General features: G+C 49.1%; 68 protein-coding genes, 1 rRNA gene and 2 other annotated features. All 69 genes read right to left on the reverse strand.

Translation table 11 applies throughout. From position 1 onward, the window contains the following. Nucleotides 1–437: 437 nt before the first annotated feature. Nucleotides 438–1,088 carry a KinB-signaling pathway activation protein gene (locus KNP06_RS13675; RefSeq protein WP_138858568.1) on the reverse strand — a complete coding sequence of 217 codons (651 nt, stop codon included), beginning with the start codon at nucleotides 1,086–1,088 and terminating at the stop codon, nucleotides 438–440. Between the two features lie 10 nt (nucleotides 1,089–1,098). Further along, entirely contained in the window at nucleotides 1,099–2,130 is a 1,032-nt protein-coding gene (locus KNP06_RS13680) for an Mrp/NBP35 family ATP-binding protein (protein WP_021066632.1), read from the reverse strand. A gap of 142 nt (nucleotides 2,131–2,272) precedes the next feature. After that, a complete protein-coding gene (gene rpsI, locus KNP06_RS13685; protein ID WP_021066631.1) occupies nucleotides 2,273–2,665 on the reverse strand; it encodes a 30S ribosomal protein S9 in 393 nt (130 codons plus the stop codon). Nucleotides 2,666–2,690: 25 nt separating this feature from the next. Next, nucleotides 2,691–3,128 (reverse strand): 50S ribosomal protein L13, encoded by a 438-nt coding sequence (rplM, locus tag KNP06_RS13690; protein ID WP_034781675.1) that lies wholly within the window; start codon nucleotides 3,126–3,128, stop codon nucleotides 2,691–2,693. Nucleotides 3,129–3,282: 154 nt separating this feature from the next. Beyond that, nucleotides 3,283–4,023 (reverse strand): tRNA pseudouridine(38-40) synthase TruA, encoded by a 741-nt coding sequence (gene truA, locus KNP06_RS13695; RefSeq protein ID WP_034781678.1) that lies wholly within the window; start codon nucleotides 4,021–4,023, stop codon nucleotides 3,283–3,285. Continuing rightward, entirely contained in the window at nucleotides 4,020–4,811 is a 792-nt protein-coding gene (locus KNP06_RS13700) for an energy-coupling factor transporter transmembrane component T family protein (RefSeq protein ID WP_034781681.1), read from the reverse strand. Before KNP06_RS13700 ends, truA begins: the two co-directional genes overlap by 4 nt. Next, nucleotides 4,808–5,686 carry an energy-coupling factor transporter ATPase gene (locus KNP06_RS13705; protein ID WP_214712651.1) on the reverse strand — a complete coding sequence of 293 codons (879 nt, stop codon included), beginning with the start codon at nucleotides 5,684–5,686 and terminating at the stop codon, nucleotides 4,808–4,810. Before KNP06_RS13705 ends, KNP06_RS13700 begins: the two co-directional genes overlap by 4 nt. Next, on the reverse strand, nucleotides 5,662–6,498 hold the full coding sequence (locus KNP06_RS13710; RefSeq protein WP_021066626.1) for an energy-coupling factor transporter ATPase: 837 nt from the start codon (nucleotides 6,496–6,498) through the stop codon (nucleotides 5,662–5,664). Before KNP06_RS13710 ends, KNP06_RS13705 begins: the two co-directional genes overlap by 25 nt. Nucleotides 6,499–6,567: 69 nt before the next feature. Next, a complete protein-coding gene (gene rplQ, locus KNP06_RS13715; protein WP_012727650.1) occupies nucleotides 6,568–6,921 on the reverse strand; it encodes a 50S ribosomal protein L17 in 354 nt (117 codons plus the stop codon). A gap of 24 nt (nucleotides 6,922–6,945) precedes the next feature. Further along, nucleotides 6,946–7,890 (reverse strand): DNA-directed RNA polymerase subunit alpha, encoded by a 945-nt coding sequence (locus tag KNP06_RS13720; RefSeq protein WP_021066625.1) that lies wholly within the window; start codon nucleotides 7,888–7,890, stop codon nucleotides 6,946–6,948. A gap of 92 nt (nucleotides 7,891–7,982) precedes the next feature. Beyond that, nucleotides 7,983–8,378, reverse strand: a complete 396-nt coding sequence (gene rpsK, locus KNP06_RS13725) for a 30S ribosomal protein S11 (RefSeq protein WP_114166700.1) — start codon at nucleotides 8,376–8,378, stop codon at nucleotides 7,983–7,985. Between the two features lie 16 nt (nucleotides 8,379–8,394). Next, on the reverse strand, nucleotides 8,395–8,760 hold the full coding sequence (rpsM, locus tag KNP06_RS13730) for a 30S ribosomal protein S13 (protein WP_024372197.1): 366 nt from the start codon (nucleotides 8,758–8,760) through the stop codon (nucleotides 8,395–8,397). Nucleotides 8,761–8,779: 19 nt separating this feature from the next. Continuing rightward, nucleotides 8,780–8,893 (reverse strand): 50S ribosomal protein L36, encoded by a 114-nt coding sequence (gene rpmJ / locus KNP06_RS13735; protein ID WP_003156543.1) that lies wholly within the window; start codon nucleotides 8,891–8,893, stop codon nucleotides 8,780–8,782. A gap of 30 nt (nucleotides 8,894–8,923) precedes the next feature. Then, the gene (gene infA / locus KNP06_RS13740; RefSeq protein WP_021066622.1) at nucleotides 8,924–9,142 is read right to left on the reverse strand and encodes a translation initiation factor IF-1; all 219 of its coding nucleotides are present in this window, start codon (nucleotides 9,140–9,142) and stop codon (nucleotides 8,924–8,926) included. A 105-nt stretch (nucleotides 9,143–9,247) separates the two neighbouring features. After that, nucleotides 9,248–10,006 (reverse strand): type I methionyl aminopeptidase, encoded by a 759-nt coding sequence (gene map / locus KNP06_RS13745; RefSeq protein ID WP_034781687.1) that lies wholly within the window; start codon nucleotides 10,004–10,006, stop codon nucleotides 9,248–9,250. Continuing rightward, on the reverse strand, nucleotides 10,003–10,653 hold the full coding sequence (locus KNP06_RS13750) for an adenylate kinase (protein WP_029594431.1): 651 nt from the start codon (nucleotides 10,651–10,653) through the stop codon (nucleotides 10,003–10,005). The genes map and KNP06_RS13750 overlap by 4 nt, the downstream gene beginning before the upstream one ends. Nucleotides 10,654–10,731: 78 nt before the next feature. Beyond that, nucleotides 10,732–12,021, reverse strand: a complete 1,290-nt coding sequence (gene secY, locus KNP06_RS13755; RefSeq protein ID WP_214789414.1) for a preprotein translocase subunit SecY — start codon at nucleotides 12,019–12,021, stop codon at nucleotides 10,732–10,734. Then, a complete protein-coding gene (gene rplO / locus KNP06_RS13760) occupies nucleotides 12,021–12,461 on the reverse strand; it encodes a 50S ribosomal protein L15 (RefSeq protein WP_021066618.1) in 441 nt (146 codons plus the stop codon). The genes secY and rplO overlap by 1 nt, the downstream gene beginning before the upstream one ends. A gap of 31 nt (nucleotides 12,462–12,492) precedes the next feature. Next, nucleotides 12,493–12,678, reverse strand: coding sequence for a 50S ribosomal protein L30 (gene rpmD / locus KNP06_RS13765; RefSeq protein ID WP_214709841.1), 186 nt, complete (start codon nucleotides 12,676–12,678; stop codon nucleotides 12,493–12,495). Between the two features lie 15 nt (nucleotides 12,679–12,693). Continuing rightward, nucleotides 12,694–13,194 (reverse strand): 30S ribosomal protein S5, encoded by a 501-nt coding sequence (rpsE, locus tag KNP06_RS13770; protein ID WP_034817136.1) that lies wholly within the window; start codon nucleotides 13,192–13,194, stop codon nucleotides 12,694–12,696. Between the two features lie 20 nt (nucleotides 13,195–13,214). Beyond that, on the reverse strand, nucleotides 13,215–13,577 hold the full coding sequence (rplR, locus tag KNP06_RS13775; RefSeq protein ID WP_138858564.1) for a 50S ribosomal protein L18: 363 nt from the start codon (nucleotides 13,575–13,577) through the stop codon (nucleotides 13,215–13,217). Nucleotides 13,578–13,611: 34 nt separating this feature from the next. Continuing rightward, a complete protein-coding gene (gene rplF, locus KNP06_RS13780; RefSeq protein WP_034781691.1) occupies nucleotides 13,612–14,151 on the reverse strand; it encodes a 50S ribosomal protein L6 in 540 nt (179 codons plus the stop codon). A gap of 33 nt (nucleotides 14,152–14,184) precedes the next feature. After that, entirely contained in the window at nucleotides 14,185–14,583 is a 399-nt protein-coding gene (gene rpsH, locus KNP06_RS13785; RefSeq protein ID WP_021066614.1) for a 30S ribosomal protein S8, read from the reverse strand. Nucleotides 14,584–14,614: 31 nt separating this feature from the next. After that, nucleotides 14,615–14,884 (reverse strand): 30S ribosomal protein S14, encoded by a 270-nt coding sequence (gene rpsN / locus KNP06_RS13790; RefSeq protein ID WP_034781694.1) that lies wholly within the window; start codon nucleotides 14,882–14,884, stop codon nucleotides 14,615–14,617. A gap of 20 nt (nucleotides 14,885–14,904) precedes the next feature. Continuing rightward, nucleotides 14,905–15,444 carry a 50S ribosomal protein L5 gene (rplE, locus tag KNP06_RS13795; protein WP_016508927.1) on the reverse strand — a complete coding sequence of 180 codons (540 nt, stop codon included), beginning with the start codon at nucleotides 15,442–15,444 and terminating at the stop codon, nucleotides 14,905–14,907. 32 nt (nucleotides 15,445–15,476) lie between these two features. Next, a complete protein-coding gene (gene rplX / locus KNP06_RS13800; RefSeq protein ID WP_021066612.1) occupies nucleotides 15,477–15,785 on the reverse strand; it encodes a 50S ribosomal protein L24 in 309 nt (102 codons plus the stop codon). 37 nt (nucleotides 15,786–15,822) lie between these two features. After that, nucleotides 15,823–16,191, reverse strand: coding sequence for a 50S ribosomal protein L14 (rplN, locus tag KNP06_RS13805; RefSeq protein WP_012727667.1), 369 nt, complete (start codon nucleotides 16,189–16,191; stop codon nucleotides 15,823–15,825). Nucleotides 16,192–16,234: 43 nt separating this feature from the next. Continuing rightward, on the reverse strand, nucleotides 16,235–16,495 hold the full coding sequence (rpsQ, locus tag KNP06_RS13810) for a 30S ribosomal protein S17 (RefSeq protein WP_021066611.1): 261 nt from the start codon (nucleotides 16,493–16,495) through the stop codon (nucleotides 16,235–16,237). Between the two features lie 33 nt (nucleotides 16,496–16,528). Continuing rightward, nucleotides 16,529–16,732 (reverse strand): 50S ribosomal protein L29, encoded by a 204-nt coding sequence (rpmC, locus tag KNP06_RS13815; RefSeq protein WP_012727669.1) that lies wholly within the window; start codon nucleotides 16,730–16,732, stop codon nucleotides 16,529–16,531. Continuing rightward, nucleotides 16,719–17,156, reverse strand: a complete 438-nt coding sequence (gene rplP / locus KNP06_RS13820; RefSeq protein ID WP_016508922.1) for a 50S ribosomal protein L16 — start codon at nucleotides 17,154–17,156, stop codon at nucleotides 16,719–16,721. Before rplP ends, rpmC begins: the two co-directional genes overlap by 14 nt. Nucleotides 17,157–17,188: 32 nt before the next feature. Beyond that, complete coding sequence (rpsC, locus tag KNP06_RS13825) at nucleotides 17,189–17,848, reverse strand: 30S ribosomal protein S3 (RefSeq protein ID WP_128124031.1); 660 nt, start codon at nucleotides 17,846–17,848, stop codon at nucleotides 17,189–17,191. 13 nt (nucleotides 17,849–17,861) lie between these two features. Beyond that, nucleotides 17,862–18,194 carry a 50S ribosomal protein L22 gene (rplV, locus tag KNP06_RS13830; protein WP_034781699.1) on the reverse strand — a complete coding sequence of 111 codons (333 nt, stop codon included), beginning with the start codon at nucleotides 18,192–18,194 and terminating at the stop codon, nucleotides 17,862–17,864. 20 nt (nucleotides 18,195–18,214) lie between these two features. Continuing rightward, on the reverse strand, nucleotides 18,215–18,490 hold the full coding sequence (rpsS, locus tag KNP06_RS13835; protein ID WP_012727673.1) for a 30S ribosomal protein S19: 276 nt from the start codon (nucleotides 18,488–18,490) through the stop codon (nucleotides 18,215–18,217). 66 nt (nucleotides 18,491–18,556) lie between these two features. After that, nucleotides 18,557–19,387 (reverse strand): 50S ribosomal protein L2, encoded by an 831-nt coding sequence (gene rplB, locus KNP06_RS13840; protein ID WP_034781701.1) that lies wholly within the window; start codon nucleotides 19,385–19,387, stop codon nucleotides 18,557–18,559. A 34-nt stretch (nucleotides 19,388–19,421) separates the two neighbouring features. Next, nucleotides 19,422–19,703: a 50S ribosomal protein L23 gene (gene rplW, locus KNP06_RS13845; protein ID WP_034781704.1), complete on the reverse strand. Its 282-nt coding sequence runs from the start codon at nucleotides 19,701–19,703 to the stop codon at nucleotides 19,422–19,424. Next, entirely contained in the window at nucleotides 19,703–20,326 is a 624-nt protein-coding gene (gene rplD, locus KNP06_RS13850; RefSeq protein ID WP_034781706.1) for a 50S ribosomal protein L4, read from the reverse strand. The genes rplW and rplD overlap by 1 nt, the downstream gene beginning before the upstream one ends. A 28-nt stretch (nucleotides 20,327–20,354) precedes the next feature. Beyond that, a complete protein-coding gene (rplC, locus tag KNP06_RS13855; protein WP_034781707.1) occupies nucleotides 20,355–20,981 on the reverse strand; it encodes a 50S ribosomal protein L3 in 627 nt (208 codons plus the stop codon). A 61-nt stretch (nucleotides 20,982–21,042) separates the two neighbouring features. Further along, nucleotides 21,043–21,351: a 30S ribosomal protein S10 gene (rpsJ, locus tag KNP06_RS13860; RefSeq protein WP_012727678.1), complete on the reverse strand. Its 309-nt coding sequence runs from the start codon at nucleotides 21,349–21,351 to the stop codon at nucleotides 21,043–21,045. Between the two features lie 378 nt (nucleotides 21,352–21,729). After that, entirely contained in the window at nucleotides 21,730–22,239 is a 510-nt protein-coding gene (locus tag KNP06_RS13865; protein ID WP_214789417.1) for a nucleotidyltransferase family protein, read from the reverse strand. Between the two features lie 110 nt (nucleotides 22,240–22,349). Further along, on the reverse strand, nucleotides 22,350–23,537 hold the full coding sequence (gene tuf, locus KNP06_RS13870) for an elongation factor Tu (protein ID WP_131437953.1): 1,188 nt from the start codon (nucleotides 23,535–23,537) through the stop codon (nucleotides 22,350–22,352). 115 nt (nucleotides 23,538–23,652) lie between these two features. Next, a complete protein-coding gene (gene fusA / locus KNP06_RS13875) occupies nucleotides 23,653–25,731 on the reverse strand; it encodes an elongation factor G (RefSeq protein WP_214755078.1) in 2,079 nt (692 codons plus the stop codon). A 116-nt stretch (nucleotides 25,732–25,847) separates the two neighbouring features. Next, complete coding sequence (gene rpsG, locus KNP06_RS13880; RefSeq protein ID WP_021066600.1) at nucleotides 25,848–26,315, reverse strand: 30S ribosomal protein S7; 468 nt, start codon at nucleotides 26,313–26,315, stop codon at nucleotides 25,848–25,850. A gap of 48 nt (nucleotides 26,316–26,363) precedes the next feature. Further along, the gene (rpsL, locus tag KNP06_RS13885) at nucleotides 26,364–26,786 is read right to left on the reverse strand and encodes a 30S ribosomal protein S12 (RefSeq protein WP_012727683.1); all 423 of its coding nucleotides are present in this window, start codon (nucleotides 26,784–26,786) and stop codon (nucleotides 26,364–26,366) included. A 288-nt stretch (nucleotides 26,787–27,074) separates the two neighbouring features. After that, the gene (gene rpoC, locus KNP06_RS13890) at nucleotides 27,075–30,674 is read right to left on the reverse strand and encodes a DNA-directed RNA polymerase subunit beta' (protein ID WP_214789420.1); all 3,600 of its coding nucleotides are present in this window, start codon (nucleotides 30,672–30,674) and stop codon (nucleotides 27,075–27,077) included. Nucleotides 30,675–30,696: 22 nt separating this feature from the next. Continuing rightward, entirely contained in the window at nucleotides 30,697–34,245 is a 3,549-nt protein-coding gene (gene rpoB, locus KNP06_RS13895; protein WP_214789434.1) for a DNA-directed RNA polymerase subunit beta, read from the reverse strand. A 193-nt stretch (nucleotides 34,246–34,438) separates the two neighbouring features. Beyond that, complete coding sequence (locus KNP06_RS13900) at nucleotides 34,439–35,035, reverse strand: class I SAM-dependent methyltransferase (protein ID WP_034781715.1); 597 nt, start codon at nucleotides 35,033–35,035, stop codon at nucleotides 34,439–34,441. Nucleotides 35,036–35,120: 85 nt separating this feature from the next. Further along, on the reverse strand, nucleotides 35,121–35,486 hold the full coding sequence (rplL, locus tag KNP06_RS13905; protein ID WP_024372175.1) for a 50S ribosomal protein L7/L12: 366 nt from the start codon (nucleotides 35,484–35,486) through the stop codon (nucleotides 35,121–35,123). A 59-nt stretch (nucleotides 35,487–35,545) separates the two neighbouring features. Then, on the reverse strand, nucleotides 35,546–36,052 hold the full coding sequence (gene rplJ, locus KNP06_RS13910) for a 50S ribosomal protein L10 (protein ID WP_214789423.1): 507 nt from the start codon (nucleotides 36,050–36,052) through the stop codon (nucleotides 35,546–35,548). A 45-nt stretch (nucleotides 36,053–36,097) separates the two neighbouring features. Then, nucleotides 36,098–36,251 (reverse strand) — a sequence feature (ribosomal protein L10 leader region). A 59-nt stretch (nucleotides 36,252–36,310) separates the two neighbouring features. Then, entirely contained in the window at nucleotides 36,311–36,997 is a 687-nt protein-coding gene (gene rplA / locus KNP06_RS13915; protein ID WP_034781720.1) for a 50S ribosomal protein L1, read from the reverse strand. 98 nt (nucleotides 36,998–37,095) lie between these two features. Further along, nucleotides 37,096–37,521, reverse strand: coding sequence for a 50S ribosomal protein L11 (rplK, locus tag KNP06_RS13920; RefSeq protein ID WP_021066593.1), 426 nt, complete (start codon nucleotides 37,519–37,521; stop codon nucleotides 37,096–37,098). Nucleotides 37,522–37,669: 148 nt separating this feature from the next. Further along, nucleotides 37,670–38,221, reverse strand: coding sequence for a transcription termination/antitermination protein NusG (gene nusG / locus KNP06_RS13925; RefSeq protein WP_034781725.1), 552 nt, complete (start codon nucleotides 38,219–38,221; stop codon nucleotides 37,670–37,672). Nucleotides 38,222–38,238: 17 nt separating this feature from the next. After that, entirely contained in the window at nucleotides 38,239–38,409 is a 171-nt protein-coding gene (gene secE / locus KNP06_RS13930) for a preprotein translocase subunit SecE (protein WP_012727692.1), read from the reverse strand. Nucleotides 38,410–38,443: 34 nt separating this feature from the next. Then, complete coding sequence (gene rpmG / locus KNP06_RS13935; RefSeq protein WP_214789426.1) at nucleotides 38,444–38,590, reverse strand: 50S ribosomal protein L33; 147 nt, start codon at nucleotides 38,588–38,590, stop codon at nucleotides 38,444–38,446. A 127-nt stretch (nucleotides 38,591–38,717) separates the two neighbouring features. Next, nucleotides 38,718–39,359, reverse strand: a complete 642-nt coding sequence (sigH, locus tag KNP06_RS13940) for an RNA polymerase sporulation sigma factor SigH (protein WP_034781729.1) — start codon at nucleotides 39,357–39,359, stop codon at nucleotides 38,718–38,720. Nucleotides 39,360–39,580: 221 nt separating this feature from the next. Beyond that, a complete protein-coding gene (locus KNP06_RS13945) occupies nucleotides 39,581–40,108 on the reverse strand; it encodes a YacP-like NYN domain-containing protein (protein ID WP_034781731.1) in 528 nt (175 codons plus the stop codon). After that, on the reverse strand, nucleotides 40,105–40,857 hold the full coding sequence (rlmB, locus tag KNP06_RS13950) for a 23S rRNA (guanosine(2251)-2'-O)-methyltransferase RlmB (protein WP_034781752.1): 753 nt from the start codon (nucleotides 40,855–40,857) through the stop codon (nucleotides 40,105–40,107). The genes KNP06_RS13945 and rlmB overlap by 4 nt, the downstream gene beginning before the upstream one ends. A 106-nt stretch (nucleotides 40,858–40,963) precedes the next feature. Then, nucleotides 40,964–41,371 (reverse strand): Mini-ribonuclease 3, encoded by a 408-nt coding sequence (locus KNP06_RS13955; RefSeq protein ID WP_138858558.1) that lies wholly within the window; start codon nucleotides 41,369–41,371, stop codon nucleotides 40,964–40,966. Further along, a complete protein-coding gene (gene cysS, locus KNP06_RS13960; RefSeq protein ID WP_214789429.1) occupies nucleotides 41,368–42,765 on the reverse strand; it encodes a cysteine--tRNA ligase in 1,398 nt (465 codons plus the stop codon). Before cysS ends, KNP06_RS13955 begins: the two co-directional genes overlap by 4 nt. Next, nucleotides 42,734–43,423: a serine O-acetyltransferase gene (gene cysE, locus KNP06_RS13965; RefSeq protein ID WP_138858556.1), complete on the reverse strand. Its 690-nt coding sequence runs from the start codon at nucleotides 43,421–43,423 to the stop codon at nucleotides 42,734–42,736. The genes cysS and cysE overlap by 32 nt, the downstream gene beginning before the upstream one ends. 49 nt (nucleotides 43,424–43,472) lie before the next feature. Further along, nucleotides 43,473–43,676, reverse strand: a binding site (T-box leader). Then, nucleotides 43,673–45,130, reverse strand: coding sequence for a glutamate--tRNA ligase (gltX, locus tag KNP06_RS13970; RefSeq protein WP_214712664.1), 1,458 nt, complete (start codon nucleotides 45,128–45,130; stop codon nucleotides 43,673–43,675). It overlaps the preceding feature by 4 nt. Before the next feature lie 45 nt (nucleotides 45,131–45,175). After that, the gene (gene ispF, locus KNP06_RS13975; protein WP_021066582.1) at nucleotides 45,176–45,649 is read right to left on the reverse strand and encodes a 2-C-methyl-D-erythritol 2,4-cyclodiphosphate synthase; all 474 of its coding nucleotides are present in this window, start codon (nucleotides 45,647–45,649) and stop codon (nucleotides 45,176–45,178) included. Continuing rightward, a complete protein-coding gene (ispD, locus tag KNP06_RS13980) occupies nucleotides 45,646–46,323 on the reverse strand; it encodes a 2-C-methyl-D-erythritol 4-phosphate cytidylyltransferase (protein ID WP_138858554.1) in 678 nt (225 codons plus the stop codon). Before ispD ends, ispF begins: the two co-directional genes overlap by 4 nt. Nucleotides 46,324–46,382: 59 nt before the next feature. Further along, nucleotides 46,383–47,447 (reverse strand): PIN/TRAM domain-containing protein, encoded by a 1,065-nt coding sequence (locus KNP06_RS13985; protein WP_034781740.1) that lies wholly within the window; start codon nucleotides 47,445–47,447, stop codon nucleotides 46,383–46,385. 115 nt (nucleotides 47,448–47,562) lie between these two features. Further along, nucleotides 47,563–48,939 carry a DNA repair protein RadA gene (gene radA, locus KNP06_RS13990; protein WP_034781742.1) on the reverse strand — a complete coding sequence of 459 codons (1,377 nt, stop codon included), beginning with the start codon at nucleotides 48,937–48,939 and terminating at the stop codon, nucleotides 47,563–47,565. Between the two features lie 54 nt (nucleotides 48,940–48,993). Next, nucleotides 48,994–51,429 carry an ATP-dependent Clp protease ATP-binding subunit gene (gene clpC / locus KNP06_RS13995; RefSeq protein WP_214712658.1) on the reverse strand — a complete coding sequence of 812 codons (2,436 nt, stop codon included), beginning with the start codon at nucleotides 51,427–51,429 and terminating at the stop codon, nucleotides 48,994–48,996. A 24-nt stretch (nucleotides 51,430–51,453) separates the two neighbouring features. Beyond that, a complete protein-coding gene (locus KNP06_RS14000) occupies nucleotides 51,454–52,497 on the reverse strand; it encodes a protein arginine kinase (protein WP_214789432.1) in 1,044 nt (347 codons plus the stop codon). Next, nucleotides 52,497–52,931 (reverse strand): UvrB/UvrC motif-containing protein, encoded by a 435-nt coding sequence (locus tag KNP06_RS14005; RefSeq protein ID WP_034781746.1) that lies wholly within the window; start codon nucleotides 52,929–52,931, stop codon nucleotides 52,497–52,499. The genes KNP06_RS14000 and KNP06_RS14005 overlap by 1 nt, the downstream gene beginning before the upstream one ends. A 19-nt stretch (nucleotides 52,932–52,950) precedes the next feature. Beyond that, nucleotides 52,951–53,418 carry a CtsR family transcriptional regulator gene (locus KNP06_RS14010; RefSeq protein ID WP_114166644.1) on the reverse strand — a complete coding sequence of 156 codons (468 nt, stop codon included), beginning with the start codon at nucleotides 53,416–53,418 and terminating at the stop codon, nucleotides 52,951–52,953. Between the two features lie 149 nt (nucleotides 53,419–53,567). Continuing rightward, nucleotides 53,568–53,647, reverse strand: a 5S ribosomal RNA gene (gene rrf, locus KNP06_RS15530); the annotation flags it as partial.

Genomic DNA, 53,647 nt, shown 5'->3' on the forward strand with positions numbered 1-53,647 from the left:
GCCAGCGTTCGTCCTGAGCCAGGATCAAACTCTCCAAAGAATTTGATATAGCTCTTTAAAAATGACGAAGCTTGCGCTTCATTCAAAAAATGTAAAACATTTTTGCCTCATCGTTCAGTTTTCAAAGACCAAGTGTCTGTCGTGTTAGCGACTTTTTAATAATAGCGATTTGACTTTTGAAAGTCAACCGTTTTTTATTATTTTTTTCATCCGCTTTCTGTTGTTCAGATTTGAACAGCAGCGACGTTTATTAATATATCAGCGCCCCGCATTTTCGTCAACTGTTTTTCTAAAAAAACTTTATTTTCTTCGGGAATCTTTTTTCCAACGTTGAAAACCGACTTTCCTCACATAAAAACAACGTAGAGTCCTCCCACCTAGGGCGACGCTACGTTGTTGAAGAGTGTAACTATCGAGTGCTTCCGTTCCTATTGATGTTAGGACGATTTAGAAGACACCCGCTTCTTAGATTTAGCTTTAGCCTGATTCTTCGTCGATGGTTTGGCATCCTCTGCTTGAGCAGGCGCTTGGAATCGATGTAGCATCAATACTTGATACGCGTTAGCAAATACGAGCGTCGCTAACGCTGGCCACAAGAGCGCAATCTCATCCGTCGCCTGGAGGGCTGGAATCCATTCGATCAATGTTATAACGATCATCAAGAAGAGCGTCGGGATGAACGCACTCGCGTTCGTCTGTTTCGCCTTACTCGTTGCGATAATCCATGAAACGATCACTAACACGACCATCTCCCCGATATACCGCCACATATGATCGTTACCAAAAGCGAGCATACGAAGGTAAACCGCATCAAATAGTGCGAAGGCGATTAACAGCACTTGTACACGATTCCATAGTTTTGGACCACGGAACAAATCCAAACCGACCCGGTGGACAATCAAGTAGGCAAAGAAGCCCATCATGCTAATCCCGGTCCATGTGCTCGAGTAACTGAGTGCCGTCACAATCGCTTCCCACGATTGACTCACTAAATAGCCAGGATTGGCCAGCAAGTTCATGACGAACCCAAACAACGTCCCGAAGACGAGCGTCGTCCAAAATAACCTTAAAAATCCTTGTACCTTCATCTCTAAACCATTACCCTTCTATCTGTTGAATGACCGCTTGCGCTAGTCCGTCGTATGTCTTCTCAAACGGATGCCCATCTCGGTAAACCGATGGTGCAAAGTCTTCTTCATTCTCATACGGCTGACCGAGCGGAATTTGCGCGAGCAATTTGCTCTTCAACGCTTCAGACAATTTTTCGCCGCCGCCATAGCCGAAGACGTACTCTTTCTCCCCTGTCACTTTACTTTCAAAATACGCCATGTTTTCGATGATACCAAGCACTTTGTGGTTTGTCTTGATGGCCATTGCCCCAGCACGCGCAGCGACAAAAGCAGCTGTTGCGTGTGGCGTCGTGACGATCAACTCTTGACATGCCGGGAGCATCGAATGAATATCGAGGGCGACATCACCCGTCCCTGGCGGCAAATCGAGGAGCAAGTAGTCTAGGTCGCCCCACTCAACATCGTTGAAGAAGTTATTAAGCATCTTCCCGAGCATTGGTCCACGCCAGATGACTGGAGCGTTATCTTCTACAAAGAAGCCCATCGAAATCACTTTCACGCCGAAACGCTCGACAGGAATGATTTTCTCGCCACGGACGACCGGCCGCTCTTCAATCCCGAGCATGTCAGGTACACTGAAGCCGTAAATATCCGCATCAATCAATCCGACCTTCTTCCCTGCCCGCGCTAGCGCGACTGCCAAGTTGACCGAGACTGTCGATTTCCCGACGCCACCTTTGCCCGAAGCAATCGCAATAAATGTCGTGCCAGCATTTTCACGGAGAATAGCTGGCTTCGTCGCTTCTTTCAAACTTTCGTCATTGAGCGCCTCGAAGCGAAGACCGACCGTCTTGAATCCTTTTCCTTTGAGCAACGTGACAATCTCTTGTTGAAGTTGGAGTTGCTCGCCGCTCCCGGTTTGACCGAGTGCCACTTTTACACTGACATAATCTTCTTTAATGCGAATATCCTTCACGCCAGCTGTATCTCCAAGCGTACGGTTGATTGTTGGATCGATCAACCCCGCCAATTCTTCACGAACTTGTTCTACTGTAAGCATGTGGTTTCCCCCTAATTTCTGTCTCGCTAACAGTATATCAAAAAAAGCGTTTTCTTGAGGGAATGGAAATCAACAATTTCATGAGTAACAAAAAAACTCTCTACCCCGATGGGCAGAGAGTTTGAACCAAATTGTTCGAAGATTAACGCTTCGAGAATTGTGGTGCGCGACGTGCAGCTTTAAGACCGTATTTTTTACGTTCTTTCATGCGAGCGTCACGAGTCAAGAAGCCTTTTTCTTTGAGGCTTGGACGGAATTCTGGGTCCGCTTGAAGAAGCGCACGTGATACGCCGTGGCGAATTGCTCCAGCTTGTCCAGTGAATCCACCACCGTTAACGTTAACGATTACATCGTATTTACCTTCTGTTTCAGTCAATACGAGTGGTGATTTTGCCATCATGATCAAAGTCTCATGTCCGAAGTATTCTGAAATATCACGGCCATTTACAACAACTTTGCCGTCACCTGCAACGAGGTGAACGCGAGCCACCGAGTGTTTGCGGCGGCCTGTTCCGTAGTAACGTACATCTGCCATCGTTTAGTTCCTCCCTGTGTCCCGATTAACCGCGAAGTTCGTAAACTTCTGGTTTTTGTGCTGCGTGGTTGTGCTCAGCTCCAGCGTAAACGTGGAGTTTAGTGAATGATTGACGACCAAGTGATCCTTTTGGAAGCATCCCTTTGATTGCGAGTTCAAGCATACGCTCTGGGCGTTTTGCGAGAAGCTCTTTTGCAGTTTGTGATTTCAAACCGCCTGGATGACCTGAATGACGGTAGTAAATCTTGTCGTTCATTTTGTTACCAGTCAAGTGGATTTTCTCAGCGTTGATGATGATGACGTGGTCTCCGCAATCAACGTTTGGTGTGAAAGTCGGCTTGTGCTTACCGCGAAGAAGTGATGCTACTTCACTAGTCAAACGACCAAGTGTTTTGCCTTCTGCGTCGATAAGGAGCCATTTGCGTTCTACTTCAGATGCTTTTGCCATGAATGTCGTGCGCATGTGGAATACCTCCTAAAATGTCTGTTTGCTTAATTTTTTTAGTGCTTGTTTGATGCTTTATCATAATCCTAGTTTACGGGGCTAAGATTGTGGTTCATCTCTCAATGTGAAAATGAAATGCCAATGAATATAATACGATTTTATAGAGGGAATGTCAATCTACTTTTTCATAATTCACATTCCACAAGTATAGACCGTGCGGTGGGGCTGTAATCCCAGCGCTACGCCGGTCTTTTGAGGCGAGCATCCGGCTCACGTCTGCCGGCTCATATTTCCCACGCCCGACCTCTAACAACGTCCCTACCATAATACGGACTTGGTTATAAAGAAAGCCCGAGCCGACGAAACGAATATACATCTCATCGCCCGCTTCGACGAGCTCCGCTTCATAGATTGTGCGGACACGATCCTCTACCTCAGCCTTCGTCACTGAAAAGGAGGTGAAGTCGTGAGTCCCGACGAGCATGCGTAGCGCCTGTCGGATCCGCTCATGGTCGAGCGTGTACGTGACCGTTACAGCATGGTGGCGCCGGAACGGGTCCGCGTCGCTTCGGAAGAAATAGCGATACTCTTTCCGTTTTGCCCCGTAACGCGCGTGAAACGACGTATCGACCTCTTCGGCGGATCGGACAAGAATATCATCGGGCAACATCGCATTCAGCGCTTTGACGAACCGGTCGGCTGGCATAGCGAGGTGCGTATCGAAGTGTAGCACTTGCCCCCGAGCATGCACACGGGCGTCCGTACGACCCGAGGCCACTACTTTGACGGTCTGACTATGCATCCGCGCCAGCACACCCTCTACTTCGGCTTGAACCGTATTTCCGTTCGGTTGGACCTGATAACCGGCATAGTTCGTTCCATCATACGCAATCGTCAATTTAATTCGCTTCATCCTATCCCTCGCAATCCAATCAAGATGAGTGTGATGACCACGAAGATGATGAGTAACACCGTGTCACGACGGTGCCACGTCATCTCACGCAAGCGCGTCCGTCCTTCACCCCCACGGTACCCGCGGGCCTCCATTGCCGTAGCGAGGTCCTCAGCACGTTTAAACGCCGACACAAACAATGGGATCATGAGCGGGACGACTGCCTTCAAGCGATCCTTGAGCGGACCGCTCTTCAAATCGACGCCTCGCGCCTGCTGAGCCTTCATGATGCGATCGGTCTCGTCGGCCAAGGTCGGAAGGAACCGGAGCGAAATCGACAGCATGAGGGCGATCTCATGGGCAGGCACTCGGAATCGTTCGAGGGGGCGGAGCCCTGCTTCAATCGAATCGGTCAGTTCCATCGGTGTGGTCGTCAGCGTGACGAGTGTCGTCAACATGACGAGATAGAAGAAACGGAGCGAGACGATCAAGCCCATCCGGACGCCTTCCGAATAAATCGCGAACGGACCGAATGCAATCAACTCCGTCCCATCCCGGTTAAAGAACAGTTGCAACAACAGTGTAAAAATGATGAGGAATAAAATCATCTTCAATCCATTCCATAAATACCGCCATGACAATTGAGACAGTCTCACGGCGAACAAGGTAAAGCCGAGCAAGAACACGTTCGTCCATAAGTTATCAGCCAAAAAGACGATTGGAATGAAGCCGAGGATGAACAACGTCTTGGCTCGCGCATCAAGTGTATGGAGCCATGAATGTCCGGGAATGTACTGTCCGATGATCATGTCGCTCTCCCCTTTCTCAATTCGAGCGCGATCCAGTCCGCCAATTCGCCTTCGGTCCGTAAGTCCGGTGTCGTGACACCGAACGCAGGGGCAAGCTCACTCGCGAAGCGAAGCACATGCGGGATTTCAAGCTGGAGCCCTTTGACAAGCGCCTCATCTTTGAACAAGTCAAATGGATTCCCATCAAAGGCGACCTCGCCCCGTTCCATGACGACGACTCGTTCTGCGTACGCTAACACGTCGTCCATATCGTGCGAAACGAGAATGAGCGTCAAATCGAGTTCTTGTTTTAGCCGTTTGAATAACGCCAGCATCTCACGACGGCCGAGCGGGTCGAGTCCGGCCGTCGGCTCATCTACGACGAGAACATCAGGCCGACTAGCGAGCACGCCGGCGATGGCGACGCGACGCATCTGTCCGCCCGAGAGATCGAACGGGGAACGGCCCCATAACGTTTCATCCAGGCCGACGAGGCGCAACGCAGCATGAGCCCGCTCTTTCGCTTCGTCTTCAGACGCCCCGAAGTTTCGTGGACCAAACATGACGTCGCGTTCGACCGTCTCTTCAAATAGTTGATGCTCCGGATATTGAAAGACGAGCCCAACGCGGCGCCGAAGCGGTAGCAGGCTTTGCTTTTTGTCGCGACGCTTCGTAATCGCACGGACTTCGATGTCATCGACGACGACACGCCCTTTTGTCGGTCGCAGCAGTCCGTTCATATGTTGAACGAGCGTTGACTTGCCTGACCCAGTATGGCCAAGAAACGCAACAAGCGCCCCCGACGGAATCATTACATTCACATCGCGCAGCGCGGTTCGTTCAAACGGAGTATTCAATTGATATTGGTAAGTCACTTCTTCAATGCTAATCGGCATAGATGGTTCACCAACTCCGAATGTTGTAGCATCAGACGATCGAGTGGTATGCCCCGTTCCTTCAGTTCGAGTTGCATCCGGACAATAAACGGTACGTCGAGCTGGATAGCTCGTAACGCCTCCGGATTTTGAAACACGTCTTCGGGTGTGCCGGTCATCGCAATCTTGCCTTTTGACAATGCAATGATACGGTCGGCAAACAACACTTCGTCGAGCTCGTGGGTAATGGCGACAACGGTCATCCCTTCTGAGACGAGCTGTTGTACCGTTTCAATCACCTCTTTGCGCCCAATCGGGTCGAGCATTGAGGTAGCTTCATCGAGCACGAGGACATGCGGGCGCATTGCGAGTGCCGAAGCAATCGCAACGCGCTGCTTTTGTCCACCGGATAACTGATGCGGTTCACGGTCCGCTAGTTCCGATAATCCAACGCGCGCTAGACTGTCATCAATTCGACGAACCATTTCTTGACGTGGAAGTCCCATGTTTTCGAGAGAAAATGCCACATCATCGCGCACGGTCGCCCCGACAAACTGGTTGTCAGGATTTTGGAAGACGACACCGATCCGTTTCCGAACGTCCCACACGTCTGTGGCGTCCGTTGGATCGAGTGTCTCAACCCGGACTTCTCCTTCTTGAGGAAGCAAAAGCCCATTCCACAACTTCGTCAAAGTCGACTTGCCAGAACCGTTATGGCCAACGATAGCGAGCCATTCCCCTTTGTATACGTCGAGTGACAGCCCATTTAAGGCTGGCTCGGTTTGTCCCGGGTAACGAAACACGATATCGCGTACCATAATTTGAGATTCCATCTGCCGACTCCTTTCCGATGTGGAAACAGGGCAATACGTCACCGCATGCCCTGTTGACTGCCTAATGAATTAGACGAGTTCGATGATTACGACTTCTGCACCGTCACCGCGGCGTGGGCCGACTTTCATGATGCGTGTGTATCCACCTTGACGTTCAGCGTAGCGTGGTGCCACGTCTTCGAACAATTTTTGGATTGCGTCTTTTTCTCCAGCGTTCTCTTTACGAACGAATGAAGCTACTTGACGACGGGCATGAAGATCGCCACGTTTCCCAAGAGTGATCAATTTTTCAACGACTGGGCGAAGTTCCTTCGCTTTTTGTTCAGTTGTTTGAATGCGCTCGTTGATAATAAGGTCAGTTGCAAGATCACGTAAAAGTGCCTTACGTTGTGAGCTTGTACGGCCGAGTTTCGAATAAGCCATTACATTTCCCTCCTTCGGTTGAACTTAGTCTTCTTTACGCAAGCCCAAACCGAGCTCGTCCAACTTGAGTTGAACTTCTTCGAGTGATTTACGTCCGAGGTTACGAACTTTCATCATCTCTTCCTCTGATTTGTTTGCGAGTTCTTGAACAGTGTTGATACCTGCGCGCTTCAAGCAGTTGTACGAACGAACTGAGAGATCGAGTTCTTCGATCGTCATTTCGAGTACTTTTTCTTTTTGGTCTTCTTCTTTCTCGACCATAATTTCTGCATTGAGAGCCTCGTCAGTCAAGCCAACAAAGATGTTCAAGTGTTCTGTCAAAATTTTCGCCCCGAGCGATACCGCTTCTTCCGGACGGATTGAACCATCTGTCCACACGTCTAATAGAAGCTTATCGAAGCTAGCATCTTGACCGACACGTGTTTTATCTACTTCGTAGTTCACGCGTTGAATCGGTGTGTAGATCGAATCGATTGGAATAACGCCAATCGGCATATCATCACGTTTGTTATCTTCTGCCTGGACGTAACCACGACCACGGCGAGCAGTCAAACGCATGCGAAGCGTCGCGTTATCAGCGAGAGTCGCGATGTGGAGCTCAGGATTCAAGATTTCAACGTCGCTATCATGGGTAATGTCTGCCGCAGTGACAGCACCGGCACTTGAAACGTTAATCTCAAGCGTTTTCTCTTCGTCCGAGTACACTTTGAGAGCCAACTTCTTGAGGTTTAATACGATTTGCGTGACGTCTTCGACGACTCCGTCAATCGTAGAGAACTCATGAAGAACGCCATCGATTTGAACCGCTGTTACCGCTGCACCAGGGAGCGATGACAAAAGAATTCGACGTAGTGAGTTGCCGAGAGTAGTGCCATATCCACGTTCAAGCGGTTCCACCACGAATTTACCAAACGTAGCATCCTCGCTGATTTCGACCGTTTCGATCTTTGGTTTTTCAATCTCGATCATCTGAACCCCTCCTTGAGTGTATCCTGCCATGCAGCGCGAGCTGCATTGTATATGCTGTTTGTGCTAGGTAAGCCCTTCACACGCACAAGCGATTATACGCGGCGACGTTTCGGAGGGCGGCAACCGTTGTGCGGAACTGGTGTTACGTCACGGATTGCAGTTACTTCAAGACCAGTAGCTTGGAGGGCACGGATAGCCGCTTCACGTCCAGCACCAGGACCTTTAACGTTAACTTCTACTGTACGCATACCGTTGTCCATTGCAACTTTCGCTGCAGTTTCAGCAGCCAATTGTGCTGCGAACGGAGTCGATTTACGTGATCCTTTAAATCCAAGGTTACCAGAAGTAGCCCATGAGATCGCGTTACCTTGCGTGTCAGTGATTGTAATGATTGTGTTGTTGAATGTAGAGCGGATGTGTACCACACCGGCTTCAACATGTTTTTTGACTTTACGTTTTGAACGTACATTTTGCTTACGTTTCGCCATTGTTCAATTCCCTCCTTTACTTCTTCTTGTTCGCTACTGTACGGCGTGGGCCTTTACGAGTACGCGAGTTGTTCTTCGTGTTTTGTCCGCGAACAGGGAGACTACGACGGTGACGAACACCGCGATATGCGCCGATCTCGATCAAACGTTTAATGTTGAGTGAAACTTCACGGCGAAGGTCACCTTCAACTTTAATTCCGTCAATTGCTTCACGGATACGGTTGATTTCGTCTTCTGTAAGATCACGTGTGCGTGAATCTTCAGATACGTTTGCAGCCTTCAAAATTTCTTGTGCTCTTGTTTTACCAATACCAAAGATGTATGTGAGCGAAATAACGATACGTTTTTCGCGTGGAATATCTACACCAGCAATACGTGCCATGTGTGCACCTCCTCTTAGATTAACCTTGTTTTTGTTTGTGTTTCGGGTTTTCGCAAATTACCATTACTTTACCCTTACGACGAATAACTTTACATTTTTCGCAGATCGGTTTTACCGACGGTCTTACTTTCATGATTATACCCTCCTCCTGGAAAAATCGGAGTTACTTGTAACGGTACGTAATCCGCCCGCGAGTCAAGTCGTACGGAGACAACTCGACAGTTACGCGGTCACCTGGAAGGATTCGAATGTAGTGCATCCGAATTTTCCCTGAGACGTGCGCGAGCACCGTGTGGCCGTTTTCTAACTCCACTTTAAACATTGCGTTTGGAAGTGGTTCGACAACAGTGCCTTCCACTTCAATGACATCTTGTTTCGCCATCATTTATTCCCCTTTCTATATGAAGATATTTAGGAGCACAGACGATCTATCGCATTGTACTGTGAGAGAAGGATCCGTAACGGATCAGCACGAAGCAATAGAGCCTCATTCACCGGAATCGAGTTTCGTTAAAATCTCGTATCCATCGTCTGTGATGGCGATGGTGTGCTCAAAGTGGGCGCACATGCTACCGTCCACTGTCACAACTGTCCAGTTGTCAGCCAGTGTCCGAACATAGCGTTGACCAGCGTTGACCATTGGTTCAATGGCTAACGTCATTCCAGTCTTCAGGCGCGGCCCTTTCCCCGGTGGACCATAGTGCGGAATTTGCGGTTCTTCATGCAAATTTTGTCCGACACCATGACCGACGTATTCGCGGACGACAGAGAAATCATGAGATTCCACATACGCTTGAATCGCATGCGAAATGTCTGTCAAACGCTGTCCAGCCTTAGCGTGCTCCAATCCTTTATACAGACTTTCTTCAGTCACGTCAAGTAACTGCTGTGTCTCTTCCGAGATTGTTCCCACTGGATACGTCCAAGCGGAATCTCCATGGTATCCGTTATAGTAGGCACCGATGTCGATCGAGATGATATCCCCATCGTTCAATACCCGTTTTCCGGGAATCCCATGAACAAGCTCTTCGTTCACTGAAGCACAAACGCTACCGGTAAACCCGTTATAGCCTTTGAACGACGGTGTCGCACCTTGGCTGCGAATGTATTCTTCCGCGATCCGGTCGAGCTCAAGCGTCGTAATACCTGGTTTGATGTGCTCTTTGAGCACCTGGTGTGTTCGAGCAACAATTTGCCCAGCCTCACGCATAATCGCTATTTCACGAGGCGTCTTCGTGATGATCATTCAGTACCACCGAGTAACGCTTTGACATCGGCGTATACGACATCGATTGGACGATCTCCATCCAATGTACGAAGATACCCTTTTTCAGCGTAAAAGTCAATGAGTGGTTTCGATTGCTCGATGTTGACGTCAAGGCGACGGCGGACCGTTTCCTCTTTATCGTCTTCACGTTGCATGAGAGCCGACCCATCCACATCACAGATGCCTTCCACTTTAGGTGGGTTGAAGATCACGTGATATGTCGCACCACACGTCGGGCAGATCCAACGACCTGTCAAACGCGGGACGAGAATTTCCGCATCCACATCGATATTCACGACATGGTCAATCTGTTTTCCCAAATCTTTAAGCAAACTTTCGAGTGCCTCTGCTTGAGCAACAGTACGCGGGAATCCATCGAGCAGGAAGCCGTTTTTCGTATCATCTTGACTCAAGCGTTCGCGTACGATTCCGATTGTTACCTCATCCGGTACGAGTTCGCCTTTATCCATGAACGATTTTGCTTCTTTGCCGAGTGGCGTTCCGCCTTTGATTGCCGCACGAAACATGTCGCCTGTCGAAATGTGTGGGATTTGGTACTCTTCAACGATTTTAGCCGCTTGAGTCCCTTTCCCTGCACCCGGTAAGCCCATGAGTACTAGATTCATCTCAGTTAGCCTCCAGTTTTGATTTTCACAACACGTCGTAAACACGACAGGAAGGAAGGGTGTACCCTTCCTTCCGCTTTAACGGATAAAGCCTTTGTAGTGTCGTTTTACGAGTTGACTCTCGATTTGTTTCATCGTTTCGAGGGCTACCCCGATGACGATCAACAAGCTCGTTCCTCCGATTTGCACCGAAGTTGGGAGACCGGCAAGCTTAATGAAGATTGTCGGCATGATCGCTACGAGCGATAAGAAAATCGCTCCGAAGAATGTCAAACGATAGAGCAACTTCGTGATGTACTGTTCTGTTTGCGCCCCAGGACGAATCCCAGGAATATAGCCACCTTGCTTCTGCAGGTTTTCTGCCATCTGTTCAGGATTGACCTGAATGAATGTATAGAAGTAAGCGAACGCGATGATGAGCGCTACGTAGATCGACATTCCGATTGGAGACGTCGTATCGAAGTAAGTCTGCAACTTCTGCGTCGTTTCCGGAGAAGCAATGAAGCTTGCAACAGTTGGTGGTGTCACCATGAAGGAAATCGCGAAGATAACCGGGATGACACCGGCAGCGTTTAGTTTGATTGGCAAGTGCGTCGACTGACCGCCCACAGGGGTACGGTTCACCGTGCGTTTTGCGTATTGAATCGGAATTTTGCGAGCAGCCTGTTGAACATAAATGATCCCCATGGTCACCGCAAGGATAACGAGCAATAGCACAACCAAGTAAACGATGTTAATGAATAACGCATCTCCAGCATTTTGGAGCTTCGTTTCATAAATCTGCGTGAAGATTCTTGGGAACCCAGCGACGATACCGGCGAAGATAATGATGGAAATACCATTCCCAACACCTTTCTCCGTCGTCATCTCACCGAGGAACATCAAGAACGCCGTACCGGCAGTCAGTACGATCGCGATCACGAAATAGGTTGCCGTGCCCCACGTCTCATTGACGAGACCTGGATAGAGGCGGTTAAATCCAAACGACAATGATGTCGCTTGAATAAACCCTAACATGATCGTCCCATAGCGCGTGACCGTCGCTAGCTTTTTACGGCCAGACTCGCCTTGTTTTGCCCATTCGGCAAACTTCGGAACGACGTCCATTTGTAAGAGCTGCACAACGATCGATGCCGTGATGTACGGCATGATCCCCATTGCGAACAGGGAGAAGTTCTGTAAAGCATTTCCTCCAAACAAGTTCAAGAAGTCTAAAAGACCACCTGAGTCAAAACGCAACACATCCGTATTCACCATCGGCACCGGGATATGGGCCCCGATGCGGAAAATGATGATGATTGCGAGTGTGAAGAGAATACGCTGTCGAATATCTTTCACGCGCCACATATTGGAGATCGTCTGAAACATCAGATCACCTCAACTGAACCGCCAGCTGCTTCGATCGCTTCTTTCGCTGCACCCGAGAATTTGTTGGCTTTTACAGTCAATTTTGTTTCAAGCTTGCCGTTAGCAAGTACTTTGATTCCGTCTTTAGCAGAGCTGACAACACCAGTCTCAATTAAGAGTTCTGGAGTAACTTCAGTACCTGCCTCGAAACGGTTAAGCGTGTCTAGGGAAACAACTGCATACTCTTTACGAGTAGGGTTGTTGAAACCGCGTTTTGGAAGACGACGGTAAAGTGGGTTTTGCCCACCTTCAAATCCTGGACGAACGCCACCGCCCGAACGAGCTTTTTGACCTTTATGTCCACGGCCAGAAGTTTTACCGTTACCAGTCGCCATACCGCGACCGACACGGTTGCGTTCGTGACGCGAACCTGGAGTTGGCTTCAATTCATGGAGTTTCATAGTGGCACCTCCTTATTTAGTAAGATCTTTATTATTCGTTGATTTCGTTTACAGTCACAAGGTGCGACACCTTTTTGATCATACCGCGCATCGCTACGTTGTCAGGGACAACGACAGTCTGATGCATTTTACGAAGACCGAGTGTACGTACTGTTACACGCTGATCCTCAGGACGACCAATGATGCTGCGTGTGAGGGTGATTGCGAGTTTCGCCATGTCTAATTCCCTCCCTTATTTAAGAAGTTCTTCTACGCTTTTACCGCGTAGTTTAGCAACTTCCTCTGCTTTTTTAAGCTCTGTCAAGCCTTGTACCGTCGCACGGACGATGTTGATTGGTGTGTTAGATCCAAGCGATTTCGAAAGGATGTCACCTACACCTGCGAGTTCGAGCACTGCACGAACTGGACCACCAGCGATAACCCCAGTACCTTCAGAAGCTGGTTTCATGAATACACGACCTGCTCCGAATACTCCTGTGATTTCGTGTGGAATTGTTGTACCGACCATCGGTACTTGAACCATGTTTTTCTTAGCGGCTTCAATAGCCTTGCGGATCGCTTCTGGCACCTCTTGTGCCTTACCTGTACCGAAACCGACGTGACCATTTTTGTCACCTACGACGACGAGAGCGGCGAAACGGAAGCGACGGCCACCTTTCACGACTTTCGCGACGCGGTTTACGGTAACAACGCGTTCTTCAAGTTGTTCCATGTTAACGTCTAACTGGCGCATCGAGTGTCCCCTCCTTTTTGTTAGAATTTAAGACCTGCTTCACGAGCTGCTTCAGCAACAGCTTTGACGCGGCCATGATAGAGGTATCCACCACGGTCGAACACAACAGTGTCGATACCTTTCTCGAGTGCACGTTCAGCTGCAAGTTTACCAACAGCTTTCGCTGCTTCAACGTTGCCGCCGTTTGTAAGATCGAGAGCTTTATCTTTCGAAGATGCTGACACAAGCGTTGTTTGTGCTGCATCATCGATGAGTTGAACGTAGATGTGCTTGCTCGAGCGGAATACGTTCAAACGTGGACGAGCTGCTGTCCCCGCGATCGTACGACGTACACGAGCATGACGTTTCTTACGAACTGCATTTTTGTCTGCTTTTGTGATCATTTATGCCACTCCTTTCCGTTCATTTCGTGACGAATTACTTACCAGTCTTACCTTCTTTACGGCGAATACGTTCATCAGAGTAACGAACACCTTTACCTTTGTAAGGTTCTGGAGCACGGTACGAGCGGATTTGAGCTGCAACGTGACCGACGCGCTCTTTGTTAATCCCTTTAACGACGATTTGCGTGTTTGAAGGAACTTCGATCTCGATACCTTCTTCAGCAACGTACTCGATTGGGTGCGAGTAACCGAGGCTGAGGACGAGTTTGTTACCTTGCTTAGCTGCACGGTAACCAACCCCTGAGATCTCAAGTGTTTTCTGGAATCCGTTAGACACACCTTCCACCATGTTGGCGATAAGGGCACGTGTCGTCCCGTGGATCGTACGGTTCTCTTTCGAGTCATCCGGACGAACGACGTTCAATTCGTTCTCTTCAACTTTGATTTCCAAGGCTGGGTTAGCTGAAAGCGAAAGTTCACCTTTAGCACCTTTTACTGTGACCGTGTTGTCTTCTGCAACCGTGACAGTAACGCCAGCTGGAATCGTAACTGGTTTTTTACCAATACGTGACATTGATTACACCTCCGTTCTTGTTAGAAAAGTGACTTACCAGATGTAGGCGAGCACTTCGCCGCCGACTTGTTGTTGGCGAGCTTCTTTATCAGTCATAAGACCTTTTGATGTCGAAAGAACTGCGATACCGAGTCCTCCGAGTACTTTTGGTACTTCATCAGCTTTTGCGTATACACGAAGACCTGGTTTCGAAATGCGTTTGAGACCAGTGATAACACGTTCGTTGCTTGCTCCGTATTTAAGGAACAGACGAAGTGTACCTTGCTTAGCGTCCTCGATATATTCAACATCGCGAATGAAACCTTCACGCTTGAGGATCTCTGCAACCTCACGTTTGATATTAGAAGCTGGAAGCTCTAATTTTTCATGGCGAACCATGTTAGCGTTACGGATACGTGTAAGCATATCTGCAATTGGGTCTGTCATTACCATGCGATGTACCTCCTTTCACACTGTTAGTGGATTACCAGCTTGCTTTTTTAACACCAGGGATTTGACCTTTGTATGCAAGATCACGGAACTTGATACGGCTGATCCCGAATTTACCCATGTAACCATGTGGACGACCTGTGATACGGCAACGGTTATGAAGACGTACAGGTGAAGAGTTACGTGGCAATTTGCTGAGTCCGATGTAGTCGCCTTCAGCTTTCAATTGTGCACGTTTCTCAGCGTACTGGGCAACGAGTTTCTCGCGTTTGTGTTCGCGATTCACCATTGACTTTTTAGCCATGTTGTCGACCTCCCTTTAGATTATTTTTGGAATGGCATTCCGAGAAGTGTGAGCAATTCACGAGCTTCTTCGTCTGTGTTCGCTGTTGTAACAACAACGATGTCCATACCGCGTACTTTCGTTACTTTATCGTAATCGATCTCAGGGAAAATAAGTTGCTCTTTCACACCAAGCGTGTAGTTACCGCGTCCGTCGAATGCTTTCTTCGATACACCGCGGAAGTCACGTACACGTGGAAGTGAAACAGTTACCAATTTGTCGAGGAAATCGTACATACGCTCGCCACGAAGAGTAACCTTCGCACCGATTGGCATGCCTTCACGAAGTTTGAAACCAGCGATTGATTTCTTAGCCTTCGTTACGAGTGGTTTTTGACCAGAAAGAATTGATAATTCTTCCACTGCCATGTCAAGAGCCTTCGAGTTCGAAACAGCGTCACCTACACCCATGTTGATGACGATCTTGTCGACCTGTGGGACTTGCATGACTGAGTCATAGTTGAATTTATCCATCATCGCTTTCACGATGTCGCTTTTATACTTCTCTTGCAAACGGTTCATAGTCGAATGGACCTCCTTTCGTCACGTTCTTCTTATTTATCGAGTACTTCGCCCGATTTCGCGACACGAACTTTTTTACCATCGACTACTTTGAAACCAACGCGAGTCGGTTTGCCCGTTTTAGGGTCGAGTGGCATGACGTTCGAGACGTGAATTGGTGCTTCGATTTCAAGGATACCGCCTTGTGGATTCGCTTGTGATGGTTTCGAGTGTTTTTTAATCACGTTGATACCTTCTACGACTACGCGGTTCTTGCTTGGCATAGCTTTGAGGATAACCCCTTGCTTGCCTTTATCTTTACCAGACATTACCTGGACTGTATCGCCTTTTTTAACATGCATCGTTTTGCGCACCTCCTTATAGGATTGAAATTGGAAATTAAAGTACTTCCGGTGCCAACGAAACGATCTTCATGAATTCTTTTTCACGAAGTTCACGTGCAACTGGCCCGAAGATCCGAGTGCCGCGTGGGCTCTTGTCATCTTTGATGATGACTGCTGCGTTCTCATCGAAACGGATGTACGAACCATCTTTACGACGAGCGCCGCGTTTTGTACGAACGACAACTGCTCTGACAACGTCACCTTTTTTAACAACGCCACCTGGTGTTGCTTGTTTTACCGTCGCGACGATGATGTCACCGATGTTGGCAGTCTTACGACCTGAACCACCGAGGACTTTAATTGTCAACAGTTCACGCGCGCCAGAGTTGTCTGCTACTTTCAAGCGAGATTCTTGTTGAATCATGCGAGTGTACCTCCCTCCGGATGTTTATAGATCCGAACTGTTATTAGATGATTACTGATTCTTCTACTACTGTTACGAGACGGAAACGTTTGTCTTTAGAAAGCGGACGTGTTTCCGCGATGCGGACGACATCGCCGATTTTAGCGACATTGTTCTCATCGTGCGCTTTAAATTTCTTCGTGTAGTTTACACGTTTGCCATAAAGCTTATGACGTACTTTTGTTTCAACTGCAACGACGATCGTTTTGTCCATTTTGTCAGACACGACGCGTCCAGTGAGTACTTTACGCTTATTGCGTTCCATGAGTGTTACCTCCTCTTAAAGAATCCGATTAGATTAGCCGTTGTTGATGCCGAGTTCGCGTTCACGAAGAATCGTTTTAGCACGCGCAATCGACTTGCGTACTTCACGGATACGAGCAGGATTCTCAAGCTGACCTGTAGCTAATTGGAAACGAAGGTTAAAGAGTTCTTCTTTCCATTCGCCTACTTTACCGTTGAGCTCTTCAGTTGTTGATTGACGGAGATCAGTTGCTTTCATTCGTATCACCACCATTTTCTTCACGTTTCACGAACTTACATTTCACTGGAAGTTTGTGCGCTGCAAGACGAAGTGCCTCACGTGCAACTTCCTCAGATACACCCGCGATTTCGAACATTACTTTGCCAGGCTTAACTACAGCTACCCAGCCTTCTGGAGCACCTTTACCCGAACCCATTCGGACTTCGAGAGGCTTTTTCGTGTATGGCTTGTGTGGGAAGATCTTGATCCACACTTTACCACCACGTTTCATATAACGTGTCATTGCGATACGTGCTGATTCGATTTGACGGTTTGTGATCCAGCTCGCTTCGAGCGATTGGAGACCGAATTCACCGAAATGTACTGTTGTGCCGCGTTTTGCATTTCCGCGCATTTTACCACGGTGTACACGACGATATTTCACGCGTTTAGGTAACAACATAGTGTGTTGCCTCCTTCCTGAAAGAGTGTTTATTATTCAGCGTTTTTAGCTGTGTTGTTTTTTGTTGGAAGAACTTCACCATGGTACAACCAGACTTTAACTCCGATTTTACCATAAGTTGTGTCAGCTTCAGCTGTTCCGTAATCGATATCGGCACGGAGTGTGTGAAGTGGAACTGTTCCTTCTGAGTACTTCTCTGAACGAGCGATGTCAGCGCCACCAAGACGACCAGAAACTTCTGTTTTGATCCCTTTGATGCCAGTGCGCATCGAACGTTGGATTGATTGTTTCATTGCACGACGGAATGACACACGGCCTTCCAATTGACGAGCGATGTTTTCAGCAACAAGTTTAGCGACAGCGTCCGCGTTTTTCACTTCAACAACGTTGATGTGAACACGTTTGCCTTCAGCAAGCTTGATGATGTTTTTGCGGAGTGACTCGATTTCCGAACCACCCTTACCGATAACCATACCTGGTTTCGCAGTGTGAAGCGAAATGTTCACGCGATTTGCAGCGCGTTCGATTTCTACTTTAGAAATACTAGCATCCTTCATTTTGTTTTCGATGTATTCACGAATAACGAAGTCTTCATGAAGGAGATCTGCGTAGTCTTTCTCAGCGTACCAACGCGAATCCCAGTCTTTGATAATACCAACGCGAAGACCGTGCGGATTTACCTTTTGACCCACTACATATCCCTCCTTATTTCTCAGTTACCACGATGTGGATGTGGCTTGTGCGTTTGTTAATACGGCTTGCGCGACCCATCGCACGTGGGCGGAAGCGTTTGAGTGTTGGACCTTCGTTGACGTAGATTTCCGACACCACAAGGTTCTCAATATTCATATCGTAGTTGTGCTCTGCGTTTGCAATCGCTGACTTCAATACTTTTTCAACGATTGGCGACGCTGCCTTGTTCGTGTGAGCAAGGACAGAGAGCGCTTCGCCGACTTGTTTCCCGCGAATTAAGTCTACAACGAGACGTGCTTTGCGAGGAGCAAGACGGACCATATTAGCTGATGCTTTAGCTTGCATGGATTTGACCTCCCCTCAAATTACCGTTTCGTTTTCTTGTCTGATCCGTGACCTTTGTACGTGCGTGTTGGAGCGAATTCACCAAGTTTGTGACCGACCATGTCTTCTGTCACGAATACTGGTACGTGTTTACGACCATCGTGTACACCGAACGTGTGACCCATGAATTCTGGGAAGATTGTCGAGCGACGTGACCAAGTTTTGATGACTTGCTTCTCACCAGATTCGTTGAGTTTGTCAACTTTAGCGAGCAAATGGTGATCTGCGAATGGACCTTTTTTCAAGCTGCGACCCATGATAGAACCTCCCTTTGGAATGATTCGGGAACGGCTCTTTCGAACCGCCCGAGAATCATGTAGTAATTATTTCTTGCGACGACGAAGAATGTACATGTCGCTCGATTTGTTTTTCTTACGAGTTTTAAGACCAAGAGCTGGTTTACCCCAAGGAGTAAGTGGGCCCGAACGACCGATAGGCGCACGACCTTCACCACCACCGTGTGGGTGATCAACCGGGTTCATTACAGAACCACGTACTGTTGGGCGTTTGCCTAACCAACGTGAACGTCCTGCTTTACCGATGTTTACGAGTTCGTGTTCTTCGTTACCAACTGAACCGACTGTCGCGCGGCAAGTGCCGAGGAACAAGCGTGATTCACCTGATTGAAGACGAACGATGACGTACTTGCCGTCACGTCCTTGGATTTGTGCCGATGCACCAGCCGCACGAACAAGCTGACCGCCCTTACCAGGCTTAAGCTCGATGTTGTGGATAGTAGTACCGACAGGGATGTTCACGAGTGGAAGAGCGTTCCCCACTTTGATATCCGCCTCAGGACCAGACATGATTTCCATGCCTACTTTGATGCCCTTAGGAGCGAGGATGTAACGTTTCTCACCATCTGCATAGTTGATGAGGGCGATGTTCGCTGAACGGTTTGGATCGTATTCGATCGTAGCAACGCGTCCGACGATGCCATCTTTGTTACGTTTGAAATCGATGATACGGTATTTGCGTTTGTGCCCGCCACCTTGGTGACGAACAGTCAAACGACCTTGGTTGTTACGACCGCCTTTTTTCGAAAGCTTTTCAGTTAACGATTTTTCAGGACGGTTCGTTGTGATCTCTGCAAAGTCGAGAGATGTCATGTTACGGCGACCGTTAGTGGTCGGCTTAAACTTTTTAATTGCCATCGAGGATTCCCTCCTTTTCTTTTAAGGTAGTAAATTAACCGAGGAAGTCGATTGTGTTGCCTTCAGCAAGGGTTACGATCGCTTTTTTACGACGAGCTGTGTAACCAGAGTGACGACCGACACGTTTCGCTTTCGGTTTCATGTTCATTGTGTTTACCGAAGCAACTTTCACATTGAAGATTGTTTCGATAGCGTACTTCACTTGCGATTTAGTCGCTTTAACGTCGATCTCGAAAACGTATTTGTTAGCTTCCATGAGGCTAACAGAACGCTCAGTGATGATAGGACGTTTGATGATATCGTATGCTTGAGCCATTATGCAAGCACCTCCTCTACCTTCGCAACCGCATCTTTAGTGAAGATGACTTTGTCGTTAGCAACGAGGTCAAGAACGTTAACGCCTGCTGCCTCGATCACAGTCACTCCTGGGATGTTACGAGCTGCGAGAGCGATAGTCTCATTGTAGTCCGCTGTGACTACAAGAGCCTTACGTTCTACTGACAAGCTGTTCAATACAGCAGCCATGTCTTTTGTTTTTGGTGCATCGAAAGCAAGGCCTTCGAGGACGATCATTTCGTTGTTTTTCACTTTCGACGAAAGTGCCGAGAGAAGTGCTAAACGACGAACTTTTTTAGGAAGCTTGTAAGAGTATGAACGTGGTGTTGGACCGAAGACTGTACCACCACCAACCCATTGTGGTGAGCGGATAGAACCTTGGCGCGCACGACCAGTTCCCTTTTGTTTCCATGGTTTACGGCCGCCACCGCGTACTTCCGAGCGACCTTTCGTATCGTGAGTACCTTGACGGCGTGATGCTTGTTGCATGACGATCGCGTCGTAAAGTACTGAGTCGTTAGGCTCGATACCAAAAATGGCTTCTGCCAATTCGATCTCGCCAACTTGTGAACCTGTTTGGTTAAGCAAAGCTACTTTAGGCATTCGTAATTCCTCCTTTCCGTGCAGTTAATTAGTTACCTTTTACCGCTGTTTTGATGATGACGTTCGACTTGCGAGCGCCTGGGATTGCGCCTTTAACGAGTACAAGGCCGCGTTCCGCGTCAACTTTGACAACTTCAAGGTTTTGAATCGTTTTACGCTCGCCACCCATTTGACCAGGAAGAAGCTTCCCTTTAAATACGCGGTTAGGAGCTACAGGACCCATCGAACCAGGACGACGGTGGTAGCGCGAACCGTGAGCCATTGGTCCACGTGATTGTCCGTGACGCTTGATCGCACCTTGGAATCCTTTACCTTTCGATGTACCTGTTACGTCTACTAATTCACCTGCAGCGAAAATGTCCGCCTTGATCTCTTGACCGATTTCGTATCCTTCTACTGAAGTACGAATCTCTTTCATGAAGCGCTTAGGTGTCGCGTTTGCTTTCGCAGCGTGACCTTTTGCCGGTTTGTTTTGACGTGATTCTTTGATGTCGCCGAAACCGAGTTGAACTGCTTCGTAACCGTCTGTTTCAACTGTTTTAAGTTGAAGCACAACGTTCCCTTCGACAGCAACTACTGTTACCGGTACGACTTCGCCTGCTTCGTTGAAGATTTGAGTCATACCAAGTTTTGTTCCTAAGATTCCTTTAGCCATGAGATACACCTCCTGTTTAATAATTATTGTCTCTTCTGGCTAGTATCTACTATATGAAGAATTAAAGTTTGATTTCGATGTCAACACCTGATGGTAATTCGAGGCGCATAAGCGCATCAACCGTTTTTGGTGTTGGGTTAACGATGTCGATCAAGCGTTTGTGTGTACGCATCTCGAACTGCTCACGAGCATCTTTGTACTTGTGAACCGCACGAAGGATCGTGTAGATCGATTTTTCAGTTGGAAGCGGGATTGGTCCCGAAACCTTTGCACCTGAACGCTTCGCAGTATCAACGATTTTCTCAGCTGATTGATCGAGTACGCGATGGTCGTATGCTTTTAAACGAATACGGATTTTTTCATTTGCCATGTAAGTTTCCCTCCTTTGTCGCCTATTTTTAAAAATAGACAGTTCTCCGCGGAAATTTCCACACCGGCCATGGCAAAGCTGCCTGGCGTGTCATAACCTCCCGCTTCATCGCAGCGTGCTTGTGTCAGCAGAGGTATCCGATCATTGCAAATCAACGATTGGACCCGATTTCTGCTGTAAAGTCTCTCACCACTCGCACAAACACTTAATCATTATATCGAATCTACATATGAAATGCAAGATTTGATTTTTAAATTGCGCCGGATGTCTGATGAGTTGTTCAACGTTCACTAATGTAACAAGATTCGAACCCATTTGCAAGCTATTTTCCTTCTTTTGTTGAACTATTTGTTACAAGAACCGCCATGCCAACTCTACCTAGCGTTTCATACGTGATCCGAAGCGTTCCGTGACGGATTCGATAACCGAGGCTGGGGCTCGTTTCAAGCAGGTTTGGACGATCGTTTCATTCATTGGATGAGTCTCGAAGTATTGGCTTAACCGTTCAAGCTGATCGATACGGTTCATTACCGTATACAGTACGACCCACTCTTCGAGATGCATCCAACTGCCGACCGGTTCAATATATGGATGTGTATAGATCCCATCGGTGCACTTCATCCGAAAGCTGGCCATCACATCAATGTCTCCGCCCTCGAACTCATATTCGCCAAAATAGGTCGTCACGTAATCTGGATGAGGCGTCGACTCGACTTTCTTTCCAGCACGGCTCAGTACTTGATCGACTCGCTCGAATTGATCCGGTTCGACAAACACATCCAAGTCGTTCGCCGTTTCAATTAGCCCATGATGCTTCAGTAACGTCGACCCACCGAACCGACACGCGATCCCGTTCAGCCGACATAACGTTTCGACTTGCTTCTCCATCTTCGTCTCCCCTTTCGTTCGACATATGTCCCATCTTACCACGTCTTGCCACAAAACAAAAAAGCAGCCCGCAAAATGCGGACTGCTTGAAAGGTCAGTGAATCAATCGATTACTCGATGATTTCAGTTACTGAACCAGCGCCTACTGTACGGCCACCCTCACGGATTGAGAAACGTGTTCCGTCTTCGATCGCGATTGTAGAAATCAATTCGATCGTCAACTCGATGTTGTCTCCTGGCATTACCATTTCAGTACCTTCTGGAAGGTGAACGATACCTGTTACGTCAGTTGTACGGAAGTAGAACTGCGGACGGTAGTTCGCGAAGAATGGCGTGTGACGGCCACCCTCTTCTTTAGAAAGAACGTAGATTGAAGCTTTGAATTTTGAGTGCGGCGTGATTGAACCTGGCTTAGCAAGTACTTGTCCACGCTCGATGTCTTCACGTGATACACCACGGAGAAGAGCACCGATGTTGTCGCCAGCTTCAGCGTAGTCGAGAAGCTTACGGAACATCTCTACACCAGTACATACAGTTTTCTTAGTTTCTTCTGTAAGACCAACGATTTCAACTTCGTCGTTGACGCGGAGAACACCACGCTCAACACGACCAGTCGCTACAGTACCGCGACCAGTGATTGAGAATACGTCCTCAACTGGCATCATGAATTCTTTGTCCGTGTCACGAACTGGCTCAGGGATGTACTCATCAACTGCGTTCATGAGTTCCATGATTTTTTCTTCCCACTGAGCTTCGCCGTTAAGCGCGCCAAGTGCTGAACCTTTGATTACAGGGAGGTCGTCGCCTGGGAAGTCATATTCAGAAAGAAGTTCACGGATTTCCATTTCAACGAGCTCAAGGAGTTCTTCGTCGTCAACCATGTCAACTTTGTTCATGAATACGACGATGAAAGGAACACCTACTTGACGTGAAAGAAGGATGTGCTCACGTGTTTGTGGCATTGGGCCATCAGTTGCCGAAACAACGAGGATCGCGCCGTCCATTTGTGCAGCACCAGTGATCATGTTTTTAACATAGTCAGCGTGACCTGGGCAGTCAACGTGTGCATAGTGGCGTTTTTCTGTTTCGTACTCGATGTGAGCTGTTGCGATTGTGATACCGCGCTCACGCTCTTCAGGAGCACCATCGATTGCGTCAAACTTTGTAGCTGTTTTCCCTTGTGCTTTTGAAAGTACAGCTGAGATCGCTGCAGTCAAAGTTGTTTTACCGTGGTCGACGTGGCCGATTGTACCAACGTTAACGTGCGGTTTAGAACGGTCGAATTTTTCTTTACCCATTCTAGATTCCTCCTCTATTAGACAATTAGTTTTTTATTTAACTAGGAAGACGTAGGCTACTTTTAACATACGTCCTCCTTAGCTTACAACAATCAATTAAGCGTTACAACCGTTATTAGCCGTTCGCTTTTTTGATGATTTCTTCTGCGATTGACTTCGGTACTTCTTCGTAGTGATCGAAGTGCATCGAGTACGTTCCGCGTCCTTGCGTACGTGAACGAAGCGATGTCGCATAGCCAAACATTTCTGAAAGTGGAACCATTGCTTTAACGACTTGAGCGTTACCGCGTGCTTCCATACCTTCTACGCGTCCACGGCGTGACGTGACGTCACCCATGATGTCTCCCAAGTATTCTTCTGGGATGACAACTTCAACACGCATCATTGGCTCAAGGATAACAGCTTTCGCTTGCTCCTTAAGTTGTTTAACCGCCATCGAAGCAGCAACTTTAAACGCCATCTCGTTCGAGTCGACATCGTGGTACGATCCGAAGACGAGGGCAGCTTTAACGTCAACTACTGGGTAACCAGCGAGGATACCGTTTTCGAGAGCTTCTTCAATCCCGTTTTGAACAGCTGGGACGTATTCACGTGGTACAACACCACCGACGATCTTGTTCTCGAATGCGAATCCAGCGCCTTCTTCGTTCGGCTCGAATTCTACGACAACGTGACCGTACTGACCGCGTCCACCAGATTGACGTACGAATTTCGAATCGATCTTCGCAGCGCCACGGATTGTCTCACGGTAAGCAACTTGTGGTGCACCGACGTTTGCTTCTACTTTGAATTCGCGACGCATACGGTCAACGAGGATATCAAGGTGAAGCTCACCCATACCAGAGATGATCGTTTGACCAGTCTCTTGGTTTGTTTCAGTGCGGAAAGTTGGATCCTCTTCTGCGAGTTTCGCGAGGGCTTGACCCATCTTGTCTTGGTCAGCTTTCGATTTAGGCTCGATAGCGACCGAGATAACTGGTTCTGGGAATGTCATTGACTCGAGAACGACGTTGTCTTTCTCTGAGCAAAGTGTATCACCAGTCGTAGTATCTTTGAGACCAACAGCCGCGGCGATGTCACCAGCGTATACCATTGGAATCTCTTCACGGCTGTTCGCGTGCATTTGAAGGATACGACCGAGGCGCTCACGCTTGCCTTTAGTCGAGTTCTTCACATACGAACCAGCTTGTGCTGTACCAGAGTACACACGGAAGAACGTCAATTTACCGACGTAAGGATCCGTCATGACTTTGAACGCAAGTGCCGAGAACGGCGCGTCATCTGAAGGCTCACGCGTGATTTCTTCTTCTGTGTCGAGGTTGATCCCTTTGATTGACTCAACATCAACTGGTGATGGGAGGTAATCAACAACAGCGTTCAACATCAATTGAACACCTTTGTTTTTGAAGGCCGAACCAACGAGTACAGGGTAGAATTCTACGCTGAGTGTTGCTTTACGAATACCAGCTTTGAGTTCGTCGATTGAGATCTCTTCGCCTTCGAGGTATTTCATCATCAACTCTTCGTTGTAGTCTGCGACCGCTTCGATCAATTGACCGCGAAGTTCTTCAGCTTGGTCAGCCATGTCAGCTGGGAAGCCATCTGTTACTTCGATGTCAGTACCGAGGTCGTTCGAGTACATGTACGTCTTCATTTCGACGAGGTCGACGATTCCTTTGAATTCGTCTTCCGCACCGATTGGAAGTTGGATTGGGTGTGCATTTGCATGCAAGCGCTCGTGAAGTGTTTTCACCGAGTACAAGAAGTCCGCACCGATCTTATCCATCTTGTTGACGAATACGACACGTGGAACACCGTAAGTCGTCGCTTGACGCCATACAGTTTCTGTTTGTGGTTCAACACCTGACTGAGCGTCAAGTACTGCAACTGCGCCATCAAGTACACGGAGTGAACGTTCAACTTCAACCGTGAAGTCTACGTGTCCAGGTGTATCGATGATGTTTACACGGTGGCCATTCCACTGTGCAGTTGTCGCAGCAGAAGTGATCGTGATTCCACGCTCTTGCTCCTGCTCCATCCAGTCCATTTGTGAAGCTCCTTCATGAGTTTCACCAATTTTATGGATACGACCCGTGTAATAAAGAATACGTTCAGTTGTTGTCGTCTTACCGGCATCGATGTGAGCCATGATCCCGATGTTACGAGTATTCTTTAGGGAGAATTCTCTTGCCATACTGGGTATTCTCCTTCCGCATGTGTTTTTCGTGTGCTGGCACACGATATGATTATACCCGAAAGCCACTCCATTAAGCCACCGCTTGGTGACGTGGAGTGGTCTTTACGTTTAACTTACCAACGATAGTGAGCAAACGCTTTGTTCGCTTCTGCCATCTTATGCATGTCTTCGCGTTTCTTAACAGACGCACCAGTGTTATTGGCTGCATCCATGATTTCATTCGCGATACGTTGCTCCATCGTTTTCTCGTTGCGGAGACGAGCGTAGTTCACGAGGTAACGAAGACCAAGTGTCGTACGGCGCTCTGGACGAACTTCAACAGGAACTTGGTAGTTTGCTCCACCAACACGGCGAGCTTTAACTTCAAGTACAGGCATGATGTTGTTCATTGCTTCTTCGAACACTTCCATAGGCTCTTTGCCTGAGCGTTCAGCGATGAGGCCAAATGCGTTGTAAATGATAGTTTGAGCTGTACCTTTTTTACCGTCTAACATGACACGGTTAATGAGGCGAGTTACCAATTTCGAGTTGTAGATCGGATCTGCGATAACGTCACGACGTTCTGCACGGTTTTTACGCATCCGAGTACCCTCCTTTCAAAATTTCAGTAGTTTTTAGTTTTGCGAGAATTACTTCTTCGCAGCTTTCGGACGTTTCGTACCGTATTTAGAACGGCCTTGCATACGTCCGTCAACACCTGCAGTGTCAAGCGCACCACGAACGATGTGGTAACGTACCCCTGGTAAGTCTTTTACACGTCCTCCACGGATAAGAACAACGCTGTGCTCTTGAAGGTTGTGGCCAATACCTGGAATGTACGCAGTCACTTCGATTTGGTTAGTCAAACGAACACGAGCATACTTACGTAATGCCGAGTTCGGTTTCTTCGGAGTCATTGTACCAACACGTGTACAAACACCACGTTTCTGTGGCGAGCTCACGTTAGTTTGTGACTTGATGAAACTGTTGTAACCTTTGTTAAGTGCTGGAGAGTCAGATTTAACGACTTTCGATTTACGTCCTTTACGGACTAACTGGTTGATAGTAGGCATCTTTGAAGATCCTCCCTTCCTGAATTATGCTATTTTCTAGACCCACCGACCCGGGTGGTTCATTTAAGGTCATAACGAAACGCTTTTACGAGGCGTAGGCATTCCATGACCTCGCAAAAACGTGAGTTATACCTTGAAAGTGGCAATAATAGCAGCCAAACCTTTCCGAAGAAAGATCGGGTGACGTCCGAGTAGCTTGCCGACTGCTGGACACCGTTGTCATCGACAACAACCGATTGGCGGCACTAAATCATAGTAGCACCGCCAACCTATGCTGTCAAGACGTTTTTATTCTACAGTCGTGTCTTCGAGGACGGCTTTCGTCTCATCTTCTTTGAGCTGTACATCGCGGTAAACCGGCATCCCAGTACCAGCTGGAACGAGTTTCCCGATGATGACGTTCTCTTTGAGTCCGAGAAGATAGTCGCGCTTGCCTTTGATGGCAGCATCTGTCAACACACGAGTTGTTTCTTGGAACGAAGCGGCCGAGAGGAACGAATCTGTCTCAAGCGACGCTTTCGTGATTCCGAGAAGGACCGGTTTCGCTGTTGCCGGGCTCTTGCCTTCGCGGAGCGCATCTTTACATGCTTCTTTGAAGACGCTGATGTCGACGAGCGAACCAGGGAGGAGCGGCGTATCACCAGACTCGATGACTTTGACGCGGCGAAGCATTTGGCGAACCATAACTTCGACGTGTTTGTCGCCGATCTCTACCCCTTGCATCCGGTAAACTTTTTGTACTTCTTGGAGAAGGTAGTTTTGTACGCCAGATACACCACGGACGGCGAGCAATTCTTTCGGATCGATCGAACCTTCCGTGAAGACTTCCCCAGCTTCTACCGTATCTCCGATTTGAACACGAAGACGTGCTCCAAACGGAATCGTGTACGTACGTGTCTCGCTAAGTCCTTCGACCGTGAGTTCACGTTTGTCACGCGATTCTGTGAAATCGATGACCGTACCCGGGATTTCCGAGATGACCGCTTGCCCTTTCGGGTTACGAGCCTCAAACACCTCTTGGATACGCGGAAGACCTTGTGTGATATCATCTCCGGCTACCCCACCTGTGTGGAAGGTACGCATTGTAAGCTGCGTTCCTGGCTCACCGATTGATTGCGCGGCGATGATTCCGACAGCTTCGCCGACTTCAACGTTCGAGCCAGTCGCCAAGTTGCGGCCGTAACATTTTTTACATACGCCGTGTGACGTGTTACATGTAAAGGCTGTCCGGATTTCAACTCGTTCGATTCCAGCGTCGACGATGTCGCGAGCGAGATCTTCGGTAATCAATTGGTTCTTCTCGACCATGACTTCACCCGTTTTCGGATGTGCCACTGTCTCGAACGCTGTACGGCCGACGAGGCGGTCATACAAGTTTTCGATTTCTTCCGTGCCTTCGCGGAGAGCGGCGACGCGGATACCGCGGTCCGTTCCACAATCTTCTTCACGGATGATGACATCTTGGGCTACGTCAACGAGACGACGTGTCAAGTAACCTGAGTCAGCCGTCTTAAGGGCTGTATCGGCAAGACCTTTACGCGCACCGTGTGTCGAGATGAAGTATTCCTGTACCGTCAGACCTTCACGGAATGAAGATTTGATCGGAAGTTCGATGATGCGGCCAGATGGAGCGGCCATCAAACCACGCATCCCTGCGAGCTGCGTGAAGTTGGACGCGTTACCACGGGCACCTGAGTCAGACATCATGAAGATTGGGTTCAAGCGATTGAGGGATTTCATCAATCGTGATTGAATCTCATCTTTCGCTTCGTTCCAAGAGCGTACAACGCGCTCGTAACGCTCATCTTCAGTGATGAGACCGCGGCGGAATGACTTCATGATTTGATCGACTTGGGCTTGCGCTTCATCGAGAATTTCTTGTTTGTCCGGAAGAACGATGATATCAGCGATTCCGACCGTCACACCGGCTTTCGTCGAGTGTTTGAAGCCGAGATCTTTCATCCGGTCAAGCATGCGGCTTGTTTCAGTCGTTTCAAACTTCTGGAACACTTCCGCGATGACTTTTCCAAGGAATCCTTTTTTGAACGGTTCGATGAGTGGACGTGAGGCAATTTCTTCCGCCACGTTGGCACCTTTGTCGATGAAGTACTTATCAGGCGTTGCTTCCTGCAAGTTTTCCATCGTCGGTTCGTTCAAGTATGGGAACGTGTTCGGTAAAATCTCGTTAAAGATCATCTTACCGACCGTTGTGATCAACAATTTCTCGTTTTGCTCATCTGTGAACGTCGGGTTGTTGAGCGTCCGTGCCGGAAGAGCCACACGTGTATGCAAGTGGACGTAGCCATTTTGATACGCAATGAGCGCTTCGTTCACGTTCGACAACACTTTCCCTTGTCCGATGGCATCGTCGCGTTCAAGCGAGATGTAGTAGTTACCGAGGACCATATCCTGCGATGGTGTAACGACTGGTTTTCCATCTTTCGGGTTCAAGATGTTTTGCGCCGCGAGCATAAGAAGACGAGCTTCGGCTTGCGCTTCGGCAGAAAGTGGTACGTGGACCGCCATTTGGTCACCATCGAAGTCGGCGTTGTAGGCCGTACATACGAGCGGGTGAAGACGAATCGCACGACCCTCGACGAGAATCGGTTCGAAAGCTTGAATCCCTAGGCGGTGAAGCGTAGGGGCACGGTTCAAGAGAACCGGGTGCTCACGAATGACTTCTTCGAGGACGCCCCAGATTTCTGGTTGCATCTTCTCAATCTTACGTTTGGCGTTCTTGATGTTCGAAGCAATGCCGCGACCGACAAGTTCTTTCATCACGAACGGTTTGAAGAGTTCAAGCGCCATCTCTTTCGGGAGACCACACTGGTACATCTTCAAGTTCGGTCCAACGACGATAACTGAACGTCCTGAATAGTCGACCCGTTTACCAAGAAGGTTTTGACGGAAACGACCTTGTTTTCCTTTCAACATGTGTGAAAGTGATTTCAATGGACGGTTACCTGGACCTGTTACCGGACGACCACGACGACCATTGTCGATGAGGGCGTCAACCGCTTCTTGAAGCATACGCTTCTCGTTTTGCACGATGATGTTCGGCGCGCCGAGGTCGAGCAAACGTTTGAGACGGTTGTTACGGTTGATGACTCGACGATATAGATCGTTCAAGTCAGATGTCGCAAAGCGTCCACCGTCGAGCTGCACCATCGGGCGAAGCTCAGGCGGAATGACAGGAAGTACTTCGAGGATCATCCAATCTGGATCATTGCCTGATGTGAAGAATGCATCGAGCACTTCAAGGCGTTTAATCGCACGTGTACGACGCTGACCTTGAACTGTCTTCAATTCTTCGCGGAGTTCTCCTACTTCCTTCTCGAGTTGTACGTCTTGAAGGAGTTTCCGGATCGCTTCCGCACCCATGTCTGCTTTGAAGTCACTACCGTATTTTTCACGGTAGAGACGATATTCTTTTTCCGAGAGAAGTTGTTTCTTCTCGAGCGGAGTGTCACCTGGCTCCGTCACGACGTACGACGCGAAGTAGATCACTTCTTCGAGTGCACGTGGTGACATGTCGAGAACAAGCCCCATTCGGCTTGGAATCCCTTTGAAGTACCAGATGTGCGAAACTGGTGCCGCGAGCTCGATATGGCCCATACGCTCGCGACGCACTTTCGCTTTCGTCACTTCAACGCCACAGCGGTCACAAATGACTCCTTTATAACGGATCCGTTTGTACTTTCCGCAGTAACATTCCCAGTCTTTCGTAGGACCGAAGATTCGTTCACAGAACAATCCGTCCTTCTCTGGTTTGAGTGTACGATAGTTGATCGTTTCCGGCTTTTTGACTTCCCCGTAAGACCACGAACGGATCTTCTCAGGTGAAGCCAAGCCGATTTTCATATATTCAAATCGATTAACATCTACCAAGGGGCCGACCTCCCTTTTCGCCTTATTCCTCTTCCGTAACAGTCGGTTGAACGACTTGTTCTAACGCCGATGTTGCGTTCGGGATGTTGTCGTCATCTTCATCTTTCATTTCAACTTCTTCATCGTCCGCAGACATCATCTTGACTTCCATACCGAGCGCTTGGAGCTCTTTGATCAAGACGCGGAACGACTCAGGAACGCCCGCTTTCGGAACGCTCTCACCTTTCACGATGGCCTCGTATGCTTTCACACGGCCAACCGTGTCATCCGACTTGATTGTAAGGATCTCTTGGAGCGTGTAGGCTGCGCCGTACGCTTCAAGTGCCCATACTTCCATCTCACCGAAACGCTGTCCACCGAACTGTGCTTTACCACCGAGCGGTTGTTGTGTGACGAGCGAGTATGGTCCTGTCGAACGAGCGTGAAGTTTATCATCAACCATGTGCGCGAGTTTGATCATATACATGACACCGACCGAGACGCGGTTATCGAACGCTTCACCAGTACGACCGTCATAGAGACGAGTCTTGGCATCTTTGTCCATTCCAGCTTCTTCAATCGTTGCCCATACGTCTTCCTCACGCGCACCATCGAATACAGGTGTCGCCACTTTGATGCCGAGCTTTTTAGCCGCCATTCCAAGGTGGAGTTCGAGTACCTGACCGATGTTCATCCGTGATGGTACACCTAGTGGGTTAAGCATGATGTCAATCGGTGTGCCGTCCGGCATGTATGGCATGTCTTCTTCAGGGAGGATCCGCGAGATAACACCTTTGTTACCGTGACGTCCCGCCATCTTATCCCCTTCGTGAATCTTACGTTTTTGAACGATGTAGACACGAACCATTTGGTTCACGCCTGGTGAGAGTTCGTCACCATTTTCACGATCGAACACTTTGACGTCCAAGATGATACCGTCGCCGCCGTTTGGTACACGGAGTGACGTATCACGGACTTCACGTGCTTTCTCACCGAAGATCGCGTGCAAGAGACGCTCTTCCGCCGTCAATTCAGTCACGCCTTTAGGCGTTACTTTACCGACGAGGATATCGCCATCCTTGACTTCCGCACCGATGCGGATGATTCCACGATCGTCCAAGTTGCGAAGCGCGTCATCGCCGACGTTTGGAATATCACGTGTGATTTCCTCAGGTCCGAGTTTCGTGTCGCGTGATTCTGACTCGTACTCTTCGATATGAATCGATGTGTACACGTCATCTTTCACGAGACGCTCACTCATGATGATCGCATCCTCATAGTTGTAACCGTCCCATGTCATGAAGGCGACAACGACGTTACGGCCGAGCGCGAGCTCACCCATATCCATCGATGGACCGTCAGCAAGGATTTCTCCTTTTTCGACACGGTCGCCAGCAGCGATGATCGGCTTCTGGTTGTAGCATGTCCCTTGGTTCGAACGGACATACTTTTGAAGTTTGTAGCGGTCAAGGTCACCCGACACCTCAGAACCGTTCACGTCAGACGTGCGGCGGACCAAGATTTCGCGCGCTGTGACACGCTCGACGACACCTGGGAATTTCGCGATAATCGCGGCTCCAGAGTCTTTCGCTGACACGTACTCCATACCAGTACCGATAATCGGTGAATCAGGTTGGAGAAGCGGTACAGCTTGACGTTGCATGTTCGCTCCCATGAGGGCACGGTTCGAGTCATCGTTCTCGAGGAACGGGATACATGCCGTCGCGGCAGAAACAACCTGTTTCGGCGAAACGTCCATGTAATCGACTCGGTTCGGCTCAACTGACAAGTTTTGTCCGCGGAAACGGCAAAGGACTTGTTCGTTGGCGAAACCGCCTTCTTCTGTGAGCGGCATGTTCGCCTGGGCGACGACGTAGAGATCTTCTTCATCCGCCGTCATATATTGAATCTCGTTCGTGACGAGACCTGTTTCTGGGTCGACTCGACGGTACGGTGCTTCGATGAAGCCGTACTCGTTTACTTTCGCATAAGACGAAAGCGAGTTGATGAGACCGATGTTCGGTCCTTCTGGTGTTTCGATTGGACACATCCGACCGTAGTGCGAATAGTGAACATCTCGAACTTCGAAACCGGCACGCTCACGTGTCAAACCACCCGGTCCAAGTGCAGAGAGACGACGCTTGTGCGTGAGCTCTGCGAGCGGGTTTGTTTGGTCCATGAACTGTGACAACTGCGAGCTACCAAAGAACTCTTTTAGCGACGCGATTACCGGGCGAATGTTGATGAGTGCCTGTGGTGTGATCGCATTTTGATCTTGAATCGACATCCGCTCTTTAACAACACGTTCCATACGAGAAAGCCCAATCCGGAATTGGTTTTGGAGAAGTTCTCCGACTGAACGAAGACGACGGTTTCCTAGGTGGTCGATGTCATCTGTTGTTCCGACTTCGTGTAGCAAGTTAAAGAAGTAGTTGATCGATGCGATGATATCAGCCGGCGTGATGTGTTTCACGCTGCGGTCGATACTGCCGTTACCGATAATGTTCAAGATACGCTCTCCATCTGGGTCATCTGGTGAGATAACTTTGATCGATTGAAGACCGAACGGTTCACCTTCAGCGACGCCGCCTGTCGGCTCAGCATCCATATAACCGAGGCCGTTTTCCAAATGTGGAAGAACGCGGTCAAGGTTGCGACGATCGAGGATTGTTCCAGCTTCAGCGATGACTTCGCCTGTTTCTGGGTCAACGAGCGTCTCGGCCAATTTTTGACCGAAGAGACGGTTTTTAAGATGAAGTTTTTTGTTCATCTTGTAGCGACCGACGTTTGCAAGGTCGTAACGTTTTGGGTCGAAGAAACGAGATACGAGAAGTGACTTCGCGTTCTCAACCGTTGGTGGTTCACCAGGGCGGAGACGTTCGTAAATTTCGATCAACGCTTTTTCTGTTGATTCTGTATTATCTTTTTCAAGGGTATTGCGAAGATATTCATCATCCCCGAGAAGGTCGATAATCTCTTGGTCCGTACCGAATCCGAGGGCACGCAACAACACCGTTACCGGGATCTTACGGGTACGGTCGATACGAACGTAAACGATATCTTTGGCATCTGTCTCAAGTTCGAGCCATGCACCGCGGTTCGGAATGACTGTCGCACCGAAACCACGCTTACCGTTTTTATCGAGTTTGGCGTTGTAATAAACGCTCGGCGAACGAACAAGCTGGGAAACGATAACGCGTTCTGCACCGTTAATGATAAATGTTCCCGATTCTGTCATGAGTGGGAAATCTCCCATGAACACTTCTTGTTCTTTGAGCTCACCTGTTTCTTTGTTTTGTAGACGTACTTTTACGCGCAATGGCGCAGAGTAAGTAACGTCTCGCTCCTTCGATTCATCAATCGAATACTTCGGCTCACTGAGCGAATAATCGATGAACTCGAGCACAAGGTTTCCAGTGAAGTCGGAGATTGGCGAAATGTCCGTAAACATCTCTTTCAATCCTTCACGTAAGAACCACTCGTAAGAAGCAGTTTGAATTTCAATCAAATTCGGAAGCTCTAATACCTCACTGATACGGGCAAAGCTTCTTCTCTGACGGTGACGACCGTACTGAACAAGTTGACCAGTCAACTGATTCACCTCTCAGACCCCCAATTCTCTATCGAATTTTTCGGGCGTAATAATCGAACATTGTCATTGAATGTCGTCTCTTTTCCGCGTCTAAAAAGCGGCAAACGCGGCAGTTCAAGGCGAATTCCATTCCAATGGCATTTTATAATGTTAGCATATACGTTATAGCGAGTCAACAAGACTTCACCGTTTGTCAAGAGCGAATTGCTCGGAAAATGAAATAGCCTTTTTCTTTCACAACCGTCTCGACTTGACCAAACACATCTTCAAGCAACTTCTTGGCAGAAGGCGCTCCTTGTTTCTTTTGGATGACGACATAGAGCGCTCCACCTACGACGAGATGCGCATGCGCGCCTCGCAGAATCGTGTGGACCACTTGCTTTCCGGCCCGAATTGGCGGATTGGTCACGATTGCGGCGAACTGTTCGTCACCGACCGCGTCGTAAGCGTGGCTGAGCCGCGTCTCGATCGTCACTCCGTTCTGGGCGGCGTTTTGCTCTGACAAGGCAAGCGCTCGCTCGTTCACGTCGACGAGGAGTGCTTCACGCCCAGAGGCGTCGGCAAGCGAGATCCCCATCGGACCGTAGCCACAGCCCACATCTAAAATGCGCCCTTCGACGTCAGGCACTTCAAATGATTCGATTAAGAGACGTGACCCAAAATCGACCGATCCTTTCGAGAACACGCCGCGGTCCGAGGTGAAGCGATATGTCTTCCCTCGCAACTCGTACGTCCATGTCTCAGGGGCACTTTTCGAACTAGGGTCGTTCGTATAGTAATGATCTCCCATGCATTGAACCTCCTAACCCACTCTTCAAGGAAATAAAAGAAGCTCGCCATAGCGAGCTTCTATAGGTTGTGAAGTAAAAGTTGGATTACTTAACTTCGACAGTTGCGCCAGCTTCTTCAAGCTTAGCTTTGACTGCGTCTGCGTCTTCTTTAGAAACGCCTTCTTTGACTGGAGCCGGAGTTCCGTCAACGAGTGCTTTCGCTTCTTTAAGACCGAGGCCTGTAAGTTCACGAACTGCTTTGATGACGTTGATTTTACCAGCGCCAGCGTTTGTGAGGATTACGTCGAATTCAGTTTGCTCTTCAGCTGCTGCTGCGCCTGCACCTGCAACTGCTACTGGAGCTGCTGCTGATACGCCGAATTCTTCTTCGATTGTTTTTACGAGTTCGTTAAGTTCGAGAACCGTCATTGATTTGAGGTCTTCGATGAATTGCTCTTTGTTGAAAGCCATTATGGTTTTCCTCCTTTGATGTTGTAAAGATTGGTTTTGGTTACGCTACGAGACAAAAATTAAGCAGTTTGCTCTTCTTTTTGTTCTGCGATTGCGTTTGTTGCGACTGCGAGCCCACGGATTGGAGCTTGAAGGACGCTGAGAAGCATCGAGAGAAGACCATCGCGTGATGGAAGTTCTGCAAGGGCTTTAACATCTTCGAGTGAAGTTACTTTGCCTTCGATGATTCCGCCTTTCAATTCGAGCGCTTTGTGCTCTTTCGAGAAGTCGTTCAAGATCTTCGCTGGGGCAACAACGTCTTCGTTAGAGAAGGCGATTGCTGTAGGACCTGTGAAGACTTCGTCAAGACCTTCGAAGTTCGACTGAACTGCCGCGCGGCGAAGAAGACCGTTTTTGTATACTTTGAACTCGATTCCAGCGTCACGGAGTGATTTACGGAGTGTAGTCACTTCTTCAACTGTAAGTCCACGGTAGTCAACAACGATTGTTCCGACGCTCGCTTGCATTTTTTCAGCGATCTCATCGACGAGTGCCGATTTTTGAGATACGATTTTTTCGCTTGCCATGTGTTTGCACCTCCTAGTCAATTCTTATACCGGACGAGAGGCTGCTCTCCAAAAAGAAATCCCTCGTATGAAGACATACGAGGGCGTAATTGTTTGAAAGTAAACCTGTGACAACAGGCTCAAGTTCGAGCAAAGACACCTCGGAAGGGTTTACGGACCGATGTCCACCTTCTGTCTACGGTAATCCAACATATTCGGTTGAACGTGTATTACTTTAACAGCGGTATCACACGTTGTCAACAGTTTATTTCAAGTAGATTACTTGATGAAGTCGGCAGTCGCGACACGGATTCCAGGACCCATTGTCGAAGAAAGCGCGATGTTTTTAAGGTAAGTTCCTTTTGCAGTAGCAGGCTTCACTTTCATGAGTGTCTCGATGATTGTCTCGATGTTCTCAGAGAGTTTTGTTGCTTCAAATGACTTCTTACCAACTGGTACGTGGATGTTACCGGCTTTATCAACGCGGTATTCTACTTTACCAGCTTTGATGTCCGCGATTGCTTTCGCAACGTCGAACGTGACTGTGCCTGTTTTCGGGTTAGGCATGAGGCCTTTTGGTCCGAGAACGCGACCAAGTTTACCAACTTCACCCATCATGTCAGGTGTCGCAACGATTACATCGAAGTCGAACCATCCTTGTTGGATTTTAGTGATGAACTCAGAGTCACCGACGTAGTCAGCGCCAGCCGCTTCAGCTTCTTTAACTTTTTCGCCTTTTGCGAAGACGAGAACTTTTTGTGTTTTACCAGTACCGTGTGGAAGTACGACGGCACCGCGGATTTGTTGGTCCGCTTTCTTCGGATCTACGCCGAGACGGACAGCAACTTCGATTGTTTCATCGAATTTAGCAGTAGCTGTTTTCTGAACGAGTTCAACGGCCTCAGCGAGTTCGTATGACTTCATGCGGTCAACAAGCTTAGCTGCTTCTTGGTGTTTTTTACCCATGATTCTTTTCCTCCTTGTGGTTAGCGGAATTTCCTCCCACATAATGAAGGGATTGAAGGTGAGCATAATATTCACCGACAATCCCAGAGACTAATAAATTAGTCTTCGATTACAATACCCATACTACGCGCAGTACCTTCAACCATAAGCATCGCTGTTTCAACAGACGACGCGTTAAGGTCAGGCATTTTAAGTTCAGCGATTTCGCGAACTTTATCACGCTTAACCGTTGCTACCTTCTTACGGTTTGGTTCACCAGAACCGCTCTCGATACCAGCAGCTTTCTTCAAAAGAACTGCAGCTGGTGGAGTTTTCGTAATGAATGTAAACGAACGATCTTCGTATACCGTAATGACTACAGGAATAATCAATCCGGCTTGGTCTTGTGTACGAGCGTTGAACTCTTTACAGAATCCCATGATGTTAACACCTGCTTGACCAAGTGCTGGACCTACTGGTGGTGCTGGGTTAGCTTTACCAGCTGGGATTTGAAGTTTAACGAGTTTAGTAACTTTTTTCGCCACGAGACACACCTCCTTAAGTCTAAAATGTGGTTTCTTGGACGTTGTGCGCCCTCCCACTCAATCTATTAGGTCGAGTTTGTACCGAAATATAGCACAACATCAAACATTTCCGATTGTACCATCCGTTTCCGAGAATGGCAAGTGGGTATTAGTTAATTTTCTGAACTTGTTCGAAATCAAGCTCAATTTTTGTTTCACGGCCGAACATGTCAACGACAACTTTGAGCTTCTCTTTATCGGCTTCGATTTCATCAATCGTTCCTTCGAAGTTCTCAAATGCGCCTTCTTTGACACGGACGAGGTCGCCGAGTTCGTAGTTGTAACGATCTTTCTTCTCGATGAGACCCATCTGTGACAAGACGTTCGTCACTTCGTCCGGTTGAAGCGGGATCGGCTTGGCGCCGCCGCCCGTTGAACCGAGGAAGCCGGTGACGTTCGGCGTGTTCCGCACGACGTACCACGAGTCGTCAGTCATGACCATCTCGACGAAGACGTAACCTGGGAAGCTCTTCACTTCTTTTTCTTTAATCTTCTTCTCGCCACTCTTGAGCGTGACTTCTTCTTGCGTTGTTTCAGTCGGAACGAGGACGCGGAAAATTTTATCTTCCATGTTCATCGAACCGATCCGACGTTCTAGGTTTTCTTTGACGTTGTTTTCAAATCCAGAATACGTCTGGACAACAAACCATTGTTTCTCCACGGCTTTCACCTCTTTCCTTAGTTGATTAATAGGTTGACGAGATAGCTGACACCAGTATCTACGCCGAACACGAACAGGCCGATCACGACGACCGTCGCGATGACCGTGATGGTATATTTTGTGAGCTCTTTACGAGTCGGCCAACTCGTTTTCTTTAACTCTTTCCATACATCGCGCAAAAAGTTCATGGTAGCTTCCTCCTACGTTGAATGCCAATCTACATTACTTCGATTCTCGGTGTGTCGTATGCGCATTGCAACGCCGACAGAACTTTTTCAGCTCGAGCCGTGTCGTCACGTCGTTTTGTTTCATAGTCGAATAACCGCTCGACCCGCAATCCGAACACGCGAGACTTACTTTCTTTGCCATTCATGAGCGCCCCTTTCGACAGCTCTCCTATAAAAAAGAGCGAAAAAAAAACGCCTCCTGTAAATGGCGTCTACGGACAAGGCGCTGCCTTAAAAGTATCACATAGGAGGCGTGCGGTCAATATCGGTTAGCTCGTCATCGTTTTGACGTCGACATGCCGCTCAAACTTTTTCTTCACGCGCTGTAACGCATTATCAATCGATTTCACATGGCGGTCGAGGTCGTCCGAGATTTCTTGGTACGAACGGCCGTCCAAATAAAGACGCAACACTTTTCGTTCCAAGTCACTCAGGAGCTCTTCCATCTTTTCTTCCATGAACAGTTGTTCTTCTCGCGTCACGAGCAAATCCTGCGGGTCCGTCGGATGCGGCGGCAAGATCACATCGAGCAGTGTCCGATCCGACTCGTCGTCAAAGATTGGCTTGTCGAGCGAGACGTAAGAATTGAGCGGGATATGCTTTTGACGGGTCGCCGTTTTGATGGCAGTGATCATTTGACGGGTGATGCACATCTCGGCAAAACTTTTAAACGAGGCGAGCCGCTCATCGCGGTAATCCCGGACACCTTTATACAGACCGATCATGCCTTCTTGCACGATGTCCTCGTGATCGGCACCGATCAAAAAGTAAGACCTTGCCTTCGCCCGGACGAAATATCGGTAACGTTCAATCAAAAACTCAAGAGCGTCGCTATCCCCCTCATTACGCGCAAGAAAGACCAGCTCTTCGTCGGACATGCTTTCAAATTGCTCGTATGGCCATCCGTTCATGTTTCATACCCCCCGGCGATTGATGAACTTATGTAAGTTTGTGCTCTCATTATAGGCGTCGGTTAAAACGACCGTCAAATAAAATTCTAAAAATTCCGTCAATTACATATCGTGTAACTCATACATCTATTAGTATACAACATTTCTTTCCAAATAAATGTCAAATTAAAAACAAAAGACGAGTCCATTTGATGAACTCGTCTGTGATATCCTTCACCGCCTCATTTACGACGGCGTATTTCTTCCAATCGGGCTCTTATGTCTGGTGAAAGGTCAATCGTTTTTCGATTCGACCGATCCTGCTCGAGTGCCGACCGTTCTTTTTCGATCAACACCTGGGCGTGCTTCCAATCCTTCAGTAACTCATTGGCAGGAACCCGGAGCGCTCCTTGTCCGAAGATAACCCACTGTTCGGTGAAGTCGTTCGTCGCGACAAACAACGTCACGAGCCGATCATCGACAAGGGCGTGCGCACGGCGTTCAATCCATTCATCCGCCGTCTCGTTTTCTTTCGTATAGACGACCGCGACACGACTCTGATTCGCTTTCGATTCCCGCCCGTATCGCATATGGGCATCGAAGACGATTGTCACTTCGCGACCCGTGACCGCTTGGTACTCGGCCATCGCTTCAATCAAATCGTTTCGTGCTTTCTCAAAATCGATGTCTCGCAGCTTTCGAAGGTGCGGCCATGCGCCAATAATGTTATATCCATCCACGAGGAGCAATTCCCGTTTCTTGATGCTCATGACAATGGGTTACGTGAGCGATGCACTTCATACAAGAGAAGCGCGGCCGCGACCGAGGCGTTCAGCGATGTGACGTGACCGACCATCGGCATGTGGACGAGGAAGTCACACGATTCGCGTACGAGGCGGCTCATCCCTTTACCTTCACTACCGATGACAACGACGAGCGGCATGTTCCCATCGAGGCGACGATAATCTTGGCTCTCGCTCGCGTCTGTCCCGACAACCCATAGTCCTTTCTCTTTCAGTTCTTCAAGCGTCCGCGTCAAGTTTGTGACGCGTGCGACCGGAATGTACTCGATTGCGCCTGTCGAAGCTTTCGCCACCGTCTGCGTCAAACCGACCGAGCGGCGCTTCGGAATGATAATCCCGTGCGCCCCGACCGCATCCGCTGTCCGTAAAATCGAACCCAGGTTATGCGGGTCTTCGAGTTCATCGAGCAGAATGAACAACGGCGTTTCTCCTTTTGACTCGGCAAGGGCGAACATATCTTCGATCGACTTATATTCGTAGGCGGCGACCGCGGCGACAACACCTTGGTGATGTTCGCTACCGGCCATTTTCTCGAGTTTCGTTTTCGGGACGAACGAGACTTGAACCGATGCCTCGTTGGCCATGCCGATGATTTGAGCGAGCGGCCCCTTCTGTTGCCCTTCCATAATAAAGACCTTGTTCATATCGCGACCGCTCCGGAGCGCTTCCATCACCGGGTTGCGCCCGTAAAGGAAGTCGATTCCTTCCTCGAGCACGTCGACTTCTTGATAGTCTGGTCGTTCTAGTTTTTGGCGCTTCGGTCGATCATTTCGTTCGCCGCGTGGACGATCAAATGAGCGTTGCTCATGCGCCCTTCCTCCGTCATGTCGTTTCGAATGACTCGGTTTCGAGCCATGTGAACGCTTGTTCGATGAGTTCTTCAAGACGATCCCTTCTTTCCATTAGATATGTGTAACCAATCAATGCTTCGAACGCTGTCGAATAGCGATACGTATGAACATCTGTCCGCTTCGGGATTGAACCGGATTTCGCGTTCTTCCCACGGCGGACGACAGCCGCTTCATCATCACTCAAGACACCTGTCTCGAGCCAGTGGGTCACGATCCCAGCCTGCGCTGCCGCATTCACGTAGCGGATGGCGCCACGGTGTAGGTCGTTCGGCTTCGTCATCCCTTGTCCGAGCAGTCGTTTGCGTACCGCCATCTCATAGACGGCGTCCCCCATATAGGCGAGGGCGAGGGCGTTCAGTTGAGGGGCGAGTTGTTTCATAACCGCTTCCACCGCACCCCTTGGGCTGTATCTTCGAGTTGAATCTTCTGTTCTTTCAAGAGATCTCGAATCTCATCGGCACGCGCGAAATTCCGCTCCGTCCGAGCCGTGTTCCGCTCTTGAATCAATTGATCAATTTCCGCGTCAAGAAGCTCTAGCTCTTTCTTGATTGTCAAACCAAGCACACCTGTCAATTCTTCGAAGAGAGCGATCACGTGTTCGAGCGTGACTTTTGAGACGTGGTCCGCCTTTGCGTAGATATTGGCTTCACGCGCCAAGTCGAATAAGACCGTCACCGCGTTCGCCGTATTGATATCATCATCCATCGCTTCGATGAACGTGGTTTTAATTGTCGCGAGCTTGCGTTCCATCGCTTCACTCGGTTCTTCAAGACCAGCTGTGACCGACAGGCGGTACGCGACGTTTTGGAATGCTTCCTTGATGCGATCCCATCCGTTCGCCGCTTGTTCAATCAACTCACGACTGTAGTTGATCGGATGGCGATAATGGACCGACAACATGAAGAAGCGGAGCACCATCGCATCGACTTCTTTCAACGCCTCATGGACGAGTAGGAAGTTGCCGAGCGATTTGGACATCTTCTCGTTCTCGATATTGATGAATCCGTTATGCAGCCAATAGTTGGCGAACTTCGTATGGTTGCACGCCTCCGATTGGGCAATCTCGTTCTCGTGGTGCGGGAACTTCAAGTCATGGCCCCCGGCGTGAATGTCGATCGTCGTGCCAAGGTGTTTTTTCGCCATCGCTGAACACTCGATGTGCCAGCCTGGACGACCTTGTCCCCATGGACTCTCCCATGCCGGCTCATCTGGTTTCGCGGCTTTCCACAAGACGAAATCGAGCGGGTCTTCTTTCTTTTCCCCGACGTCGACACGTGATCCCGCGCGTAAGTCTTCAATCGACTGCTGGCTCAATTTGCCATACGTCTCAAACTTACGCGTCCGGAAATAGACGTCCCCGCCTGCTTCATACGCAAAGTCCTGCGTCTCGAGTTCGCGGATGAATGTGATAATCTCTTCCATCGTGTCCGTGACACGTGGATGGACGTCCGCCGGCAATACGTTCAAGGCACCCGTGTCTGCCAAATACGCGTCGATATACCGATTCGTCAACGTACCGACGTCTTCTCCGAGCTCATTGGCGGTCCGAATGATTTTATCGTCGACATCTGTAAAGTTGAGGACGTATTTGACGTCATAGCCTCGATACGTCAAGTAGCGGCGGACCGTATCAAAGGCAATCGCTGGACGAGCATTGCCGACGTGAATGTAATTGTAAACGGTCGGTCCACATACATACATCGACACTTTCCCAGGTACGATTGGCACAAACGGCTCTTTTTTATTCGTGAGGCTGTTGTAAAACTGAATCATGTGTATTCTCCTCCATCCGTTTCTCTAATGAAGCAAGTTTGTCTTCTAGCTGAGCGACGGCACGTTCCAGCCGCTCTTGGCACTCGCGGTCCGGGTCGGGGAAGCGGTGATCGAGATCATGCTGCTTAACCCGTTCGCCGTTCCGGATGACGACCCGGCCTGGAATCCCAACGACCGTCGAGTCGGATGGGACGTCTTTTAAAACGACAGAACTCGCCCCGATTTTGACGCAATCGCCAATCGTGATATTGCCGAGCACTTTCGCCCCGGCAGAGATGAGGACATCATTCCCGATCGTCGGGTGACGTTTCCCTTTCTCTTTTCCCGTTCCGCCGAGCGTCACGCCCTGATAAATCGTTACATTGTTACCGATAATCGCCGTCTCACCAATGACGATGCCAAACCCGTGATCGATAAAGAGACGTTCACCGATGACCGCACCGGGATGAATCTCAATTCCCGTCAACCAACGGCTCGTCTGCGCGATTAACTTCGCCATTAACTTGACTTTGCGCGTCCATAGACCGTGCGCGATTCGATGTGCCCACAGGGCGTGTAACCCTGGATAGGTCAAGACGACCTCTATTTTTGATCTTGCGGCCGGGTCGAGTTCGAGCACGTTTCGTATATCGTCGCTCACACTTTTCCAAAATCCCATAATTGTTCTCCTTTTCCATATCAAAAACAAAGACGCCCCTGTGCCAAGGCACAGAGACGCCGTAAGCGCGGTTCCACTCTGTTTGGGAAAGTTCCCCTCTCATGTCTCGTTAACGCCGAGTCGCGGTCCCGACTACGTATCGCCGGAACGGCTCCGAGGTGCACTTCGACGGGGGACGCTTCTAGAACTTCCAGCCTAGGTTCTAGTCTCTGTTAAGTGTCATACCGCTTACTTTCCTCATCGTTGCCTTTAAGCTAATAATGTTGTGAGACGTGCCAAGACACGCTCTTTGCCAATTAGTGAAATGGCGTTCGGAAGCTCTGGTCCGTGCGTCTGCCCGGTCGTCGCGACCCGGATCGGCATGAACAAGTTCTTTCCTTTTTGGCCAGTCGCCTTTTGTGTCGCTTTCGTCGCTGCTTTGACAGCTTCCGGTGTGAAGTCTTCGATTGTTTCAAGTTGAGCCTTGAATTCGGCGAGGACAGCCGGTACCGTTTCTCCAGCGAGGACCGCATTGGCCTCTTCGTCGTATTCGACCTCGTCTTTAAAGAACAGGTCCGTCAACGTCACGATTTCAGCACCGTGTGTCATTTGTTCTTTATAGAGGGCGATCAACGCTGTCGCCCAATCGGCTTGTTCTATCGACAAGGCGTTCGGTAAACGTCCTGCTTCTTGTAAGAATGGTAAACTGAGTGCCACCACTTCGTCAAGCGAAGCCTGTTTCATATAGACGCTGTTGATCCAAGCAAGCTTCTGTTGGTCAAAGACGGCCGGGCTCTTCGACAAACGACTCGCATCAAACATCTCGATGAACTCTTCTTTCGTGAAGATCTCCTCTTCTCCGACCGGCGACCAACCGAGGAGCGAGATGAAGTTAAAGAGTGCCCCTGGAAGGTATCCGAGATCAGCGTATTGTTCGATAAACTGAATGATCGACTCATCACGCTTCGATAACTTCTTATGGTTCTCGTTATAAATCAATGTCATATGACCAAACGCCGGATAGTCCCAACCGAGCGCGTCATAGACCATCATCTGTTTCGGTGTGTTGGCGATATGATCATCCCCGCGCAACACGTGGCTGATTTTCATCAAGTGATCGTCGACGACGACAGCGAAGTTATACGTCGGGATGCCGTCCTGTTTGACGATGACCCAGTCTCCGAAGTCTTTCGACTCGAACGAGACGTCGCCTTTGACGACATCGGTCCACTTATATGTGACCGACTCTGGTACACGAATCCGAATCGACGGTTTACGTCCTTCGGCTTCGAACGCAGCTTGCTCTTCGTCGCTCAAGTTACGATGTGCACCCGAATACCGCGGTGCCTCGCCGCGTGCGATTTGAGCCTCACGCTCCGCCTCGAGTTCTTCAGACGTCATATAGCACTTGTATGCGAGCCCCTTGTCCATCAACTCGTTCACGTATTGATTGTAAAGGTCGAGGCGTTCCATTTGGAAGTACGGGCCGAAGTCGCCGCCGCGGCCTGGGCCTTCATCCCAATCGATGCCGAGCCATTCCAAGTATTTCATTTGGCTCTCGACACCGTTCTCGACGTTCCGTTTCTGGTCCGTATCCTCGATTCGGAGAATCATCTTCCCGCCAGCATGGCGAGCATATAAATAGTTAAATAGCGCGGTCCGGGCGTTCCCGATATGAAGGTGACCCGTCGGACTCGGCGCATAGCGTACGCGCACTTCACTCATAATATTTCCACCTTTCTTCTCTTCTGCCCAAATAGTATACCACTTTTGTCAAGCGCGGTTGAGCAGGATGACCGCCTGAGCGGCAATTCCTTCTTCACGTCCGGTGAAGCCTAGCTTTTCAGTCGTCGTCGCTTTGACGTTCACTTGGCTGATGTCCGCTTCGAGCAACTCGGCGATGACCGCTCGCATATCGTCGATGTACGTGCGAAGCTTCGGCCGCTCCGCCATCACTGTCGCATCGACGTTGCCGAGCACATAGCCTTCTGCTTTGACGAGTTGCCACACGTGTTGTAACAATACTTTCGAGTCTGCATCCTTAAACTCAGGGTCCGTGTCCGGGAAATGCTTGCCAATATCGCCCGCTGCAATCGCCCCGAGCGCCGCGTCGGCAATCGTATGCAACAAGACGTCCGCATCTGAGTGGCCAAGTAGACCGCGGTCATGCGGAATCTCGATTCCTCCTAAAATAAGCGGACGCCCTTCCGCGAACGCGTGTACATCAAATCCTTGTCCGATTCTCATCGATAATCCTCCTTCGTTAAAATCGCTTCTCCAAACAATAAATCTTCTGGGGTTGTCATTTTAATGTTGTGGTAATCCCCCGGGATAATCGTCACCCGTTGCCCGGTCCATTCGAATAGACTGGCATCATCCGTGCCGATAAAACGAGCAGCTTCTGCCCGCTCATGGGCGGCTTGAATGGCGCCTGCCGGAAACGCTTGGGGCGTCTGCGCCAACCATAGTGCCTCACGCGGCACCGTCTGCGTGATGTGTCCGTCCATCACTTGTTTCACCGTATCTTTGACCGGAACAGCGAGAATCGCCCCTGCCGTCTTGGCCGCTTCGGCGATGGCATGAAGTTGGTCAAGGCGCACAAATGGCCGTGCCCCGTCATGAATCAAGACGACATCTTCGGGATTGACGACTTGCAATCCGGCTCGAACGCTCTGTTGTCGTTCTTCCCCACCCGTCACGTATGTAATCGGGGTCTCTAAATGATGCAACTGTCGCTCGAACCACCCTTGTTCCTCAGGGCGCACTGCGAGCACGATGCGCTCACACCATGCATCTTTCGAGAACGCTTCGACCGTCCATACGATAATCGGCTTCCCTTGTAACGTCAGCATCAATTTATTCTCATCGGCTCCCATCCGCTTCCCTTTCCCTGCGGCTGGGATGACCACTGTATAACGCACCATTCCATTCACCTCTGTTCGTGAAAAAAGAGAGCGCTAATGCGTCTCTTTTTCCATGCTTATTCAGGACGCGCAAAAATCATACGGCCAGCCGATGTTTGAAGAACGCTCGTCACGACAACAGGCAATGTCTTCGAAATCAACTTGCGCCCACCTTCAACGACGACCATCGTGCCGTCTTCGAGGTACGCGACGCCTTGATTTTGTTCTTTACCTTCTTTAATGACCGTCACGACCATCTCTTCCCCCGGGATGACAATCTGTTTGACTGAATTTGCCAAATCATTAATGTTCAGCACAGGGACATTTCGAACTTCGCACACTTTATTCAAGTTGTAGTCGTTCGTGACGACAATCCCTTTTTTCAATTCGGCCAACTTGATCAATTTAATGTCCACTTCGGCGACGTCTTCAAAGTCCCCATCATAGATTTCTACTTCGATGCGGTCGTTGTCTTGTAACTCCTTCAAAATATCAAGACCGCGACGACCACGGTTCCGCTTCAACGTATCCGACGAATCGGCGATATATTGAAGCTCGCCGATGACGAATTGTGGCACGATGAGCGTGCCTTCGATGAAACCGGTCTTCGAAATGTCGGCGATCCGACCGTCGATAATGACGCTCGTATCCAAAATTTTATCGTTCGAGCGGCGCAACGGTTCTGCTTCCGGCTTCTCGCGTTCACTCTTGACGAACAGTTTAATCCATTCGTTCCGCTTCCGATAGCCGACAGCGAAACCGAAGTACCCGAACAAGGCGGTCACGAAAATCGGTACGATTTTGCTGAGTAAGAAGATATTTGTTACTTCTAATGAGACACTGATCAAAAAGGCAATCAACAAACCAATAATCAATCCGATCGACCCGAACAAAATATCACCGACCGGTAAACGGACGAGCCGTTCTTCAACAAAACGGATAAATTTAACGACCCCATCTGTCAAGAATAAACTAAGAATGAAGAAGATAAGTCCACCAATCAAACTAGCCACATAAGGAATCGTCAACCAAGCCGGTACATTCACTCCGAGGTCACCTAACAGCAACATCGCTTCGATAATACCGAACCAACCGACGACGAGTCCGATTAAAATAAATCCGATTCGTACAGCAATCTTCACTCATTCCACCTCCTTTATTATGAATTAAAATTTCAAGAAATTAACACTTTCATTGTAACATGGTTTTTTTGAAAGCGTTCGTTACAAAGCGTTAAAAACTGCCGGAAGCGCCCCGTCAGAACGGGATGGCAAGTTGGAGCGCTTCATCGACAGTACTGACACCGACGACATCGATACCAGGTGGGGCCGTCCAGCCCCCGAGGTTATTTTTCGGGATAATCGCCCGCGTAAATCCGAGCTTCGCCGCTTCGGCGACACGCTGTTCAATCCGTGACACCCGACGCACTTCCCCGGTCAATCCAACTTCGCCGATGCACACATCCGTCGGACGGGTCGGACGATCGCGGAAACTTGACGCGATCGAGATACAAATCGCCAAATCGATCGCAGGCTCATCCAACTTGACACCGCCCGCCGCTTTTAAATAAGCATCTTGCGTTTGGAGTAAAAGCCCTGATCGTTTCTCAAGGACGGCCATGAGGAGCGCGACCCGGTTCTGGTCGATCCCTGTTGCCATCCGACGTGGATTTCCGAATGAGGTCGGGGAAATTAATGCCTGCAGCTCGACGAGCACCGTCCGCGTCCCTTCCATCGACGCGACGACAGTTGAGCCCGAGACACCGGCAGTCCGTTCTTCTAGGAAAATTTCAGACGGATTGAGCACTTCTTCGAGACCGCCTTCCTTCATTTCAAAGATACCGATCTCGTTCGTCGATCCGAACCGATTTTTGACGGCCCGTAAAATACGGAACGTGTGGTGACGTTCGCCTTCAAAGTAAAGGACGGCATCGACCATATGCTCGAGCAGACGAGGTCCCGCAATCGAACCTTGTTTCGTCACGTGACCGACGATAAAGACGGCAATTCCACGGGTCTTGGCGATTTTCATGAGCGCTGCCGTACATTCCCGAACTTGGGCGACACTACCTGGCGCCGACTGGATCTCATCCATATAGACGGTTTGAATCGAGTCGATAATGACGAACCCTGGTTCCTCTTCATCGATGACCCGTTCAATCATCAACATATCCGTCTCCGCGAGGACATATAAGTCCTCGGTCGGGAGGCCGAGCCGCTCGGCGCGAAGTTTCGTCTGTTTGAGCGATTCTTCCCCGGAAATATAGAGCACTTTCCGTCCACTGTGCGCCAAATGGGCGCTCACTTGAAGCAAAATCGTCGACTTTCCGATTCCCGGATCGCCACCGACGAGGACGAGTGAGCCTGGAACGATTCCGCCCCCGAGCACACGGTCAAACTCTTGACTATTCGTATGGACGCGCGTCTCTTCTTGCGACACAACGTCCGACAGACGTTCTGGCTTCAACTGCCTCGAGGAGCTATGGACGAAGGCGGCCCCCCGCTTTGCCTTTTTCTCTTCGACAAACTCTTCAACGAGTGTGTTCCATTCATTACATCCTGGGCAACGCCCCATCCATTTTGCGGATTCGTACCCGCATGACTGACATACGTATTTCGTTTTAATTTTTGCCATGATGTTCCTTTCCGTCTAAAAAAGCTCCCTCATATGAGAGAGGGAGCCTTGTAGTTACTGAACGACACCTTCATTACGGACGACGAATTCGCCGTCTTGTACATCGAGCGCCACTATGCTGCCTTTTGTGATGCTGCCGCTGAGCATCGCCTCTGAGAGTCGGTCCTCAACCTCACGCTGGAGCGCACGGCGGAGTGGACGAGCCCCGTATTCCGGGTCGTACCCGACTTCAGCGATTTTCTCGAGCGCTGATTCGGTGAGACTGAAATCAATGCCTTGTTCTCCGAGACGTTTCGTAAGTGTCTCGGCCATAAGTTTGACAATTTCTTGGATGTGCTCTTTTTGGAGCGAGTGGAAGACGGTGATCTCGTCAATCCGGTTCAAGAACTCGGGACGGAACGCTTTTTTCAACTCTTCCGTGACTTTGTCTTTCATTTCGGTATATTCACGTTTCACATCATCTTCAACCGTGAACCCGACATATTTGTTGCGTTTGAGGGCTGCCGCACCGACGTTTGACGTCATGATGATGACCGTGTTCCGGAAGTCGACCGTACGCCCTTTCGAGTCAGTCAAGCGACCGTCATCGAGCACTTGAAGCAAGATGTTGAACACTTCAGGGTGGGCCTTCTCAATCTCATCAAGCAAGATGACCGAATATGGCTTGCGACGAACCTTCTCAGTCAATTGACCACCTTCTTCATAGCCGACGTAACCTGGAGGCGATCCGACGAGACGGCTCGTCGCGTGTTTCTCCATATACTCAGACATGTCGATTCGGATGATGGCGTCTTCGTCACCGAACAACGCTTCAGCCACGGCACGAGCCAACTCGGTTTTCCCGACACCAGTTGGTCCGAGGAATACGAACGAACCGATCGGACGTTTCGGATCTTTCAATCCGGCACGAGCCCGGCGAATCGCCCGCGAAATCGATTTGACGGCCTCATCTTGACCGATGACCCGCCCGTGGAGAATCGATTCAAGTTTGAGGAGACGATCTGTCTCTTCTTCGGCAATCTTCGTCACCGGGACACCTGTCCAGTTGGCGACGACTTGCGCGATATCTTCTTTCGTTACTTCGAGTTTTTCGTTCCCTTGCTTATTCTGCCATTCCGACTTGAGCTGTTCGAGCTCATCCCGAAGTTTCTGCTCGGTATCACGTAACGAGGCAGCCTTCTCGAACTCTTGACTCTGTACAGCCGAATCTTTCTCTTTGCGAATCGACTCAAGACGAGCCTCGAGTTCTTTCAAATTCGGCGGTGCCGTGAACGAACGAAGTCTTACTTTCGAAGCAGCCTCATCGACGAGGTCGATCGCTTTATCCGGAAGGAAACGGTCCGAGATGTAGCGGTCCGAGAGAACGACGGCTTCATGAATCGCTTCATCTGTGATCGTGACGCGATGGTGCGCCTCGTAACGGTCACGTAACCCGAAGAGGATTTGTTCTGCCTCATCCGTTGTCGGTTCATTGACTTGGATCGGTTGGAACCGGCGTTCTAGTGCCGCATCTTTCTCGATATACTTCCGGTACTCATCAAGTGTCGTCGCTCCGATACATTGGAGTTCACCACGTGCGAGTGACGGTTTCAAAATGTTCGACGCGTCGATTGCGCCTTCAGCGCCGCCAGCTCCAATCAATGTGTGCAATTCGTCGATGAAAAGAATGACGTTCCCAGCTTGGCGAATCTCATCCATTACCTTTTTCAATCGGTCCTCAAATTCACCGCGGTATTTCGTTCCAGCGACGAGTGTTCCCATATCAAGTACCATGACACGTTTATTACGAAGAGTTTCTGGAACTTCGTTATTAATGATCTGTTGAGCGAGACCTTCGACGACTGCCGTTTTCCCGACCCCTGGTTCCCCAATGAGGACCGGGTTATTTTTTGTCCGGCGAGACAACACTTCGATGACGCGTTGAATCTCGCCAGCGCGGCCGATGACTGGGTCAAGACGCGACTCACGCGCCTGTTGGGTCAAGTCACGGGCCAAGCCGTCTAGCGTTGGTGTCGCGGCACTCGTTCCAGGTTGTGACGCATTAGAAGATGACTCCGTGTTTCCTAAGAGTTGAAGTACTTGCTGACGTGCCTTCGTCAAACTGACACCAAGGTTATTCAAGACACGAGCCGCCACACCTTCACCTTCACGAATCACGCCGAGTAAAATGTGCTCGGTGCCAACGTAAGAATGTCCAAGTTTTCGAGCCTCATCCATCGAGAGTTCGATTACTTTTTTTGCACGCGGTGTATAGTGAATCGTTGAGCCGTTTTCTGATCCACGGCCAATGAGTGCCTCTACTTCTTGTTGAATCTTTTCAGACGTGAGTCCGAGGGCGAACAGTGCTTTAGCAGCAATCCCTTCCCCTTCACGGACGAGTCCGAGTAAAATATGTTCCGTACCAATATTATGATGGCCAAGTCGTACCGCTTCCTCTTGTGCTAAAGCTAATACGCGCTGAGCTCGTTCTGTAAATCGACCAAACATCATTGACAAAACCTCCTTAAAGTTGGATCAAACTAAGCCATGATCTAACGTTCGACGAACGAGAGTCGCTCGTTCGCGATCTCGTTCTTTCGTAGATAATGTTTTCCCGAAATGTTTTTGTAGGAAACCTGATTGAAGCTTTACAATTAATTCGTGAAACTGAGGTGGACTCCAGTCGGACAAAATACCAAGGTCACTCGCCAAATGCAAATCCGACAGACGTTCAATCGCTTCTGTCGATGATAACAGTTTCGCATAACGTAAAATTCCGTATGAGCGATAAAACTGGTCCTCTAACTCGTCTTGGTTACGGGCCAGTAGCTCTTCCCGTGCTTGTCGTTCCGCCTGAATGACTTGCTCCGTAACTTCCATAAAATCTGTCAACAACTGTGATTCATGACTGCCGAGTGTGCGTTGATTCGATAATTGAAACAATCGTCCCGCCGCGTCGCTACCTTCTCCATACCGTCCCCGAATCGTATATCCGAGCTTGCGAAGCTCTTTCAATATAGGAGTAATTCGCCCTGTCAACGTTAGCCCTGGAAGATGGAGCATCACTGACGCTCGAAGTCCTGTACCGATATTACTTGGACAAGTCGTTAAATATCCGAGCTGTTCGTCATATGCGTATGGGAGAGATTCGCCACAGAGAACATCGACTCGTTTCGCGAGTTCAAACGCTTCTTCCACTTGATAACCCGGGAGTAACGTTTGAATTCGTAAGTGATCTTCCTCATTAATAAGCACACTGATCGTTTCATCTTCACTTAACAAGACGGCACTTTCTTCTTTTCCAGCAATCGTTGGGCTAATCAAATGTTTTTCAACGAGTGCTTGTCGTGTCACTACATCGTAAGTGCCCATGTGCAAATATTCGAAGCCTTGCAATCCGCCAAGTGACGTTTCAACACGTTGACAAAGCTGATGTTGACTTTCTTTAGATAAAACCGGAGAAAAGACTGTATCTTTTAAGTTACGCGCTAGACGGATACGAGTGGAGATGACTAAGTCATCAAGTTTCGCTCGCTCTTTCATCTTCGGACCGAGTGGATGCTTGAGAAATGGTTCCATCATGCCTCACCTTGTCCTTTCAGCTGAATTATTTCTTTTTTAATTCGCGCTGCACGTTCATAATCTTCTTGTTCGACGGCTCGTTGTAACTCCCCTGCTAACTTTTGGAGTCGCTCTTCGATTCGCTCGTCGGGTGTGCGCAAGGCATCAGGCATCGAACCGACGTGAACATCATGGCCTTGCTGGTACTGCCGAGTGATTTTAATCAGTTCATCACGAAATACCGTATAACAAGTAGCGCATCCAGCTTTTCGTAAATGAGCCAGCTCGTTTTGTGTCAGTTGACACGTGGGACAGCGTTTCACGACCGGTACATAACCTGACATGATTTCTACTGTACAATTACGACATAGTTTACGCGTTACAGGAATTCCATTCTCCACTACTTGAATTTCATTGACGGCAGGTCGCCGTTTGCATCGTTCACATAGCATAGATGTATGCCTCCGTCAGTCAATGGTAACTAAGTAATTTCATTAATGCGAGTAACTGTTGTCTTCGAATCAAGTGTCGATCTTCAGCGTTCAAGCCGAGCGCTTCATCTGACAACAAGTGGTACAGCAAACGAACTTCTCGTTCACTTAACATTCCTTCTTCAAACAAGCGAATCAATATATTCTCGACAAGTTGTTCAGAAAGACGAGGATGATCGTGTAAAATATCCATCAAACTAGCCAACACGTCTTGTTTTTCATGCAAAATCACACGACGAATGCGAATGTATCCTCCGCCTCCACGCTTACTTTCGACCAAATATCCCTTTTCGACCGTAAAACGCGTGTTGATGACGTAGTTGATTTGAGACGGAACACACTCGAAACGCTTAGCGATATCTTGCCGTTTAATTTCAATCGCTTCGGCCTGGCTCTCCTTCAGCACTTGTTTTAAATACTGTTCGATTACATCCGATATGTTTCTCATCTCCACCACCCTCTGACCATCTTTGACTTTTGACTATATTCTATCATTGATTCAAAAAAAGGCAAACGAAAAGCGATGTCGCAGTTGCGACATCGCTAGATATACAAAAAAAGAACGACCAAGCGGATGCTTGATCGTCTTTCGCGTTGGCCTGGCAACGTCCTATCCTCACAGGGGGAGACCCCCAACTACTTTCGGCGCTGAAGCGCTTAACTTCCGTGTTCGGCAT

The sequence above is a fragment of the Exiguobacterium sp. s21 genome (genome assembly GCF_018617975.1).
GTDB lineage: Bacteria > Bacillota > Bacilli > Exiguobacteriales > Exiguobacteriaceae > Exiguobacterium > Exiguobacterium mexicanum_A.

Coding starts and splice junctions, on each gene's coding strand:
- rplF (WP_034781691.1), bottom strand. CDS start 14,151: ATGTCACGTATTGGTAAAAAACCAGTTACGATTCCAGCTGGCGTTACT.
- KNP06_RS13955 (WP_138858558.1), bottom strand. CDS start 41,371: ATGAAACAACTCGCCCCTCAACTGAACGCCCTCGCCCTCGCCTATATG.
- rplJ (WP_214789423.1), bottom strand. CDS start 36,052: ATGGCAAGCGAAAAAATCGTATCTCAAAAATCGGCACTCGTCGATGAG.
- rpsQ (WP_021066611.1), bottom strand. CDS start 16,495: ATGGAACGCAATAAGCGTAAAGTACTCACTGGACGCGTCGTGTCTGAC.
- KNP06_RS13700 (WP_034781681.1), bottom strand. CDS start 4,811: ATGATCATCGGACAGTACATTCCCGGACATTCATGGCTCCATACACTT.
- rpsK (WP_114166700.1), bottom strand. CDS start 8,378: ATGGCGAAACGTAAGCAAAATGTACGTTCAAAACGTAAAGTCAAAAAA.
- rplB (WP_034781701.1), bottom strand. CDS start 19,387: ATGGCAATTAAAAAGTTTAAGCCGACCACTAACGGTCGCCGTAACATG.
- fusA (WP_214755078.1), bottom strand. CDS start 25,731: ATGGCAAGAGAATTCTCCCTAAAGAATACTCGTAACATCGGGATCATG.
- cysE (WP_138858556.1), bottom strand. CDS start 43,423: ATGGGATTTTGGAAAAGTGTGAGCGACGATATACGAAACGTGCTCGAA.
- sigH (WP_034781729.1), bottom strand. CDS start 39,359: ATGAACGGATGGCCATACGAGCAATTTGAAAGCATGTCCGACGAAGAG.
- rpmG (WP_214789426.1), bottom strand. CDS start 38,590: ATGGCAAAGAAAGTAAGTCTCGCGTGTTCGGATTGCGGGTCGAGCGGT.
- KNP06_RS13900 (WP_034781715.1), bottom strand. CDS start 35,035: ATGGGAGATCATTACTATACGAACGACCCTAGTTCGAAAAGTGCCCCT.
- KNP06_RS14000 (WP_214789432.1), bottom strand. CDS start 52,497: ATGGAACCATTTCTCAAGCATCCACTCGGTCCGAAGATGAAAGAGCGA.
- ispF (WP_021066582.1), bottom strand. CDS start 45,649: ATGAGAATCGGACAAGGATTTGATGTACACGCGTTCGCGGAAGGGCGT.
- radA (WP_034781742.1), bottom strand. CDS start 48,939: ATGGCAAAAATTAAAACGAAATACGTATGTCAGTCATGCGGGTACGAA.
- rpmD (WP_214709841.1), bottom strand. CDS start 12,678: ATGGCGAAACTCGCAATCACCCTCACACGCAGCATCATTGGTCGTCCT.
- KNP06_RS13705 (WP_214712651.1), bottom strand. CDS start 5,686: ATGCCGATTAGCATTGAAGAAGTGACTTACCAATATCAATTGAATACT.
- secY (WP_214789414.1), bottom strand. CDS start 12,021: ATGTTTCAGACGATCTCCAATATGTGGCGCGTGAAAGATATTCGACAG.
- KNP06_RS13750 (WP_029594431.1), bottom strand. CDS start 10,653: ATGAATCTAGTACTCATGGGCTTACCGGGTGCAGGGAAAGGGACTCAA.
- rplW (WP_034781704.1), bottom strand. CDS start 19,703: ATGGCTCAAGCATACGATATCATCAAACGTCCTATCATCACTGAGCGT.
- truA (WP_034781678.1), bottom strand. CDS start 4,023: ATGAAGCGAATTAAATTGACGATTGCGTATGATGGAACGAACTATGCC.
- KNP06_RS14005 (WP_034781746.1), bottom strand. CDS start 52,931: ATGCTATGTGAACGATGCAAACGGCGACCTGCCGTCAATGAAATTCAA.
- secE (WP_012727692.1), bottom strand. CDS start 38,409: ATGAACTTTTTGCGCGATGTATGGAAAGAGTTAAAGAAAACGAGTTGG.
- tuf (WP_131437953.1), bottom strand. CDS start 23,537: ATGGGTAAAGAAAAATTCGACCGTTCTAAACCGCACGTTAACGTTGGT.
- rplM (WP_034781675.1), bottom strand. CDS start 3,128: ATGCGCACGACATTCATGGCAAAAGCATCTGAAGTAGAACGCAAATGG.
- rpsE (WP_034817136.1), bottom strand. CDS start 13,194: ATGCGCCAGTTAGACGTTAACATGGAACAACTTGAAGAACGCGTTGTT.
- rplC (WP_034781707.1), bottom strand. CDS start 20,981: ATGGCTAAAGGAATCTTAGGAACAAAACTTGGTATGACTCAAATCTTC.
- rpsS (WP_012727673.1), bottom strand. CDS start 18,490: ATGGGTCGCAGCTTGAAAAAAGGTCCATTCGCAGATCACCATTTGCTC.
- infA (WP_021066622.1), bottom strand. CDS start 9,142: ATGGCGAAACAAGATGTCATTGAAGTGGAAGGCACTGTTGTCGAACCA.
- KNP06_RS14010 (WP_114166644.1), bottom strand. CDS start 53,418: ATGAGAAACATATCGGATGTAATCGAACAGTATTTAAAACAAGTGCTG.
- clpC (WP_214712658.1), bottom strand. CDS start 51,429: ATGATGTTTGGTCGATTTACAGAACGAGCTCAGCGCGTATTAGCTTTA.
- rpsG (WP_021066600.1), bottom strand. CDS start 26,315: ATGCGTAAAAACCGTGCAGAACGTCGTGACGTTATCGCAGATCCGATC.
- rpsN (WP_034781694.1), bottom strand. CDS start 14,884: ATGGCTAAAAAGTCAATGGTGAATCGCGAACACAAACGCGAGAAACTC.
- KNP06_RS13865 (WP_214789417.1), bottom strand. CDS start 22,239: ATGGAGAAGCAAGTCGAAACGTTATGTCGGCTGAACGGGATCGCGTGT.
- KNP06_RS13720 (WP_021066625.1), bottom strand. CDS start 7,890: ATGATCGAGATTGAAAAACCAAAGATCGAAACGGTCGAAATCAGCGAG.
- rplA (WP_034781720.1), bottom strand. CDS start 36,997: ATGGGTAAAAAACACCAAGAAGCAGCTAAGCTTGTTGACCGCATGAAG.
- KNP06_RS13710 (WP_021066626.1), bottom strand. CDS start 6,498: ATGGAATCTCAAATTATGGTACGCGATATCGTGTTTCGTTACCCGGGA.
- rpmJ (WP_003156543.1), bottom strand. CDS start 8,893: ATGAAAGTAAGACCGTCGGTAAAACCGATCTGCGAAAAATGTAAAGTT.
- rplO (WP_021066618.1), bottom strand. CDS start 12,461: ATGAAACTCCATGAATTGAAGCCAACTCCAGGTTCGCGTCACGAACGC.
- rplQ (WP_012727650.1), bottom strand. CDS start 6,921: ATGGCTTATTCGAAACTCGGCCGTACAAGCTCACAACGTAAGGCACTT.
- rplV (WP_034781699.1), bottom strand. CDS start 18,194: ATGCAAGCTAAAGCATCAGCTAATATGGTCCGTCTTGCTCCTCGCAAA.
- KNP06_RS13680 (WP_021066632.1), bottom strand. CDS start 2,130: ATGCTTACAGTAGAACAAGTTCGTGAAGAATTGGCGGGGTTGATCGAT.
- KNP06_RS13675 (WP_138858568.1), bottom strand. CDS start 1,088: ATGAAGGTACAAGGATTTTTAAGGTTATTTTGGACGACGCTCGTCTTC.
- rplX (WP_021066612.1), bottom strand. CDS start 15,785: ATGCATGTTAAAAAAGGCGATACAGTCCAGGTAATGTCTGGTAAAGAT.
- rpmC (WP_012727669.1), bottom strand. CDS start 16,732: ATGAAAGCAACTGATCTCCGTCAATCAACAACTGAAGAGCTCAACGGT.
- rpsL (WP_012727683.1), bottom strand. CDS start 26,786: ATGCCTACTATCAACCAGTTAGTCCGTAAAGGACGTAAATCGAAAGTC.
- rplN (WP_012727667.1), bottom strand. CDS start 16,191: ATGATTCAACAAGAATCTCGCTTGAAAGTAGCAGACAACTCTGGCGCG.
- rpsI (WP_021066631.1), bottom strand. CDS start 2,665: ATGGCAGATGTACGTTACTACGGAACAGGCCGCCGCAAACACTCGGTG.
- map (WP_034781687.1), bottom strand. CDS start 10,006: ATGATCATCACGAAGACGCCTCGTGAAATAGCGATTATGCGTGAGGCT.
- KNP06_RS13945 (WP_034781731.1), bottom strand. CDS start 40,108: ATGAGCATCAAGAAACGGGAATTGCTCCTCGTGGATGGATATAACATT.
- cysS (WP_214789429.1), bottom strand. CDS start 42,765: ATGATTCAGTTTTACAACAGCCTCACGAATAAAAAAGAGCCGTTTGTG.
- rpsJ (WP_012727678.1), bottom strand. CDS start 21,351: ATGGCAAATGAAAAAATCCGTATTCGTTTAAAAGCATACGACCATCGC.
- rplD (WP_034781706.1), bottom strand. CDS start 20,326: ATGCCTAAAGTAGCTTTGCTTAACCAAACAGGTTCACAAGTTGGCGAG.
- rpsM (WP_024372197.1), bottom strand. CDS start 8,760: ATGGCACGTATTGCTGGTGTAGATATTCCACGCGAAAAACGTATCGTT.
- rplL (WP_024372175.1), bottom strand. CDS start 35,486: ATGGCTTTCAACAAAGAGCAATTCATCGAAGACCTCAAATCAATGACG.
- rplP (WP_016508922.1), bottom strand. CDS start 17,156: ATGTTGTTACCTAAACGCGTGAAATATCGTCGTGTACACCGTGGTAAA.
- rplR (WP_138858564.1), bottom strand. CDS start 13,577: ATGATCACAAAAGCAGACAAAAATGCAGTTCGTAAGAAACGTCATGCT.
- rpsH (WP_021066614.1), bottom strand. CDS start 14,583: ATGGTAATGACAGACCCAATTGCAGATATGCTTACACGTATCCGTAAC.
- rplE (WP_016508927.1), bottom strand. CDS start 15,444: ATGAACCGTTTGCAAGAGAAGTATAAAAGCGACATCGTGAAAGCGATG.